This window comes from Bacillus sp. DWP3-1, assembly GCF_049896565.1.
GTDB lineage: Bacteria > Bacillota > Bacilli > Bacillales > Bacillaceae > Bacillus.
In genome coordinates this window covers 173,015-230,685 of the sequence record NZ_JAFCUN010000006.1, presented here as the reverse complement: position 1 = coordinate 230,685, position 57,671 = coordinate 173,015, and the positions used below count along the sequence as shown (strand labels likewise).

At 40.2% G+C, this 57,671-nt stretch carries 54 protein-coding genes, 4 tRNA genes, 2 pseudogenes, 1 riboswitch and 1 other annotated feature (2 of these 62 running past the window's edge); of the genes and pseudogenes, 47 read left to right on the top strand and 13 right to left on the bottom strand.

Features of this window, described 5'->3' with window-relative positions; all coding sequences use genetic code 11:
- Positions 1-781, bottom strand: partial view of a cytochrome P450 gene (locus tag ACP7A0_RS14655; RefSeq protein WP_106038858.1) — the 5' portion only. It extends 425 nt beyond the left edge of the window; the window shows 781 of its 1,206 coding nt (coding positions 1-781); it begins with the start codon at positions 779-781; the stop codon falls past the left edge of the window.
- Between the two features lie 136 nt (positions 782-917).
- Here ACP7A0_RS14655 and ACP7A0_RS14650 point away from each other — a divergent pair, with 136 nt between their 5' ends.
- The 4 genes from ACP7A0_RS14650 to ACP7A0_RS14635 all read left to right on the top strand — a co-directional run bounded on the left by ACP7A0_RS14650 (position 918) and on the right by ACP7A0_RS14635 (position 4,500).
- Positions 918-1,499 carry a TetR/AcrR family transcriptional regulator gene (locus ACP7A0_RS14650; protein ID WP_095286158.1) on the top strand — a complete coding sequence of 194 codons (582 nt, stop codon included), beginning with the start codon at positions 918-920 and terminating at the stop codon, positions 1,497-1,499.
- Positions 1,500-1,715: 216 nt separating this feature from the next.
- The gene (locus ACP7A0_RS14645) at positions 1,716-3,005 is read left to right on the top strand and encodes an adenylosuccinate synthase (RefSeq protein WP_034660617.1); all 1,290 of its coding nucleotides are present in this window, start codon (positions 1,716-1,718) and stop codon (positions 3,003-3,005) included.
- Between the two features lie 136 nt (positions 3,006-3,141).
- Positions 3,142-4,275, top strand: coding sequence for a DUF418 domain-containing protein (locus tag ACP7A0_RS14640; RefSeq protein WP_426005608.1), 1,134 nt, complete (start codon positions 3,142-3,144; stop codon positions 4,273-4,275).
- 15 nt (positions 4,276-4,290) lie between these two features.
- On the top strand, positions 4,291-4,500 hold the full coding sequence (locus ACP7A0_RS14635) for a hypothetical protein (RefSeq protein WP_375566681.1): 210 nt from the start codon (positions 4,291-4,293) through the stop codon (positions 4,498-4,500).
- A 30-nt stretch (positions 4,501-4,530) separates the two neighbouring features.
- Here the strand turns inward: ACP7A0_RS14635 and ACP7A0_RS14630 are convergent, their stop codons facing one another.
- Positions 4,531-5,055, bottom strand: a complete 525-nt coding sequence (locus ACP7A0_RS14630) for a peroxiredoxin family protein (protein WP_426005606.1) — start codon at positions 5,053-5,055, stop codon at positions 4,531-4,533.
- Between the two features lie 342 nt (positions 5,056-5,397).
- Here ACP7A0_RS14630 and ACP7A0_RS14625 point away from each other — a divergent pair.
- The 11 genes from ACP7A0_RS14625 (at position 5,398) to ACP7A0_RS14575 (ending at position 13,533) form a co-directional block, all read left to right on the top strand.
- Positions 5,398-5,473, top strand: a tRNA-Lys gene (locus ACP7A0_RS14625).
- A 6-nt stretch (positions 5,474-5,479) separates the two neighbouring features.
- Positions 5,480-5,551: transfer RNA gene (locus tag ACP7A0_RS14620), tRNA-Glu, on the top strand.
- A gap of 81 nt (positions 5,552-5,632) precedes the next feature.
- Positions 5,633-5,709: transfer RNA gene (locus ACP7A0_RS14615), tRNA-Asp, on the top strand.
- A gap of 26 nt (positions 5,710-5,735) precedes the next feature.
- Positions 5,736-5,808 (top strand) — tRNA-Phe (locus ACP7A0_RS14610).
- Between the two features lie 349 nt (positions 5,809-6,157).
- Positions 6,158-6,865 carry a response regulator YycF gene (gene yycF / locus ACP7A0_RS14605; RefSeq protein WP_034660610.1) on the top strand — a complete coding sequence of 236 codons (708 nt, stop codon included), beginning with the start codon at positions 6,158-6,160 and terminating at the stop codon, positions 6,863-6,865.
- Positions 6,866-6,872: 7 nt separating this feature from the next.
- Positions 6,873-8,711, top strand: a complete 1,839-nt coding sequence (gene walK / locus ACP7A0_RS14600; RefSeq protein WP_034660608.1) for a cell wall metabolism sensor histidine kinase WalK — start codon at positions 6,873-6,875, stop codon at positions 8,709-8,711.
- Entirely contained in the window at positions 8,701-10,080 is a 1,380-nt protein-coding gene (yycH, locus tag ACP7A0_RS14595; protein ID WP_106038861.1) for a two-component system activity regulator YycH, read from the top strand. The genes walK and yycH overlap by 11 nt, the downstream gene beginning before the upstream one ends.
- Positions 10,067-10,930 carry a two-component system regulatory protein YycI gene (locus ACP7A0_RS14590; RefSeq protein ID WP_060597679.1) on the top strand — a complete coding sequence of 288 codons (864 nt, stop codon included), beginning with the start codon at positions 10,067-10,069 and terminating at the stop codon, positions 10,928-10,930. Before yycH ends, ACP7A0_RS14590 begins: the two co-directional genes overlap by 14 nt.
- A 6-nt stretch (positions 10,931-10,936) precedes the next feature.
- Positions 10,937-11,731: an MBL fold metallo-hydrolase gene (locus ACP7A0_RS14585; protein WP_034660602.1), complete on the top strand. Its 795-nt coding sequence runs from the start codon at positions 10,937-10,939 to the stop codon at positions 11,729-11,731.
- A gap of 78 nt (positions 11,732-11,809) precedes the next feature.
- On the top strand, positions 11,810-13,000 hold the full coding sequence (locus ACP7A0_RS14580; RefSeq protein ID WP_411266108.1) for a S1C family serine protease: 1,191 nt from the start codon (positions 11,810-11,812) through the stop codon (positions 12,998-13,000).
- A 62-nt stretch (positions 13,001-13,062) separates the two neighbouring features.
- Entirely contained in the window at positions 13,063-13,533 is a 471-nt protein-coding gene (locus ACP7A0_RS14575) for a GNAT family N-acetyltransferase (protein WP_370876298.1), read from the top strand.
- A 48-nt stretch (positions 13,534-13,581) separates the two neighbouring features.
- On the opposite strand, the gene ACP7A0_RS14570 is transcribed toward ACP7A0_RS14575, so the two are convergent.
- The gene (locus ACP7A0_RS14570) at positions 13,582-14,451 is read right to left on the bottom strand and encodes an ABC transporter ATP-binding protein (protein WP_375566671.1); all 870 of its coding nucleotides are present in this window, start codon (positions 14,449-14,451) and stop codon (positions 13,582-13,584) included.
- Entirely contained in the window at positions 14,452-15,141 is a 690-nt protein-coding gene (locus ACP7A0_RS14565) for an ABC transporter permease subunit (RefSeq protein WP_060597675.1), read from the bottom strand.
- Positions 15,142-15,333: 192 nt separating this feature from the next.
- Positions 15,334-15,604: a binding site (T-box leader), on the top strand.
- 110 nt (positions 15,605-15,714) lie between these two features.
- On the opposite strand from ACP7A0_RS14565, the gene ACP7A0_RS14560 reads away from it, so the two are divergent.
- The 18 genes and pseudogenes from ACP7A0_RS14560 to ACP7A0_RS14475 all read left to right on the top strand — a co-directional run.
- Positions 15,715-16,575: an SAM hydrolase/SAM-dependent halogenase family protein gene (locus ACP7A0_RS14560; RefSeq protein WP_034660590.1), complete on the top strand. Its 861-nt coding sequence runs from the start codon at positions 15,715-15,717 to the stop codon at positions 16,573-16,575.
- A 14-nt stretch (positions 16,576-16,589) separates the two neighbouring features.
- Positions 16,590-17,147: an ECF-type riboflavin transporter substrate-binding protein gene (locus ACP7A0_RS14555; RefSeq protein WP_012011871.1), complete on the top strand. Its 558-nt coding sequence runs from the start codon at positions 16,590-16,592 to the stop codon at positions 17,145-17,147.
- Positions 17,148-17,166: 19 nt separating this feature from the next.
- Complete coding sequence (locus ACP7A0_RS14550; protein ID WP_426005600.1) at positions 17,167-18,882, top strand: ABC transporter ATP-binding protein; 1,716 nt, start codon at positions 17,167-17,169, stop codon at positions 18,880-18,882.
- Entirely contained in the window at positions 18,873-19,703 is an 831-nt protein-coding gene (locus ACP7A0_RS14545) for an energy-coupling factor transporter transmembrane component T family protein (protein WP_034660585.1), read from the top strand. The genes ACP7A0_RS14550 and ACP7A0_RS14545 overlap by 10 nt, the downstream gene beginning before the upstream one ends.
- A 161-nt stretch (positions 19,704-19,864) precedes the next feature.
- Positions 19,865-20,035, top strand: coding sequence for a CxxH/CxxC protein (locus ACP7A0_RS14540; RefSeq protein WP_080869563.1), 171 nt, complete (start codon positions 19,865-19,867; stop codon positions 20,033-20,035).
- A gap of 80 nt (positions 20,036-20,115) precedes the next feature.
- A complete protein-coding gene (gene rlmH / locus ACP7A0_RS14535) occupies positions 20,116-20,595 on the top strand; it encodes a 23S rRNA (pseudouridine(1915)-N(3))-methyltransferase RlmH (RefSeq protein WP_034660583.1) in 480 nt (159 codons plus the stop codon).
- Positions 20,596-20,938: 343 nt separating this feature from the next.
- Entirely contained in the window at positions 20,939-22,159 is a 1,221-nt protein-coding gene (locus ACP7A0_RS14530) for an MBL fold metallo-hydrolase (RefSeq protein ID WP_426005597.1), read from the top strand.
- Positions 22,160-22,170: 11 nt separating this feature from the next.
- A complete protein-coding gene (locus ACP7A0_RS14525; protein ID WP_426005595.1) occupies positions 22,171-25,323 on the top strand; it encodes an NACHT domain-containing protein in 3,153 nt (1,050 codons plus the stop codon).
- Positions 25,324-25,650: 327 nt separating this feature from the next.
- Entirely contained in the window at positions 25,651-26,505 is an 855-nt protein-coding gene (locus ACP7A0_RS14520; protein WP_340913674.1) for an HNH endonuclease, read from the top strand.
- Between the two features lie 840 nt (positions 26,506-27,345).
- Positions 27,346-27,648 carry an ArsR/SmtB family transcription factor gene (locus ACP7A0_RS14515; RefSeq protein WP_034660581.1) on the top strand — a complete coding sequence of 101 codons (303 nt, stop codon included), beginning with the start codon at positions 27,346-27,348 and terminating at the stop codon, positions 27,646-27,648.
- A gap of 137 nt (positions 27,649-27,785) precedes the next feature.
- Positions 27,786-28,964, top strand: coding sequence for an MFS transporter (locus ACP7A0_RS14510; RefSeq protein WP_034660579.1), 1,179 nt, complete (start codon positions 27,786-27,788; stop codon positions 28,962-28,964).
- Positions 28,965-29,055: 91 nt separating this feature from the next.
- Entirely contained in the window at positions 29,056-29,904 is an 849-nt protein-coding gene (locus ACP7A0_RS14505) for an MBL fold metallo-hydrolase (protein ID WP_426005592.1), read from the top strand.
- Positions 29,905-30,369: 465 nt separating this feature from the next.
- Positions 30,370-30,807, top strand: a complete 438-nt coding sequence (locus ACP7A0_RS14500) for a helix-turn-helix transcriptional regulator (protein WP_034660576.1) — start codon at positions 30,370-30,372, stop codon at positions 30,805-30,807.
- Complete coding sequence (locus ACP7A0_RS14495) at positions 30,804-31,538, top strand: ABC transporter ATP-binding protein (RefSeq protein WP_426005589.1); 735 nt, start codon at positions 30,804-30,806, stop codon at positions 31,536-31,538. Before ACP7A0_RS14500 ends, ACP7A0_RS14495 begins: the two co-directional genes overlap by 4 nt.
- Positions 31,535-32,272, top strand: a complete 738-nt coding sequence (locus ACP7A0_RS14490) for an ABC transporter permease (protein WP_426005587.1) — start codon at positions 31,535-31,537, stop codon at positions 32,270-32,272. Before ACP7A0_RS14495 ends, ACP7A0_RS14490 begins: the two co-directional genes overlap by 4 nt.
- A 104-nt stretch (positions 32,273-32,376) precedes the next feature.
- The gene (locus ACP7A0_RS14485) at positions 32,377-32,883 is read left to right on the top strand and encodes an LURP-one-related/scramblase family protein (protein ID WP_426005585.1); all 507 of its coding nucleotides are present in this window, start codon (positions 32,377-32,379) and stop codon (positions 32,881-32,883) included.
- A 49-nt stretch (positions 32,884-32,932) separates the two neighbouring features.
- Entirely contained in the window at positions 32,933-33,439 is a 507-nt protein-coding gene (locus ACP7A0_RS14480) for a hypothetical protein (protein ID WP_426005583.1), read from the top strand.
- 26 nt (positions 33,440-33,465) lie between these two features.
- Positions 33,466-33,695: pseudogene (locus tag ACP7A0_RS14475) on the top strand (LysR family transcriptional regulator); the annotation flags it as partial.
- A 49-nt stretch (positions 33,696-33,744) separates the two neighbouring features.
- On the opposite strand, the gene ACP7A0_RS14470 reads toward ACP7A0_RS14475, so the two are convergent.
- Entirely contained in the window at positions 33,745-34,455 is a 711-nt protein-coding gene (locus ACP7A0_RS14470) for a GntR family transcriptional regulator (protein ID WP_060597662.1), read from the bottom strand.
- Between the two features lie 154 nt (positions 34,456-34,609).
- On the opposite strand from ACP7A0_RS14470, the gene ACP7A0_RS14465 reads away from it, so the two are divergent.
- The 3 genes from ACP7A0_RS14465 (at position 34,610) to ACP7A0_RS14455 (ending at position 39,090) form a co-directional block, all read left to right on the top strand.
- On the top strand, positions 34,610-36,508 hold the full coding sequence (locus ACP7A0_RS14465) for a beta-glucoside-specific PTS transporter subunit IIABC (RefSeq protein WP_260335670.1): 1,899 nt from the start codon (positions 34,610-34,612) through the stop codon (positions 36,506-36,508).
- A gap of 12 nt (positions 36,509-36,520) precedes the next feature.
- Positions 36,521-37,957, top strand: a complete 1,437-nt coding sequence (gene bglA, locus ACP7A0_RS14460) for a 6-phospho-beta-glucosidase BglA (protein WP_426005580.1) — start codon at positions 36,521-36,523, stop codon at positions 37,955-37,957.
- A 152-nt stretch (positions 37,958-38,109) separates the two neighbouring features.
- The gene (locus tag ACP7A0_RS14455; protein ID WP_066031490.1) at positions 38,110-39,090 is read left to right on the top strand and encodes a restriction endonuclease; all 981 of its coding nucleotides are present in this window, start codon (positions 38,110-38,112) and stop codon (positions 39,088-39,090) included.
- 4 nt (positions 39,091-39,094) lie between these two features.
- Here ACP7A0_RS14455 and ACP7A0_RS14450 read toward each other — a convergent pair whose 3' ends face one another.
- Positions 39,095-39,256: a hypothetical protein gene (locus tag ACP7A0_RS14450; RefSeq protein ID WP_223251416.1), complete on the bottom strand. Its 162-nt coding sequence runs from the start codon at positions 39,254-39,256 to the stop codon at positions 39,095-39,097.
- 161 nt (positions 39,257-39,417) lie between these two features.
- Here ACP7A0_RS14450 and ACP7A0_RS14445 point away from each other — a divergent pair, with 161 nt between their 5' ends.
- The 6 genes and pseudogenes from ACP7A0_RS14445 (at position 39,418) to ACP7A0_RS14420 (ending at position 45,605) form a co-directional block, all read left to right on the top strand.
- The gene (locus tag ACP7A0_RS14445) at positions 39,418-40,653 is read left to right on the top strand and encodes a TerD family protein (protein WP_106036350.1); all 1,236 of its coding nucleotides are present in this window, start codon (positions 39,418-39,420) and stop codon (positions 40,651-40,653) included.
- A 202-nt stretch (positions 40,654-40,855) separates the two neighbouring features.
- Positions 40,856-42,412, top strand: a complete 1,557-nt coding sequence (locus ACP7A0_RS14440) for a ribonuclease YeeF family protein (RefSeq protein WP_426005577.1) — start codon at positions 40,856-40,858, stop codon at positions 42,410-42,412.
- On the top strand, positions 42,372-42,965 hold the full coding sequence (locus ACP7A0_RS14435; protein ID WP_426005575.1) for a DUF2247 family protein: 594 nt from the start codon (positions 42,372-42,374) through the stop codon (positions 42,963-42,965). The genes ACP7A0_RS14440 and ACP7A0_RS14435 overlap by 41 nt, the downstream gene beginning before the upstream one ends.
- A 21-nt stretch (positions 42,966-42,986) precedes the next feature.
- Positions 42,987-43,652: a hypothetical protein gene (locus tag ACP7A0_RS14430; protein ID WP_066031493.1), complete on the top strand. Its 666-nt coding sequence runs from the start codon at positions 42,987-42,989 to the stop codon at positions 43,650-43,652.
- A gap of 294 nt (positions 43,653-43,946) precedes the next feature.
- Positions 43,947-44,087: pseudogene (locus ACP7A0_RS14425) on the top strand (YxiF family protein); the annotation flags it as partial.
- A gap of 324 nt (positions 44,088-44,411) precedes the next feature.
- Positions 44,412-45,605 carry an MFS transporter gene (locus ACP7A0_RS14420; RefSeq protein ID WP_106030719.1) on the top strand — a complete coding sequence of 398 codons (1,194 nt, stop codon included), beginning with the start codon at positions 44,412-44,414 and terminating at the stop codon, positions 45,603-45,605.
- A 39-nt stretch (positions 45,606-45,644) separates the two neighbouring features.
- Here the strand turns inward: ACP7A0_RS14420 and ACP7A0_RS14415 are convergent, their stop codons facing one another.
- The 3 genes from ACP7A0_RS14415 to ACP7A0_RS14405 form a co-directional block, all read right to left on the bottom strand.
- Positions 45,645-46,547 (bottom strand): shikimate dehydrogenase, encoded by a 903-nt coding sequence (locus ACP7A0_RS14415; protein ID WP_034660559.1) that lies wholly within the window; start codon positions 46,545-46,547, stop codon positions 45,645-45,647.
- An 18-nt stretch (positions 46,548-46,565) separates the two neighbouring features.
- The gene (locus ACP7A0_RS14410; protein ID WP_060597655.1) at positions 46,566-47,747 is read right to left on the bottom strand and encodes an MFS transporter; all 1,182 of its coding nucleotides are present in this window, start codon (positions 47,745-47,747) and stop codon (positions 46,566-46,568) included.
- A gap of 432 nt (positions 47,748-48,179) precedes the next feature.
- Positions 48,180-49,202, bottom strand: a complete 1,023-nt coding sequence (locus ACP7A0_RS14405; RefSeq protein WP_066031496.1) for a LacI family DNA-binding transcriptional regulator — start codon at positions 49,200-49,202, stop codon at positions 48,180-48,182.
- 261 nt (positions 49,203-49,463) lie between these two features.
- A riboswitch (glycine riboswitch) is annotated at positions 49,464-49,543 on the top strand.
- Positions 49,544-49,705: 162 nt separating this feature from the next.
- Here ACP7A0_RS14405 and ACP7A0_RS14400 point away from each other — a divergent pair.
- On the top strand, positions 49,706-51,052 hold the full coding sequence (locus tag ACP7A0_RS14400) for an amino acid permease (protein ID WP_060597654.1): 1,347 nt from the start codon (positions 49,706-49,708) through the stop codon (positions 51,050-51,052).
- Between the two features lie 48 nt (positions 51,053-51,100).
- On the opposite strand, the gene ACP7A0_RS14395 is transcribed toward ACP7A0_RS14400, so the two are convergent.
- Together ACP7A0_RS14395 and ACP7A0_RS14390 are read right to left on the bottom strand one after the other, a co-directional pair.
- On the bottom strand, positions 51,101-51,781 hold the full coding sequence (locus ACP7A0_RS14395) for a DUF3169 family protein (protein ID WP_426005571.1): 681 nt from the start codon (positions 51,779-51,781) through the stop codon (positions 51,101-51,103).
- A complete protein-coding gene (locus tag ACP7A0_RS14390) occupies positions 51,778-51,984 on the bottom strand; it encodes a helix-turn-helix transcriptional regulator (RefSeq protein ID WP_034323321.1) in 207 nt (68 codons plus the stop codon). Before ACP7A0_RS14390 ends, ACP7A0_RS14395 begins: the two co-directional genes overlap by 4 nt.
- A gap of 170 nt (positions 51,985-52,154) precedes the next feature.
- Between ACP7A0_RS14390 and ACP7A0_RS14385 the strand changes: the two genes are divergently transcribed.
- Complete coding sequence (locus tag ACP7A0_RS14385) at positions 52,155-52,778, top strand: NUDIX hydrolase (protein ID WP_066031498.1); 624 nt, start codon at positions 52,155-52,157, stop codon at positions 52,776-52,778.
- Positions 52,779-52,789: 11 nt separating this feature from the next.
- On the opposite strand, the gene ACP7A0_RS14380 is transcribed toward ACP7A0_RS14385, so the two are convergent.
- Together ACP7A0_RS14380 and ACP7A0_RS14375 are read right to left on the bottom strand one after the other, a co-directional pair.
- Positions 52,790-53,272 carry a DUF4188 domain-containing protein gene (locus ACP7A0_RS14380; protein WP_095285585.1) on the bottom strand — a complete coding sequence of 161 codons (483 nt, stop codon included), beginning with the start codon at positions 53,270-53,272 and terminating at the stop codon, positions 52,790-52,792.
- A gap of 4 nt (positions 53,273-53,276) precedes the next feature.
- Positions 53,277-53,828, bottom strand: coding sequence for a PadR family transcriptional regulator (locus tag ACP7A0_RS14375; protein ID WP_106030715.1), 552 nt, complete (start codon positions 53,826-53,828; stop codon positions 53,277-53,279).
- A gap of 219 nt (positions 53,829-54,047) precedes the next feature.
- Here ACP7A0_RS14375 and ACP7A0_RS14370 point away from each other — a divergent pair, with 219 nt between their 5' ends.
- The 3 genes from ACP7A0_RS14370 to ACP7A0_RS14360 form a co-directional block, all read left to right on the top strand.
- Entirely contained in the window at positions 54,048-54,914 is an 867-nt protein-coding gene (locus tag ACP7A0_RS14370) for a hypothetical protein (protein WP_052004378.1), read from the top strand.
- Positions 54,915-55,224: 310 nt separating this feature from the next.
- Positions 55,225-57,084 (top strand): beta-glucoside-specific PTS transporter subunit IIABC, encoded by a 1,860-nt coding sequence (locus ACP7A0_RS14365; RefSeq protein ID WP_426005567.1) that lies wholly within the window; start codon positions 55,225-55,227, stop codon positions 57,082-57,084.
- A 4-nt stretch (positions 57,085-57,088) separates the two neighbouring features.
- Positions 57,089-57,671 carry the beginning of a glycoside hydrolase family 1 protein gene (locus ACP7A0_RS14360; RefSeq protein WP_106030713.1) on the top strand. 884 nt of this gene lie beyond the right edge of the window, so 583 of the gene's 1,467 nt are visible here — the first part of the coding sequence; the start codon lies at positions 57,089-57,091; the stop codon falls past the right edge of the window.

The window sequence follows — 57,671 nt, the reverse complement described above, 5'->3', positions numbered from 1 at the left end:
CCGGCTGTTCTAACAAGCTGAAGATCAGATTGGAGATCAAATTGGTGGTTGTTTCGTTGCCGGCTAAAAGAAGAAGATTACAGAATGGTATTAATTCATCCGCTGACAGCCTGTCTCCATTCTCCTCAGCTTGAATGAGGAGGGAAATCAAATCATCACCGAGGTTGTGACGTTTCCTTTCAATGATGTCTGCAAAAAACGCCATCATATCAGCCTCTCCTTGGTCCCGAATTTTCTGCCATTCAGCGACATCCTCCTCATCTTCACTTTTAGGCATACTGACGAGAATATCAGACCATTCTTTAAAGGATTGTTTATGCTCTGAGGGCACACCTAAAAGCTCTGCAATGACAATGACAGGAAGCGGATAAGAGATGGCTTGCACTAGGTCAATCTCGTTTTTTCCTTCTATTTGTGCCATGAGTTCCTCCATCAATTCTTGAATACGCGGCTCCCACAATTTCATGACTCGAGGTGTAAAGGCTTTGCTCACAATGGAGCGGATTCGAGTGTGTTTGGGAGGGTCCATCATCACCATTGTTTTCATCAGTGAATGCTTCCGCTGGTCTTTAGGAGGCTGACTAGAAAAGGTATTTTTATCGATTGTCACACGTTTTGCTTCCTCATAGGTGAATACACTCCATGTTCGGCTGGCTTCGTCAAAATGAACAGGTGATGTCTGACGCATGTTGGCATACCAATCAAATGGGTTATACGGATCTTGCTTGTTTTTTCCTCTTAATAACGCTTTTTGCACGGCAGTTGGTGTAGTTGTTTCCATGATCATCACTCCTTATAGGTTGTCAGATGCTTCCTTTTTTTCATTGTGTTAGATTAAAGTTAATTCATCAGCCTTGAGGATTCAACCAACAGAAAAGCGGAATCTGTTGAAGTTCATAGGAAGGGGAGAATGGCTTGTGGCGGACTGCTACAGAGGGGATAAGCGTGCAACGGAATCGAAGCAGCAATTAAGAAAAGCGTTATTTCAGTTATTAAGAGAAAAAGAGTGGGAGAAGATTTCTGTACAGGATTTGACGAAAGTGGCGGGCATCCACCGCACCACCTTTTATCAGCATTATGAGGATAAATTTGATCTTGCCCAGCAGGTGATGGATGAGATGTTTGATGTGATGAAATGTGCCATTTTTGCTCCTGTACAAGAAGGTGATGTGAAAAAAGAGCATGCGGCATATGTGTATATTTTTCGATTTTATCAGCATTTGCAGGAACATGAAGAGGAGTATCAAATTCTTTTGAAACGAGGACGAGAGCTCAATATTCATGAAACGGTTCGTGCTTTTTTTGAAGAAAGCTTTTCTATGGGGTTAGAGGAAATCGCAGGCTCAAAGCCTCATCCACATCTCGTTCCAATCGACATGCAGCAGCAATTCGTCATTTCTGCTTATGTTGGAACAGCAGAATGGTGGTTGAGGACAGGGAGACCGTACTCACCTGATTTTATGGCAAGCTCGATGATTCATTTAATTGAAAATCAATAGAAATTAGGAACCATCAAAATAGTTGTTTTTACTCAAAATCTCCCTTTTTAAGCGCTGAAGAAGTGATTAAAGCGCTTTTTCTCATAATTAAAACGAACAAAATTTGATTTCGAGATATTAATGTTCGGATTTCACGTTGACTTTTTCGTTTTGCATTGATAAAATAAATGTGTTTGAAAGAGATAACGTTTTGAAAGGTTAACGGAGGTGCACGATATGTCTTCAGTAGTCGTAGTAGGTACGCAGTGGGGTGACGAAGGGAAAGGGAAAATTACCGATTTCCTTTCAGAAAATGCAGAGGTGATTGCCCGTTATCAAGGGGGAAACAATGCAGGTCACACGATCAAATTTGATGGAGTGACTTACAAGCTACACCTCATTCCGTCCGGTATTTTTTATCAAGAGAAAACTTGTGTCATCGGTAATGGAATGGTGGTTGATCCTAAAGCGTTGGTCACTGAGCTTGCGTATCTTCACGAACGGAATGTGAGTACAGATAACCTCAGAATCAGCAATAGAGCCCATGTGATTCTGCCTTACCATTTAAAATTGGACGAGGTGGAAGAAGAGCGGAAAGGGGCTAACAAGATCGGTACGACGAAAAAAGGAATCGGACCAGCTTATATGGACAAAGCAGCTCGTATCGGTATCCGTGTCGCAGATCTATTAGATCGTGAAGTGTTTGAAGAGAAGCTTGCACGTAATCTAGAAGAGAAAAATCGTCTTTTAGAGAAAATGTACGACACAGAAGGCTTCAAGATTGAAGATATTTTAGACGAGTATTATGAATATGGCCAGCAAGTGAAAAAATATGTCGTGGACACATCTGTTGTCTTGAATGACGCACTAGATGAAGGCCGCCGTGTGCTATTTGAAGGAGCACAAGGAGTTATGCTTGATATTGATCAAGGGACATATCCATTTGTCACGTCATCTAACCCAGTAGCTGGAGGAGTGACGATTGGTTCTGGTGTAGGACCAACGAAAATTCAACATGTGGTCGGCGTGTCAAAAGCGTACACAACACGTGTTGGAGATGGCCCATTCCCGACAGAACTCCATGATGAAATTGGCGATCAAATTCGTGAGGTTGGCCGTGAATACGGTACAACAACTGGACGTCCGCGCCGTGTTGGCTGGTTTGACAGTGTCGTTGTCCGTCATGCTCGCCGTGTGAGCGGGATTACAGATCTATCTCTTAACTCAATTGATGTACTGACAGGGATTGAAACATTGAAAATCTGTGTCGCTTATAAATTGAACGGAGAAATCACAGAAGAATTTCCAGCAAGTCTAAATGAACTAGCGAAATGTGAGCCTGTCTACGAGGAAATGCCAGGATGGACAGAGGATATTACAGGCGTGAAGAATTTAAGCGAACTGCCTGAAAATGCCCGTCATTATTTAGAGCGCATTTCACAATTAACAGGTATTCCACTTTCCATTTTCTCAGTCGGACCAGATCGTTCCCAAACGAACGTTGTCCGCAGCGTGTACCGTCCATAATAATAGACTGATCAGACACCAGTAAAATTGCACATTTTACTGGTGTCTTTTTGTTTAAATATTTCTTAATTTCAGTAGAACAGGCTTCCGATCATTACCAAAATATGATAACTGTATAGGGGGAAGGAGCGTTCTAGTGAAAGAAAGAATAAGATTATTAGATATTTTACGAGGTTTTGCCATATTAGGCACATTGGGAACGAACGTCTGGTTTTTTGCGTATGCAGGGGATACCTTTGCGACAGATCAGATTGCAGATGAATATGAACATGGCAGTTTTCTAGAAAGCCTTGTTTCCATGTTCGTCTATGGGAAAATGCTCTCACTGCTCACAATCATGTTCGGTGTAGGGCTAGAGCTGAAATATCAGCAGGCCAAAAGAAAAAATATGCCTTGGCCAGGTACATATTTATGGATTCTTTTATTTTTATTTATCGAAGGCTTTGTCCATTTTGCACTTGTGATGGAATATGATGTGCTCATGAGTTACGCTGTGACCGGTTTGCTTGTGGCATTTATTGTACGAGGAGGGAGCAAGCGCATCAAAAGAGGCATGATGTTCTCTGGAGTCATTCATTTGCTTGTTCTGTCCTGTCTGATGGTGTTCTCCCTCTCTGAAATGGAGACAGAATCGTATGATCAAAGCAGTGAACCGGCGCTGGAAGAGCAGCTGCCAGAGACATGGATCTCGCAGGTTCAAGAACGATTACAACACTTTTTCATGTACCGTGAAGAAGCGATCTTTATCATTCCAATGAACACATTTCTGTTTTTATTAGGTGTGCGGATGATGAGAGCCGGTGTTTTTTATGCAAACGAACGCGGGCAATCTCTACGGAAAATACTATTCCGAGTCGGTCTGTGGGTGGGTCTGCCGCTGAATGCACTTGTCTTCGTTCCGAACGAACTAGTGGAATTCGTTGTGCGCTATGCGTTTTCGCCATTCCTTTCTCTTTTCTATATCGCTGTCATTGCGAAGCTCCTGGTTCACACGGAATCATGGTTCATGTGGAATTGGTTTGAATATGTAGGGAAAATGGCACTCAGCTGTTACATCCTGCAAAATATCATCTGCTCGGTTCTTTTTTATAGCTGGGGATTGGGTCTTGGCGGACAAATCAACGCCCCTCTTATCGTATTGGCATGGCTGCTCATTTCTCTTCTGCAAATCGCCGTATCAGCATTTTGTCTAAAGGTTTGGAGAATGGGTCCAATGGAATATATTCGTTCGCGGGCACTTCGCCGAGTGACGATGAAGAAGGCAGCATAAAAGGGAATAGCTACAATGTTTTTTAAAAAAATGACGAAAAGAGAACAAGCGAATTCACATAAAGCAGCTGTACCAGCGTTTGTCTTTTATCTTCTCGCATTAGGAGGGCATGCGCTGTACTCGTATGTCGAATGTGACAGACCACCCGTCACTTTTGTCATTCTCATGGCGGGACTTCTTGTGTTTTTCGCCGCAGACTGGCTGTTTAACAAAAGACAATCATAAAAAAAGAGCCCTCATTACGAGGGTTCTTTCTTATTTCAAGCTTTTATATTGGCCTTTTAAGTTTTTGCGGATGTACTGAATGATTTTGCGCAGTTCGTTGGCATGCGGTCTGCCAAACGGACTTGTTTGTCTTTGCTGATAGAGGACTTGGCCCTTTTCATTTAATAAGAAATAGGCAGGTTCCCCGTGCACTCCGTGATCTTCATAAGGAGCATCTTCTCCGTGATAGTGGACTTCATATGCTTTTAATGAAGTAAGGTCCTGGTCAGACATGATCGGGAAAGATAGTCCTTCTTTATCCGCAAATTCCTTCAAGTCATCAGGATGATCCGTTGAAATCGCCATTAAGTGGATATCCTTGTCTTGAAAGTATGATTGCTGCTGTTCGAGCTCTTTTAATTCTTCTACACATACTGGGCACCATGAGCCTCTAAAGAAGACGATGAGGTGCCAGCTTTGATGCTCCTCTAAATGTTTGTGAAAATCAATATGTTCGCCCTGAATGGTTGGAAGTGAAAAGTTGGGCATTTTATCTCCTAATTTAAATGAACTCATACTGCTTCCTCCTTTTTCAATCACAATGTTACTTGTTTCATGTATAACCAATTTCGGGCGGTCTAAAACGTTTCTATGTGCTTGAATAGGCAGTAGTCATGAAAAGGGGCAACAGAAATGAAGGCGGTTGCAAATAGAAGGGCTTTGGCAGGAGATTTCAAATCCGACACTTTTTTTAAAAAAATGTCGAAAAACGTATTGCCATATGTAATTACTCTATGATATTATAAATCTCGTTGTTGCAAAGGTCTCTGAAACTTGTTAGGATGCGATGTTCCAGCTTTTTTAAAGCGATTGGTTTGACGCAATACGGCTTCTTCAGATTCACTTTTCACAAACCGAGAGCCATTAGCTCAGTTGGTAGAGCATCTGACTTTTAATCAGAGGGTCGAAGGTTCGAGTCCTTCATGGCTCACCATGTATTGGCCCGTTGGTCAAGCGGTTAAGACACCGCCCTTTCACGGCGGTAACACGGGTTCGAATCCCGTACGGGTCATTGATTTACTTTAGCGTTAAGCTAATTTTTCCTCACTTGCTTGAAGGAGCACCACGATTGCTTTTTCGGGCAAGTTACTGAGGTCCGGTAGTTCAGTTGGTTAGAATGCCTGCCTGTCACGCAGGAGGTCGCGGGTTCGAGTCCCGTCCGGACCGCCATTTATACATATTCATCTTTTGATGATGGCTCGGTAGCTCAGTTGGTAGAGCAACGGACTGAAAATCCGTGTGTCGGCGGTTCGATTCCGTCCCGAGCCACTTCCAAACGCATCTGCAATCGCAGGTGCGTTTTTATTTTATGAAAAGAAGGCATAAAAAGGGAGAAGCCGGACCTAGGTAGGGCCCGGCTCCATAAGAAGAAGACGTTACATCTATATAGACGATTGGTGACTGGAAAAGTTTCGATAAAAAAGGAAAAAAGCCATCAATTTTTTTGAGAGGTGACTTCCTATCCAACGTTTACTAGAAAAGAAAGCCGTTATTATTTTTATCTTTGCCACGTAAAACGTTATAATAGACAGTGAGCCTTTTTTGCTCAAACGAAAAGGCCTGATGAGAGATGCAAAATGGAATGACATAGATGCTAAAAATGCAGGAGGAAATCACAATGGAAAAAAAGATTCTTGTCGTAGATGATGAAAAACCGATTGCTGATATATTGGAGTTTAATTTAAGAAAAGAGGGCTATGAGGTTCATTGTGCATATGACGGAAATGAAGCCCTTGAAATGGTAGAAGAAATCAAACCGGACATCATTCTGCTCGACATTATGCTGCCGAACAAAGATGGCGTTGAGGTATGCCGTGAAGTGAGAAAAAAATATGACATGCCGATTATCATGCTGACAGCAAAAGACTCTGAAATTGATAAAGTCATCGGTCTTGAGCTTGGCGCAGATGATTATGTGACGAAGCCATTTAGCACGCGCGAGCTGCTTGCCCGTGTGAAAGCGAATTTGAGAAGACAAATTGCTGCGCCGCAGACAGAGGAAGAATCTGAATCAAATGATATTGAGATTGGATCACTTGTCATTTATCCAGATGCATATGTGGTGTCTAAGCGTGAGGAAACAATTGAATTGACGCACCGTGAGTTCGAATTGCTTCATTACTTAGCGAAACATATCGGACAAGTTATGACACGTGAGCACTTGCTGCAAACCGTATGGGGCTACGATTATTTCGGGGATGTGCGTACAGTGGACGTCACAGTCCGCCGTCTTCGTGAGAAAATTGAAGACAATCCTAGCCACCCGAGCTGGATCGTGACACGACGAGGCGTTGGCTACTATTTAAGAAACCCAGAGCAGGACTAAGATTCTTATGAGTAAAGTAGGTTTTTTTCGCTCGATTCACTTCAAATTGACCTTAATTTACGTGCTGCTGATCATTGTCGCCATGCAGATCATTGGCGTGTACTTTGTGAAGCAGCTAGAGCAGTCCTTAATTAATTCCTATGATAATTCCTTGAATCAGCGAATCTACTCGTTATCGTATTACCTAGAACAAGATTCATCGAAAAGCAAGGCAGAATTAAAAGAGGATGCTCAAAAGATATTAAACGACTTTAACAACAAAGATGAGTCTAATGAAATTTCTGAAGTCAGCTATATTGACGAAAGCAGAGAGGTCATTGCCTCTGTGAATAATGGCAGTCAGGAGATTGCCGGGAAGAAAATCACTGATCAAATCATTAGCCGTATTTTCGCGGTTGGCAAAGACTATGAAAAGAAATTCTATGACCCAGAATCCAATAAACGGGTGCGTATTTCTGCGACAGCCGTGAAAAATGAGAACCAAGAAACCGTCGGTGTGATTTATGTTGTGTCTTCGATGGAAAGTGTGTTTAACCAAATGCGAACCATTAACACCATTTTGGCGACTGGCACACTGATCGCACTTGGGACGACCGCACTGCTTGGTATCTTCATCTTTAGAACAATCACTCATCCTATTTCGGATATGAGAAAGCAAGCGATCGAGCTTGCCAAAGGGAATTTTTCCAGGAAAGTCCGAAAGTATGGACATGACGAGATTGGCCAGCTTGCGACAACCTTTAACCATCTGACGAGAGAACTGGAGGAAGCGCAGCTGATGACGGAGGGTGAGCGGAAAAAGCTTTCTTCTGTCATTGCCTATATGACGGATGGCGTCATCGCCACGAATCAAAACGGTGCGATTATTCTATTAAACAGCCCCGCATTAGAGCTGTTAAATGTTTCACGTGAAACAGCTCTAGAGATGCCGATTACGTCCTTACTGGGCCTCGAGGACACGCATACATTTGAAGATTTAGTCGAAAATCAAGATTCCATGCTGATAGAAATTGAACGCGAAGATCAGCTGTCTGTTTTGCGTGTGAATTTCTCAGTCATTCAGAAAGAGCATGGGAAGATTGATGGTTTAATTGCGGTCATTTATGACGTCACAGAGCAGGAGAAAATTGATGCAGAACGCCGTGAATTCGTCGCAAACGTATCACATGAGCTACGCACACCGCTGACGACGATGCGAAGCTATCTTGAGGCACTGGCTGAAGGGGCAATTGGTGATAAAGAGCTTGCGCCAAGGTTCCTCAGTGTCACGCAAAATGAAACAGAACGCATGATCCGGCTTGTTAATGACCTGCTGCAGCTGTCTAAGTTCGACAGCAAGGATTATCAATTCAACCGTGAGTGGACGAATTTTATCAGGTTTATCTCATTGGTCATTGATCGTTTTGAAATGACGAAAGAGCAGCATGTCGAGTTTATCCGCAATCTGCCGCAGCGTGAAATATACGTGGAAATTGATCAAGATAAAATCACACAGGTGCTCGATAATATCATTTCCAATGCCATGAAATACTCCCCAGAGGGTGGACATATCACGTTTACCGTTGATCTGGATGAGGAGAATGGCCTTGTGTTATTCAGCGTCAAAGATGAAGGGATCGGTATTCCGAAGAAGGATATGGATAAAATCTTTGAACGTTTTTATCGAGTGGATAAGGCGAGAACAAGAAAGCTTGGCGGAACCGGCCTAGGACTTGCGATTGCAAAAGAAATGGTTCAGGCTCATGGCGGAGATATTTGGGCTGACAGCATTGAAGGAAAAGGAACAACGGTGACCTTTACCCTTCCGTACAATGAAGAACAAGAGGATGATTGGGATGAAGCGTGAGACCTTTAAAACCATAATATTGACAATCCTAATTGCAATCAGTCTTGTGTTTACGTGGAATATTTGGATGTTCCAGCCCGTCATGCAGGACCAGGCAGATGCCGGCACACAGGTCGTGGAAACGAAGAAGATTTCAAGCGATGAGCCTAGAAGTCTCATTGATGTCGTGAAGCCGCGCGAGATGTTCATCCATTCAAATGGGGAGCACTTTAAAGTCGATCAAAAGGAACTCTTTCAAAACTTCTGGAATGATGTGAGCCTTTGGGATGTCAAAGAGATTTCGGATGTGTCGGATCAATATTCTGAGCAGAGATTTAAGAATTTCTTCTATGGAAGCGGAGGACAGGGGAAGACATTGGATCTTGTGTTCAATGACTCGATTCCGATTGATATTTTCCAAGCGCTGTTTAAATGGCCGAATAAGTCCATTGAATACAACTCGTTTGATCGGATGATTGTGCCGTTCTCCCAGCAGGACAAGGCCAATAAGAAAGTCTATTTGGTTTCATACAGCAAGGAAACGGTGCTTGAGCTGACAATAGAATCCGCTAACTATCGGAATCTAATGGACAGTATCTCAGCCGCTCAAAACGAGATGCCGCGCTACGATCTCTATACATTCTCAGCGAATTCTAAACGAGATTTCCTCCTTCCGAGAAAGCAAAAGCAGCTTGAAGCGAAAATGTTCTTTATCGAAACGATTAAGACAAGCAAATTCAAGGACGCTCTGTTTACGGACCCGAGTCTTGTGGGCGAGGAGTCTAATTTAAATCGGACAGTGTACACAGATGGCACAAGCCGTCTTGAAGCCAATCAAAAAGACCACCGCATCCAATATCAGCACCGCAATATCAATTCCAGTACCGTTTTCCAAACGGGGGATTTGATCAAGCGAAGTGTGAAGTATTTCAATGATACGGGGAGCTTTACCGATGACTATCAATACTTTGGCATCAACAGCAACCAGCAGCTTTCCTTTAATATGTTTATGGATGGTCTGCCGATCGTCAACAGTACAAAGCATCCATTTGGGATGACCTCTCTTGAAGTACAGTGGGCGAATGATGACATCTTGAATTACAAGCGTCCAAACTATATTCTAGGCAACAAAGCGAGTCAGAGTGAACAGGTCAAGCTGATGAACGGGACAGAGCTGAAGGACTTAATCGTCAAGCAGACGAAATATGATGACCTGGAGAAAATTGAACAAATTTTCCCGGCCTATCAAGCTACTTCAACCGCATCAGATCAAGATCAAGCGATGTTTGTCTGGCTGGAGCCAGTATGGTGCATGAAATATAACGGCAAAACCGTGATACTATCGCATGATTTGTTGACAGAGGGGAGCGAGAATAATGGAGTGGAATAAGACCAAAACGATCTTTATCCTAGCCTTTCTCGTTCTCGATATCTTTCTAGGTTTTCAATACTTTGAAAAACGATCAACCGATCATTTTGCGATTATCGAAAAAACGGATACGCTGGAAGAAATGAAGGCAGATGGGATCAAATATGGCAATCTATCAGATGAAGCGAAGATTGGATACCGCATTACAGCTGAAAAGAAGCAATATACGAAAAAGGATGTCGACGGATTAGCTGATCAAAAGGCGAAAAGCACATTCCCGAAAACGGACAAAGATGATCCTGTCACACTGCTTGAGATGACCTTCAATAAACCCGTTGCATTGCCAAAAAAGGATATAAAAACAGCGGCGACAAACCTCGTAAACCAGCGTTTGCTGGATGGTAAGAATTATAAGCTGTGGAGTATTGATGAAGAGACAGGGAAGATCGTCTTTTTCCAAACGTATAAAGGGAAATACATCTTCCAAGAAGGCCTTGATGACACCGAAACCATCGGGAAAATCACCTTAGATGTAAACGATCAAAACGAGGTCGTGTCGTATCAGCAGTCGATGGTGACGTCGATTAATGAAGTGAGAAAAGAAACCCTTGTCCCAGCCCTTGAAACCGTGAAGGACTTATATACACAAAACATGCTGAGCCAAAACACGACCGTGAAAAAGGTAGAACTTGGCTACTATACGCAATACCCGGGTGCAAGCACGCAGGTCATGGTGCCTGTATGGCGAGTCGAGCTTGAAGGCGTATCAGTTAGTTCAAAGAAAAAGACAGAAGAAGAATATTTGATCAATGCCATTGATGGCTCAACACTTGATCATATAGAGAAAGATGACAAATCTTCAATGGAGTGAGAGAACATGAGCTTGCAGTTCAGTGTACTAGCGAGCGGAAGTACGGGGAACGCTTTTTATTTAGAAACAGACGAGCATGCCTTTTTAGTGGATGCTGGATTAAGCGGCAAACAGATGGTCGAGCTGCTTGGTCAAATCGACCGCAAGCCTGAAGACTTGGACGGCATTTTTGTGACACACGAGCACTCAGATCATATTAAAGGGCTCGGTGTCATGGCAAGAAAGTACAAGCTCCCTGTCTATGCAAATGCGAAAACATGGAAGGCGATGGAGTCTCATATCGGGAAGATTGACACAGAGCAAAAATTCCACTTTGATATGGAAACCGTCCAATCCTTTGGTGGTCTCGATGTTGAGTCCTTTGGCGTCTCACATGATGCGGCTGAGCCCATGTTTTACGTGTTCCATTATGGCGGGCGCAAACTTGCCCTGATGACGGATACAGGCTATGTGAGTGATCGTATGAAAGGCATCATTCAGTCAGCCAATACGTTTGTATTTGAGAGCAATCATGATGTCGGTATGCTGCAAATGGGCCGATACCCGTGGAGCATTAAGCGCAGAATTCTGAGCGATGTCGGACATGTATCAAATGAAGATGCCGCTCTTGCGATGACAGATGTGATTGGAGATGCGACCTCACGCATTTATTTGGCTCACTTGAGTCAAGACAACAACATGAAGGATTTAGCCCGTATGGCGGTCCAGCAGACGCTTGAGATGAAGGGCTTTGTTGTCGGGGATGGCTTTGATTTATATGATACGGACCCGAAAAAAGCAACCCCGCTTTGCGCCGTATGATTTTTACAATCGTATGATTAAGATAAGAGCTTCTTACCAACACTATATACATCATCTATTCACTGAAAGGAAGGAAACATAGTGGATTATCGCGATGTAGAGTGGAAGCCGAGACGAAGCAGAAAAGGATATTTCCTATCTGGTCTGATCGGTGTATTGGTAGGAGCTTTTTTAATGGGATTCTTTTTCCCCTATGTGTCAGGACAGAGCGGCAGTCCCTTTGGGTGGCAGCAGAACGGAGATGGGCAATCAGCACAGGGCCCTTTAAAGACCGTCAATGTGAACGTCAATGATGCGGTCACGAAAGTCGTATCTAATATGTCGGATACGGTTGTCGGCGTCATTAATATCCAAAAGTCGAGCTTTTGGGAAGAAGGCGGGGAGGCAGGCAGCGGGTCAGGTGTGATTTATAAGAAAAAGGGTGATACCTTTTATATCGTGACCAACCACCATGTCATCAAAGGAGCCAACCAGCTTGAAGTGAGCCTTCAGGATGGGACAAGAATTGGTGCCAATCTTGTTGGAAGCGATCAGCTGATGGATTTAGCGGTTCTCACCGTCAAAAGTGATAAGATCAAGAAGACCGCCGCCTTTGGCAATTCAGATCATGTGAAGCCAGGTGAGCCAGTCATCGCCATTGGAAATCCGTTAGGGCTTGAATTCGCGGGCTCTGTCACACAAGGTGTCATTTCGGGAACGGAACGTGCGATTCCTGTAGACTCGAATGGGGACGGACAGGCGGATTGGAATGCGGAGGTACTGCAAACAGATGCCGCCATCAATCCAGGCAACAGCGGTGGTGCCTTGATCAATATGGACGGAAAAGTGATCGGCATCAACTCAATGAAGATTGCTGAATCAGAGGTAGAAGGCATCGGGCTGTCTATCCCGGCGAATCTAGTCATCCCTGTCATAGAAGATTTAGAGCGCTACGGAGAGGTGAAGCGTCCGTATCTAGGCGTTGGCATGAAATCATTAGCAGATATTGCGAGCTATCACTGGCAGGAAACGTTGAAGCTGCCATCTAAAGTCACATCAGGGGTTGTCGTGATGAGTGTCGAGTCTTTGTCTCCAGCGGGAAAAGCGGGACTAAAAGAGCTGGATGTCGTCACCTCCTTTGATGGCAAGAGTGTACAGAATATCGTAGATCTTCGTAAGTATTTATATCAAAAGAAAGTCGGCGACAAGGTAAAGATGGAGTTTTACCGAAGCGGAAAGAAAAAATCAGTAGAGATCAAACTTTCTCAAACCGACCGGTTCGGTGGATGACCAGTTCCTTGATGGGACTGGTTTTTTTTGCATGCTCATCATATGATGGAGGAAAGGGGGCGATGCGATTGGTTACACTACAACCAATGTCACAAACGGATTACGATGTATTGATGGAGAAGGCCATTCAGCGGTACGCAGAAGAAAAGGTACTCGCAGGGACATGGGAAAAGGAAGAATCACTTGCGAACGCAGAAGAACAATTTGATCGGCTGCTTCCCGAAGGTCTGCAGACAGAGCATCATGAGCTATGGAATTTCTTGAACGGGGAAGAAGCGATTGGCTGGGTTTGGCTTTGTTATGACCCGAATCACCCTCAGCAGGAAGGATTCATTTATAACTTTATTTTATTTGAAGCTTATCGAGGAAAAGGCTTTGCAAAGCAGGCCATTGCTGCATTAGAGGAGCAGGCAAAGTCATTAGGAGTGCAGAAACTCTCGCTGCATGTCTTTGCTCACAATCAAATCGCCCGTTCACTGTATGAGAAGACGGGATTTGAAGAAACCGGAATCTATATGAGTAAACCTTTATGAAAAAGAAGAAGCACCGTGCGGATCGCATGCGGTGCTTTTTATCAGGAGTCATGCATCCTGAGCCGTGACTCTATATAAATCAACTTTGCATTTCACGAAAGCGCGGATGATCGATGGGACTTGGGCTTCTGAACGAATCAACAATGAGGTCTCGTCATCACTGATCACAAGATCTGTTCCGACAGTTTGTAAGTACTGCGTGAGAACAGGTTTCACCTCATCATCAATCCACGCATGCTTGAAGGTTGCACGTATGTTTGAGGATGTGATGGTTTTTTCTTGAGGATGAGTATGGGGGGACACTAATTTTCCTTCAGAAATGAATGCCGTTTTGGTACAAATACTATTTGTGAACCTTGGGCGGTCAGCCGTTAAAAAAACGGTTTTCCCTTCATGTTTTAACGTTTCAATGACCTGCTGGATGTGTAAGATCGAATCAGCATCAATATCGGCAAAAGGCTCGTCTAGTAAAATAAATTCGGGCCGATGGGCGATGGCCTGCGCCATTCCGAGCCGCTTCTTCATACCAGGTGTGAAGGTAGCTACCTTTTCCTGATGATAGTGATCTAAACCGACAAATTCGAGCAGTTCTTCATAATCACTCGTTTTCTGGCGTGTCCCGGTGATTTTGGATAAGTAGGCAATATGTTCAAGTGCCGTGAGCCCTTCATATAAATCCGTATATTCAGGCAGAACACCGATATGCTGCCTCACCTTTTTTAATGAAGGCATATCCATCATCGTAAACGTACCAGAGGTTGGCCGGGAAATTCCCGTAATGATATTGAAAAACGTCGTCTTACCAGAACCCTTAGGTCCAATGAGTCCGAAGATATCGCCTTGATTGACATCAAGGGTAATGTGATCTATCGCAACTTTTGTCCGATATTTTTTTGTGAGCTCTTTTGTATGCAGCATTTAGACATCCCTCCTTTGAAATAGGAGTGCTGTTCCAATGAGTAATACAACGGTTAATGCTGTATTCATGAGTACATAGGTCAGCGGTTCACTCAAGCGCGCATAATAATAAGGCGTCATATATTGGAACCAATGAATCAATCGTTCTGAAGAAAGAACAGATATCATACTGACGATCGGGAAAAGAAAGGAAAACAACATCCCAACAAACATTGATTTCTGCGGTGTTGGAAAGAGCATGGACAAAAATAAAGTACATGAGATACCGACACTGATAAAGGTTAAGATTTTTAACGCATCAGAGAACAGAAAACGATGTGAAATCACCATATTCAGTACGTATGTCGTCATAATGCAGCTAAGCCAAAACAGCATCAGCCCAAGATATTTTCCGATAATAATGTTCAAACGGGTTGTTTTACTGACGAGAAAACGGATGGTTTTTAAATGAATTTCGCGGCTCAAAATATCATGAGACAATAAAAAAATAAGGAAGAAACCAAATAACGACATCACCAGTTCATTCCCAATAGAATAAGGATCCTTTGCCTGCTCCCATTTGTCCTGATGAGCAGCAATAAACGGAAGAGTTGAAACAAAAGTAGATAAAATGAAAATAATAACAATTGTTAAAATGGATTTTGTGCTTTTGAAGAGCTGCTTAAACTCATTCATACAGATGGTCCACACACGCTGTACCTCCCTTCATCTTTATTATACAGCTAGAAAGGAAAGACACCATATCTCGCTCTTTAACATTTGTTTAAATTTTATAAAAAGAAGACTCTTCCAGCATCAGTTGACTCACTTTTGAAAATGTTCAGAAAAATATCTTGATTTATCAAAAAACATCATGTATGATAGCTTTAATTCAAGATAGTTAAACAGGCAATGACGAGAGAAAGTACAATCATCAATTTTTCCACAGAGAGCTTCGGCAGCTGAAAAGAAGCAAAAATAATGATTCGAAAAATGGTCTCTGAGCCTCGTGCTGAACATATCTATGATATTAGTAGGACACGACGAGAGTTGGTACTCGTTATCAAAACCACAGTATATGAGCCAGATTGGAGCTTTGTACTTGTAGAGGCTGTTTAGCGCGAGCAAACAGTAAATAAAGGTGGTACCACGAGACAAATACCTCGTCCTTATGATTCAAAGATAAGGATGGGGTATTTTTTATTGTCCACTTTTTTCATACAAATGTTCAAATGTTCCACGTGAAACACCACATCCATTTTTTCAAATGAAAGGGAGATTGACATGAGTGAACATGCATTGGTTTTACAATCAGATTTCGGCATTGATGATGGAGCAGTCAGCGCAATGTACGGAGTGGCAAATACGGTGAGCAGCAGGATCCGCCTTTTTGATCTAACACACAATATACCGCAGTATGACATTTGGGAGGCATCTTACCGCCTGCTCCAAACCGTCACATACTGGCCGGAAGAGACGGTATTCGTTTCCGTTGTTGACCCAGGCGTTGGGTCAGAGAGAAAGAGTCTTGTTGTCAAAACTACAAGCTCGCACTATATCATTACCCCAGATAACGGGACACTCACGCACGTCGCGCAGGATATTGGCATTGTGGAAGCCCGTTATTTAGATGAAACCATTAACCGGCTGCCGAAGTCGGGAAAATCACATACATTCCACGGGAGAGACATTTACGCATATACAGGGGCGAGAATCGCTTCAGGTGTGATTTCTTTTGAAGAGGTTGGGCCAAAGGCGAATATTGATGATATTATTCACCTTCCAGTCGTACAGGCGTATGCGAAAGAAGAAGTCATTACAGGAACGATTGATATTTTAGACGTGAGGTTCGGAAACCTATGGACAAACATTCATCACACGTTATTTGAACAGCTTTCAATTAATTACGGCGATGCAATAGAAGTTACCATTGCCAACGGGCCGAAAAATGTGTATAAAAATATCATGACCTATGGACGATCTTTTGCCGATTTAAAGGTAGGCGAACCACTCGTATATGTCAATTCACTCGATCATTTAGGCGTGGCGATCAATCAAGGGTCATTTGCAAAGGCTTATAACATCGGTACAGGCACAGGCTGGCGCCTTTCGATTCGCAAAGCTCCGCGCATTATATACGAATAAGAGGAGGAAACATCATGGCAGGTAAACAACTTTCAACGAAAACTGTCGTTGCCATCGGAATTGGCGCAGCCGTCTTTGTCATTTTAGGACGCTTCGTCTCCATTCCAACTGGGATTCCGAATACACAAATTGAGACATCGTACGCATTCCTTGCATTAATGGCTGTGCTTTTTGGTCCTGTTGCAGGCGCACTGATTGGGTTTATTGGTCATCTCATTAAAGATGCCACCACGTTCGGCCCTTGGTGGAGCTGGATTATCGTTTCAGGTGTTGTTGGGTTATTGATTGGCTTCATTTCTAACCGTTTAAAAGTAGAAGAGGGCGACTTTGGCTGGAAGAAGATCACGCTTTTCAACGCCGTACAAGCAGGTGCGCAGGCATTAGGCTGGTTTGTTATTGCTCCTGTACTCGACATTGTGATCTATGCAGAACCTGCGAACAAAGTATTTGTTCAAGGCATCGTGGCAGGGATCTCGAACATCATCACAGTCGGTGTACTAGGAACCATCATCATTGCGGCTTATGCGAAAACGAGAAGCAAAAGCGGCAGTCTATCGAAAGAAACATCATGAAGCAAGGTGGAACACATAAATGAAGAAACCGATGATTCAATTCGAACATTTCGGATTCAAGTATCGCAGTCAGGCAGAACCGACATTGAAAGATATCAACCTGACCATCTATGAAGGGGAAAAAGTCCTCATCGCAGGCCCGTCTGGATCGGGAAAAAGCACGCTAGCCCATTGTATCAATGGGCTAGTTCCTGCGTCTTATAAAGGTTCTATGGAAGGAAGTCTTCACATCGGCGGGAAGAATGCAGAGAAAGAGAACATTTTCTCCCTTTCACAGCTCGTCGGAACGGTGCTGCAGGACCCTGATGGACAATTTATCGGGCTGACCGTTGGAGAAGACATCGCGTTTGCTCTTGAAAATGATCAAGTCTCACGCGAAGAAATGAAAACACGTGTCGAAGAAGCGGCAAGATTAACAGAGGTGGACGGCAAGCTGGCATCGTCCGTGCATGAGCTGTCAGGCGGTCAAAAACAACGTGTCGCCATTGCGGGCGTACTTGTCAACGATGTCGACATTTTGCTGTTTGATGAACCACTTGCAAGCCTTGATCCGTCTACAGGCAAAGAAGTGATCGACCTTATCGATCGACTGCAAAAAGAAACGAAAAAAACCGTCGTGATGGTCGAGCACCGGTTAGAGGACGTCCTCTTCCGTCATGTCGACCGCATCATCGTCGTCAATGACGGCACGATTGCAGCGGATATGACACCAGATGAATTGCTCGCCTCAAATGTATTAGAAGCGGCATATTTGCGCGAGCCTTTATATGTAAAGGCCATGAAATATGCAGGCATTCCAGTTACACCGGGAGATCAGATAGCTAATTTACAGCATCTCACCTTAAATGACGAGGAAAAAGGGAAAATCGAGCAGTGGATGGAAGCGTCTGAGCCGTCAGTAGAGCAGATTGCAGTGCAGGATTTACTAGAGGTGCGTGAGCTGAGCTTTGACTATCCGACAAGACCAAACACGCTGAGCAACATCTCCTTTACCGTCAAAAAAGGAGAAATGATTAGCATCGCTGGTGCCAATGGCGCAGGCAAGACGACATTGTCCAAGGTGCTCTGCGCGTTTGAAAAGCCAACGAAAGGGACAATTCATCTGAATGGCGATGACATCACAGGAGACACAATCAAACAGCGTTCTGAACGAATCGGCGTTGTCATGCAAAACCCAAATCAAATGATTTCAAAACAAATGATCTTTGACGAAGTCGCACTTGGTCTCGTTTTAAGAGGGGTAAAGGAAGACGACATCAAGGAACGGGTGGAGCGGGTTTTAAAAGTGTGCGGCTTATATCCATTTCGGAACTGGCCGATTTCAGCCCTCAGCTTTGGACAGAAAAAGCGCGTCACCATCGCATCAATTCTTGTATTAGAGCCAGAAATCATCATTTTAGATGAGCCAACCGCAGGACAGGATTTTAAACATTACACAGAGATGATGACGTTTTTAGAGCAATTAAATCAGCAGGGTGTCACGATCTTCATGATCACCCATGATATGCATTTGATGCTCGAATACACGACAAGAACCATTGTCATTTCAGATGGAGAAAAAATCGCAGATGATACCCCAGCCAAAGTGCTGACAGATCAACTGCTTGTCCAAAAGGCGAGCTTAAAGGAAACATCGCTGTACGAACTGGCACTGAAAGCAGACTGGCCAAATCCAAATGAACTCGTGGATCGCTTCATTGAGGTTGACAGAAAGGAACGAATGACATGGCTGTAGACATGCTGTCCTATATCGATCGCCCGTCGCCGATTCATCGGCTGACAGGTGCAACCAAACTCATTTGCTTTATCCTCTGGTCATCCGCAGCGATGCTCACGTATGATACAGGCATTTTAGTCTTTATGCTAGCCGCCAGTATCGTATTCTTTCAGCTATCGAACGTGCGATTTCGTGATATTTCCTTCGTGGTGATTGTCCTGGCGATTTTCCTAGTCATCAACAACATCGCCATTTACATCTTTGCGCCCCAGCAAGGAGTCGCCATCTACGGAGCAAAGCATGAGCTGTTTCATATTGCAGGCTGGTACAACGTCACACTGGAACAGCTTTTCTATCAATTGAATATTACGCTGAAATATGTGACCGTCATGCCAGCAGCGCTTTTGTTTATCGTCACAACGAATCCAAGTGAATTTGCCTCATCGCTCAGCCGAATCGGGGTCAGCTACCGGATTTCCTATGCTGTCGCGATTGCCTTACGCTATATTCCAGATATTCAGCGGGATTTTCGAACGATAGCGATTTCTCAGCAAGCAAGAGGAATTGATTTATCGAAGAATGAAAAACTGGGGAAACGGATTAAAAATGCGCTGTCGATTGTGATGCCGCTGATTTTCTCCAGCTTAGAGCGGATTGAAACGATCAGCAATGCGATGGAGCTGCGCGGATTTGGAAAGCATAAAAAGCGCACATGGTTCACGGCGAAAGACTTTCAAAAAGCAGATTATGCTGCGTTATTGTTTGTTGGTGTGGTACTCATCGTGTCGCTAGTGATTACATTTGTTAGAGGAACAAGATTTTATAATCCATTTTTATAGAAAGAAGCCTTCACAGAAGTGGAGGCTTCTTTGTTTGGTTTGTGGATAAAAGGTGTGGGAAATGGCAAAAGACTATTAACATGTGAATAAATCGGTTATATTGAACAATGAGCGAAACACTTGTGAATAACCAGACAACATATTGGAGGAATAAGAAACTTATGAACAAAACATTGTATGCTTGTGCAGAACACATAGAAACCGTATTAGACATGTACATAGATGATCACGAACTGCCACCAGAATTCAGAAAAATCGAACATACACACAGTTTATCCACAACCTGTGAATTGTGCGATGAACCTGCAATATATATAGTGGGGAACGAATGATCGGACACAAAATACACAAATTTTATCCACAATTGTTGATAACTTATATGAATAACTTGTTCTTAAGGTGGGGATGACCTGTGAATATATCAATTATCACAGTAGGAAAATTAAAAGAGAAATATTTAAAACAAGGCATAGCCGAATACACAAAGCGATTACAAGCCTATGCGAAAATCGACATCATTGAGCTCGCAGACGAAAAAGCACCCGAACACCTCAGCGATCAAGACATGAAAATCATCAAAGACAAAGAAGGCGAACGCATCCTAAGCAAAATCAACCCAGACGCCCACGTCATCGCCCTCGCCATCGAAGGAAAAATGAAAAGTTCCGAAGAATTAGCCGATACAATAGATAAGCTGGCAACATACGGAAAAAGCAAGGTATGTTTCGTCATAGGCGGATCCCTCGGATTAAGCGACGCCGTCATGCAGCGTGCGAATGAGAAGCTTTCATTTTCGAAAATGACGTTCCCGCATCAGTTGATGAGATTGGTGCTGGTGGAGCAGATTTATCGGGCGTTTCGGATTGTGCGGGGGGAGCCTTATCATAAGTGAATGAGGTATTTTTGGTACAACAAGTAACAGCACCATCCAAGCAGGAAAGGTGCTGTATGTGTTTTGTTGCTTGAAAGCCTGTTTTTGTTGTTAAATTGTTCTTATTTGTCTATTTCTAACTCTAGCTTATTATCTAGGAAGCAGGGGGAAGGAGATCTAGCTTTTTTATGATATGAATGGGGAAGTAGAAGAACTGTTCCCATGTTTCCTTAAAATTTGGGATGAGGTCCCTATAGACAACAATTTTTCTTTTTCAATTTTTTTCTGAATAAGAATTGGTTTTGTATTATGATAAAATAGAAGATAATGGGAGAAAAGTTGATAATTTAATTAGGGGGTTTAAATGTCAAATATTACTGTGAAAATGTTTCCTGCAAAAAATGGAGACTGTTTTTTAGTTTCACTTGGATTCGATAATAAGAAACATATTCTAATAGATTGTGGTTATGTGGAAACATATAGAGACTTTTTAAAAGAAGAACTAATTAAAATTGCAAATAATGGTGAAGCAATAGATTTAATGGTGATAACGCATATTGACCAGGATCATATTTTAGGTGCATTAGCATTTTTAGAAGAAAATAATAAAGCTCCTTTTATAGAGGTTAAGGAAATATGGCATAACAGTTACAAACACTTACAATTTGAAAAAGAAAAAGTTGAGGAAATTACTAAGCAAGAATTAACAATCTTAAATAGAGAAGTAGTATTGGGAAGTTCCTTTTTACGACATCGAATAGGACAAAGTAGAATCCGTGATGAGGACATTAGTGCAAAGCAGGGCTCTATGTTAGCAGCTTTAATATTGGAAGGTGGATACCCTTGGAATAAATCTTTTGGTGGCAAAGCAGTGAACTACGAAAACAAGAATCCTATTGTAAAGGATCAATACAACCTTACCTTATTATCACCTAATACAGATAAGCTAAAACGATTATCCAACACATGGTTAAGAGAGCTAAAGAAACAAAAAATGAACTTTTTATTAAGCAATGAGCGAATATTCGATGATGCCTATGAATTCTATTTGATTAGACAAGAGGAACAAAAGGTTGTAGAAAGTAATATCTCATCAGGGGCAATTAACTATGAAGAAAAAAGTATAGAAAAGCTTTTTTTGCAAAATCCAAAAGAAGAAATTGATAAATCCGTAGTAAATGGGTCCTCAATTTCGTTTATCATTGAATATCAGGGTAAAAGATTGCTATTTTTAGCAGACGCTCACCCTGACATTATTTACGATAATATTTCTAAATTAGAAGAGAAATACTTCGACTTGGTTAAATTGCCTCACCATGGTAGTAAAAGAAATATAACAATAGACCTTATAGAGAATCTAAACTCTGAGTTATTCTTGATTTCAACTAATGGCGATAAACACGGACATCCTGATTTTGATTCGCTGGCAAGGCTCCTTTATTATCAAAGACATAGACCGAAGACACTTGTATTTAATTATGAAACAAGCACTTCAAAGATATTAAATAATGCAAATTGGAAAGAACACTATAACTACGGAGTTCACATTTCTAATGGTACTGCTGCAACAATAATTGAAATGTGAGGGGGATATGTATGAAGGATGAAATAAAGCAAGCCATTCCGAAATTAGTTTGTGGTGAGGAAACGGCTACTGCTTTTTTGATTTCAGATGATATTGCAATAACTGCCACGCACGCTCTTATTGACTTTTTCGAGGAGAAAAAGCCGGTGAGGTTATTCTTTAATGTAAATAATCAGTTGAAGGAAATTGATGTAGAACCAATTATTCCTGAGGAAGAGTGTATAAACCAACAAATTATTGCATTGAGGTTAAAGAAAGTAGTAGAAGGTGTTAAACCGATAAAATGTATTGAATTTAAGTTCAACACCTCTTTGAAATGTGAAACATATGGATACCCGCCTGTTAGAAGGGATGGGGGGACTTTTATTGATTTACAGGTCAAAAATGAAGAATATGCAGAGAATTATCGTATATTGAATTCAGATTGGAATATTGATTTAAGTAAGGATGATGATATTAAAGATTACAGAGGAGTATCTGGTGCTCCTTTAATAATAAATAGTACCGCTGTTGCTGTCTTATTAAAACAAGTTGAGGAGGATGGAGAAACAAGTAGACTATCAGCAGTAAGTTTGTATTTATATAAAGAATACTTCAGTAGTATTGGTATAGAAATTATTGAAAAAAGAAATGAACCATATTATGAACCTTATCTAGCTATGTTACAACGTCAATTAGATCAACATCTAGAAAATACTATTTTAAGAAAATTGAATAGGCAGTCTAATAATGCGATTGGTTTGGGATTTACTTTTAAGTTTACTAATGATAACAAACAAGGTGAAAAGCTAGAATCATATATTGAATTACTCAAATTAGATGAATCCGCTGTTATACTATCCGAGCCAGGTGGGGGTAAAACATATCTACTGTCAATGTTGGCGAAAGATATGATTGAGAATCCATTAATTGAAAAGAATAGAGTACCTATTATATTAAAGGCAAGAAAATGGACAAGATCCTTTTCTAATATAGTCGAGGGAATACTAAAAGAGTTAAGATACGCAATACCGAATATTGATGAAAAACAAGTGGAACAAGATTTAATTACCGGTAGGTTTTTAATACTTGTTGATGGTCTTGATGAAGTAACATCATCAGCAGATTTGCTAGTTGATGAGCTGATAAAGGTATCTAAAATTAAGAATGTAAATATTTTAGTAACTTGTAGAAAGGAAAACTATTATAAGCAATTCTATTCGCATTTCTCTGAATATACAATTGACGAATTAGATGATGAAATGATACGGGAATATATTGAAAAGGAACTTAAATTACCAGGGTGGCAAATATTGCACAGTGTTGATGGTAATTTAAGAAGTCTTATACAAAATCCATTATTTCTTTTTATGACGGTTTCAGTTTTAAAAATAACTGGTGGAACAACTTTTCCAAAAAATAAGGCACAACTATATGCTAGTTATATAAGATACCTTATAGAGGAAAGAAATTACCAAAAGGGTTTAGTTAATCCTTTTCAAATAGATGTATCGACCAAGGAATTAATATTATCTGAGTATGCTAAGCGAACTTTTAGAGATTTCCCTACTAGATTAGAGTTTTCAGAATCTGTTTGTACTTTTTTGCAAAGAGATAAAGTTGAAATAGTTAAAAGAGAACTACTGGATACCGGATTAATAATCGAAGATAATGGTGATTTGACTTTCTTTCACCCATCATTTCATGAATATTTTTTTGCACTAAACAATTCTCAAGTATCAGACGATGAATTGATAAGGTTTACGAAGAAATATAGCAGTAATGACAGATACTATGAAGTGTTCATATATTTAGCAGGATTGTTAAAGAGAGACAACAGACCAAAGATATTTTTCGATTATCTGGAGAAGAACAATTTGTTTCTATATAGAAGATGCTTAGAGGCAAGGTTTGATTTTAATAATCAGCTAAAAGGAACTTGGTCTAATGAATATATACTTAACTATCTTGAACAAGTTCGAAATAGTTATTTAGAAATAATTGAGAGTCACTTTAAATCAATTAAAAGATATTTCTATCCTTGGTATTCGATAAAAAGGAAGGAAGTTCAAGTTCCTTTGAAAGTAATAATCGAAGGGAGTATGGATTTCAAAACACCAGCAATTGACTTTAAGTTTTTACTTACTCCAAAGTCAAATAAAGAAGTACCCGAAGTAATATTAAAAGAATATGCAGGCGGGCCAAGAATGTACACTAAAGATCGACAAGGAAATGATGTCAGTATACCGATAAAGACCTTTAATGAAGGCAATCATTGGTTTCTAAATCTGCAAGCTACCGATATGGGAATTGATTCTGCAAGAGAGGTTGCACTTTATTCCATAAAAAAACAGTTGGCTGATATCATGGATAAAAAAACACTTTTTGATATTGAGCCACCAGAAATGGCCGTTATGCAAATAGAAACAAATATAAGGAAATTACCTCTTGAACGTTTTTCTTTATTGAGTGACGATAATACTAGGAGACCTTCTCTTTACAAACATTCAATAGATGATTTAATAAGTTTATTTATGAAAAAGGATATTATTGGGTATTCAAACACTTTAAATAACTATGGTTATTTTAATGCTGAGGACGTTGCAAGAATGGTGCTAGCAGTCTTTAGAGTAAAAAAGTTAAAAATAAATCCCAAAGAATATCTGTTACCAAAATCTGATATTGGATGGGAACAATTAAAAAAGAATACTGCAAAAACATGGGAACTATGGAGCGACAAGCAACTAAGTAAACGGATTACTTGTTTCTATGAGCATTATCAGAACTCATATAGATATTTAGTAGAAAATTACATTCCGTCTTTAAAAGAATTCCTTCCCTTTTACGCAATGGGTCCAATAAGATTTAATATTAGCTTTTATAGGGAGGAGAATTTTGGAGGTGGTGTTGAGATAACCTGGGAGCCAGTTAGCGATATTAGTAAGAGTAAACCGTCGATTCTTCAAATACCACATAGGAATGACCAATATGATCCAAAAAAAGGTAAAGAAGATTATAAAAAAATTAATGATGCCTTATCAAAATTGGGAAGAAGGAGCCTTCCTTTTTTTAGCAGTAGTAATTCGGCCCTTAGTAGGTATATTCGAGATGATGACGAACTACGGAAAATGGTATATGAACAATTAAAGAAAGACATAAGTTATGTCATAGGTGATTTGAAATGATGGGGAATTTATCTTATTAACTTAAGTCTTACTATGAGGAGATGGCTTAAGAAGTATTCATTAAAATTTAAAACTAACAACCATATGGTATATCTAGTTAAAAATAATTGAAAAAATCAGAAATGACTTATAATACCTAAACCAAAAAAGTCTAGCATCTACAGCTAGACTTTTTAGTTCTTCTTTAGAAAAACCCCTCATTTAGATACATCACGGAGAGCCGTATCACAAGTGATGGTAAACAGGAAAATAAAGCTTTATGTCGAGATATATAGATTACGGGAGTTAACTAGAAAGAAAAAGAATTTATTAGAGGAGTAGTTGAAAATGGCATTAACTTTGGAAGTGCGTTCGGAAGTGCTGGCTAAGTGTGCAAGAATTTGTTGTATTTGTAGGGTATTTAAACCATTACATGTTCAGGTGCATCATATCCGTGAAAAGGCTGATGGAGGAACAGATGATTTTGATAACTTAATACCTGTTTGTATTGAGTGCCATTCTAGTATTCATACAAAATCAAAAATGACTCAGAATTTTTCTGAAAAAGAGCTAAAAAAAATTAGAGATAATGTTTATGAATTGGTAAGTACAGGGGATCTTCCGAAAATTAGGTCGACAGAGAGAAAAGAAATTGAATTAATAGCATCTATCTTTGCCGAAACGTTAAAAAACAATAAAAAAGATGAAGAGGATGCACTGAGTAGTGAAGCATTAGAATTACTGTCTACCATTCTATGCGAAGGAGTACCAGCAAGTTTTAATAAAGTAAGTGAGGATTTACTAATCATTGAAATTGGCGGACAACATATTACTACAAAATTCAATGGAAAAGCACAATACCCTAGTTTTGTTATTGAGCTACTTTCTAAAGGTCTAATTTATACGAGTGGAAATTTAATTGAAATCACTGATGAAGGTGAACAGCTTATTAGTACATTAGTTCAAACTACAGCAACCTACACTCAAAAGAAAGTAAAGTGTTTAGAATGTGGATTACACTTTATTATTTGTAGCTGGAATAAAGAAACGCATAATAGTTCTACAATTACTTGCCCTGAATGCGGTCAGAAAAAAGGGAATTATCTTGTATGGGCTCAACAGAAATTCGGCTTTATATTTCAAGATGTTCCAGGAAATGCTATGCTCTATGATATCAGGGGGTTGGTTCATAAAAGACAATAATAGTACTTCAAGTTTATTTTAAATTTTATTTATATTCTAATTAGGTAGCCGGAGATTAATACAAATGGTAGTAAGCAAGAGTTAATTTGTTCTTTTGAGTTAAAAGAATAAAAAAAGATTATAGAATTAATGTGCACTAGTAAATACTAGTTCATTTTTTAAATTTGATTATCAATAAATAAGTTCATTTGGATTAAACAATAACAGTTTGTTGTTCTTTTAGTTTAAATTAATCGAGATTGTTTTTAAGAGTTTTGTATTGCTTAATTATTTAAAGGCGAGAGAAACGAAAATAAAAAGGAATGAAGGGTAAGATAAAATAAGCAATCCCCTTTCCGAACAATCAATTTTGTTTAGTGCTTTTTTTTACATTTTTTGAGGTTTCTCCTTTGGGGAAGATTATATAACTTGCTCTTAGGGTTTTATTTTATCTGAGAAGGCCAGAGCCCATGATGTCCTGAGAATAGATAGCCGACTAAACGAGCAGCAAAAAAGTACTCTAATCCTTTCCTATCAAACATCTCCATTGCCGATAGGAAAGAAGATATAGTTTTTTTTTCGCTCCACTCCCGCAAAAAAAAACGCGATTAAGCCTAAAGCGGCGAGAATGATATAGGTAAGTCAATGAACGTGTGTAAGGCATTACCTAATGTTAACCGATAAAAAACAAAGTGATGGCTTCCCCACGGACAAAGCCGCTGCCCAGGGTTACTGCAGTAAATACCAGCTTGGCCAGGAAAGCAAAAGGCGGCACCGAGAGAAAGAAGGAAAATAGAAAGTTTTAAGGGATCTCAAACAATACATGTTGACATATCGTTATTTATCGATATAATGGTTTGTATGGAGCCAATAGAAGTTTTCAAAGCCTTATCCAATGAATCAAGACTGCAAATTTTACAATGGCTAAAGGAACCTGATCGTCATTTTACACCCCACGAAGGGATTGATATGAATACTACAGGGGTATGTGTTAGTCAAATAACAGATAAATTGAAAATGACGCAATCAACAGCATCTCAATACCTTTCAATTCTACTGCGAGCTGGATTAATTACGACAGAGCGTATAGGTAAATACACGTATTATAAAAGAGATGAAAATGCCATAAAAAAAATTGCTCAGATTCTAGAAAAAAATATTTAATAAATGAACTGAATTCATACATCAGAATTCAGTTTCATTTATTAAATACAAATCGACTTATCGTAATATATTTTTTTGTTCATACATATTAACAATTCTAGATATGTAAATACATTATATATAAGGAGTGATCTACATTGTCAAACACTGTAAAGGTATACATTTTAGCTATTGTAAGTTTTTTAGTTGGTACATCAGAGTATATCATCTCTGGTATTTTGGATAATATTTCTGAATCATTAGGAATTACGATAGCTGCAGCCGGCCAGTTAATTACCATTTTTTCTCTTGTGTATGCCATCTTCACCCCAGTATTAATGGCTTTAACATCGGGAATGAATAAACGCAAGTTAATGTTATTTTCACTTAGCATTTTTATTCTAGGTAATATTCTTGCATTCGTCCTTCCTGGGTATAAATTATTTATTGTTTCAAGAATTATTATGGCTCTTGGGGCGGGGATGGTCGTCGTTACTGCATTAACAATTGCTGAAAAAATCGCACCAAAAGGTAAGCAAGGTAACGCTATTGCTACAGTAGTAATGGGATTTACAGCATCATTGATAATTGGAGTCCCACTGGGCAGAATGACTAGTGATTTCTTCGGTTGGAAAGCTGTATTTGGAGGAATAGCTTTACTCGGATTATTAGCAATGGTTATAATTTCTCTTACGATTCCAAAAATCCAAGGGGATAAACCTGTACCTTTAATTCAACAACTCGCTCTTTTTAAAAAACCAAAAGTAGTGTTGGGATTAGCCATCACCTTTTTCTGGCTTGGTGGTTATTCAATTGCCTATACCTACCTATCCCCTTACCTTTTAAATATATCAGGTGTAAGCAACAAATTGCTGAGTGGAGTTCTCCTCGTATTCGGGATTGCTAGTCTAGTTGGGTCAAAGTTTGGTGGATTTAGTACCGATCGATGGGGTGTGAATTTTACTCTGATTAGCGGAATGACATTACATGTCATCATGCTAATATTGCTCTCACTAGTTACGCATTCTTATATTGGAGTATTGCTCATTTTAATATTATGGTCATTTGCTGCATGGTCTTCTGGCCCGACTCAACAATATCACCTAGCTACAATGGAGCCAGAGTCATCAGGTATACTATTAGGTCTCAATCAGTCAATGATGCAATTGGCGATGGCTGCAGGTGCAGCTATTGGAGGTATCTTTGTAGAGAGAGTTTCTCTATCTTCCATTACTTGGGTAGGGGCTTTGGGTGTTGCAATCGCGATCATTGTAACAATATTGGCTTCACGTGCTACTTCGAGTAATGGAATTCGAATTAGTAAACCGCACTTATAATATTGAAGGACAACCGCATCATAAACAGCGGAACGATGGTAAAAAACGTGATTCGATTTAAAATATAATTATAGAAAGGAGGAAGCAACCTATGCACTCAATTAAAAAAATAGGTCAGAATTTTTGGTACATCACACCTATATCGCTTACCGACCGCCCCATTCTAGGTATGGTTGTGGGCAGTAACAAGACATTAATGATTGATGCTGGTAACTCGAAAGAACATGCCAAGTACTTTATCAAAGAAACGTTAAAACATGAGAACTTGACTCCTGATATGGTTGTGCTCACGCATTGGCATTGGGATCATATCTTTGGTCTGCCAGCGCTGCCTGATTCGCTTTCGATTGCTTCTGCAAAGACAAGAAAGGAAATGGAGAAGCTTCTTCCGTTTTCGTGGTCAGATGAAGCAATTGATGAGCGGGTGAGGGAAGGAACGGAGATTGAGTTCTGCGCGAAGGCCATCAAGGAGGAATATCAGGATCACCGAGATATTCAGGTGGTTTTACCGGATGTGACATTTGACCGTCGGATGGAGATCGATCTTGGCGGGGTCACTTGTGTTGTGCAACACGTTGGAGGCGATCATGCCGCAGATTCAGTCATCGTGTATGTGAAAGAAGAGAAAATCCTTTTTCTGGGTGATTGTATTTATCCGAAGATGTATGCCGAAAAAGTACATTATACGTTGAAAGAAATATTGCGTCTTTTAGATGAGTTAGAAGCTTTTGATGCCGAAACGTATATTCCTTCACACCAAAGACCGTGGACAAAAGAGGAGTTTCGTCAGGAAACAGATAAGCTTAGGATGATTGCGAAATACACTGATCTTTATGGTGGAGATCAGCAGAAAATCACGAAAGAATATCAAAATTACGTGAACAGAGAACTGAAAGATGATGAATTGGAAACTATTTCTTTTTTTGTAAATGGTTATTAAATGATTGCTGTAACTAAACAAAAAAGTCTCATTTGAGTGATTTCCCTCAAACGAGACTTTTTTATTTTCTATGGTAAACCTACAACATATTCTGCATCACAAACTGTGACAGACATTTTTCATAGTTCCTCTTTTTATTCACTGATAACATTACTATACTTATCTAGTGATGCTTTGCGTGAGGGAATACCTATTTTCCAAGCCATTCTTACTTCCCTTATTAGCTTTAGCAAAAGGTGTTGTAGCAGAAGAAAAAATTAGTATATGTGATTAAACATATGAATCTCAGTTCCTTTATTCGATTACACACCAAAAAAGTCCCCTCCACTTAATTTCGAGGTGGCTTTTTTGGGTTAAACTTAGGCATTTAACCAAATGTAAATTGAAGATAACTTCTGATGTCATGTTCAGTTGGTAGATGATTGGAATAAGTCTTATATAATGATATTGAAGGGTGTGAAAAACATGATCAATATGAATTTGAAAAAAATGCGAAAAATACACAGGTTTACACAAGAAGAAGTGGCTGAGAAAATTGGTGTTTCAAGGCAAGCTGTTGCGAAATGGGAATCGGGAGAAACTGTGCCAGATATCAACAATTGTAAGGCTTTGGCTGAAATATATGGCGTTGCTTTGGATGATCTCGTGAATAATGTGGATGGTACAGAAGAGGTAGGGGTGAAACCAAAAGGAAAACACATATTTGGACTTGTAAAGGTTGGTGAACGCGGGCAAATTGTCATTCCTAAAAAAGCGAGGGAGATATTCAGCATCAGTCCTGGAGACAGCCTGTTGATTTTGGGCGATGAAGCTCAAGGAATCGCCATTGTAAAAAATGAGGCCTTCCTGCAGTTTGCTGACGATATATATAAGGCACAGGAAGATCAGGAGGATGAGGAATGATTGCTATTCAAACAAAGAATCTAACTAAGAAATTCGAAGAAAAGATTGCAGTCGATTCTCTTAATCTTTCAATTGAACAAGGCGAGCTTTTTACTTTACTTGGAGTGAATGGTGCAGGTAAAACGACAACGATCAAGATGTTGACCTGTCTTAGCATCCCTACTACCGGTGATGCAACGATCCTTGGTAACAGTATTGTTTCTAATCCCTACGCAGTAAAAGAACAGATTAATGTTTCACCACAGGAAACGGCAGTAGCTCCTAATTTATCCGTTAAAGAAAATCTTGAATTAATCGCTCAAATATACGGATTCCACAAGAAAACGGTTGATATAAAAGTCGAGGAAATGCTTGGTACGTTTAGTCTGACGGAGGTATCTAAAATGAAGGCTAAAACCTTATCCGGAGGAATGCAAAGAAGACTTAGTATTGCAATGGCACTCATTACAGACCCCGAAATCCTTTTCCTTGATGAACCTACTCTCGGTCTCGATGTCATCGCAAGGCGTGAGCTATGGAGTGCTATTGAGAAATTAAAGGGGAGCATGACCATTATTCTCACGACACATTATATGGAGGAAGCAGAAGCCCTTTCGGATCGAATAGGGACGATGGCGAAAGGAAAATTAAAGGCAGTTGGAACAGCAGCTGAATTGATGGAAAGTACCAACACCAAATCACTTGAGGATGCCTTTATTTCGTTAGCTACCAATGAGGAGGTCACCAGATGAAGTCACTAGCCTTTGCTGCACGTAATCGTAAAGAGATTTTGAGAGATCCTTTAAACTTAGCATTTGGTATAGGCTTCCCGTTAGTTATCTTATGTTTGCTTCATGCTATTCAAGCGAATGTTCCAACTGATTTATTTGTCATTGATAAACTAATTCCTGGCATAGCCGTTTTCGGGCTTTCTTTTATCTCACTATTCTCTGGAATGTTAATAGCTAAAGATCGAAGTACATCATTTTTGATGCGATTGTTTACTACACCTCTTTCTGCCTCAGACTACATTGTAGGGTATATTGTGCCACTCATACCTATAGCGATTGTTCAAGTTATCATTAGTTTTATCACAGCACTTTTCTTAGGTTTACATTTCAATGCCAATGTTTTGTTATCCATTCTTGTCCTTTTGCCAACATCTTTACTATTTATCGGCATAGGGCTCTTAGTAGGGAGTATATTTAACGATAAGCAGGTTGGTGGTATTTGTGGAGCGCTACTAACGAATATGAGCGCATGGTTAAGTGGTACATGGTTTGACTTGAATTTAGTTGGAGGCTGGTTCAAAGATATTGCATACGCACTTCCATTTGCTCATGCAGTAGACGCTAGCAGAGCTGCCATTTCTGGAGACTATGCATCAATTTCACTGCATCTCTGGTGGGTGATTGGATATATGATTGTGATAGTAGCTATCGCCATTTTTGCTTTTAAAAAGAAAATGAATGGGGAAAACGCTTAGTTTGATACAGTTTTTGGTGAAGAAATTTACAGCAGGGTTATCTGGGCTTTTTTCTGTATGATAAACTTTAATGAAGTTTGTCATTTGAGTAAAGGGAGGTACACATGAAACAGCTATATATGAAGCAAAAGGTATTCAGTCTAAGCGGTAGGTTTACGGTAAAGGATCAGCAGGAGAACGATGTGTATGTGGTCGAGGGCAGCTTTATGAAGATGCCTAAGACGTTCACCATTCTGAATACAGAACGAGAAGAAATCGCTGTGATTACGAAGAAAATGTTTAGTTTTTTACCGAAGTTTTTAGTAGAAGTTGGTGGTAAAGAGGTGTTGACCATCAAAAAAGAGTTTACGTTCTTTAAAGCAAAATATTCAATTGATGCTGCTGGTGTAGAAGTACAAGGCAACTGGTGGGATATGAATTTCCAAGTGCTGCAGAACGGCGAAGTGATCGGTCAGGTGAAGAAGGAATGGTTTACTTGGGGTGATAGCTATAAGGTTGATATTTTGAAAGAAGAGATGGAGCCTGTAATGATTGCGTTGGTTGTTGCGATTGATTGTGTGAAGGCTGATGAGGCAGCGTCTAGGTCTTCGTCGTCGGCAACGACGAATTAAGATCATCATTTTTTAGAAATAGATGAATAACAATGGAGGGTTTAAAAAGTTGGACAACCTAACCCGCATATTAAGATTAAGAGACGCAGAAATATGGGAGTATGAATTTCTCGATAAAAAAGAAATCACCATTTATTTCTCCATTACAGATTTAAATCGAAAAGCAACGACTCACGATAATCCCCTAGCTACTCAAGAAGAATTGGATGAAAGAGATAATTACATTTCAATTGATGTCCATAGTAATCTCGATCTCAAAAAAACGTTTGAAGAAGAAACATTCGATGATTTTATCACCAAGATCTCTTCTTTAGTAGAGCATATGCACGATTTTCACAATGCTCATGTTTTTATTAAAGCTCATGTTCATGACAAAATGGACTTAACTGATTTTCAGTTAGAGGAAGATGAAGATTTGCATGGTGATGAAAAAGAACAACTAGACACGCATAAACGGTCATTGATTCAGGAAAAATGTTTTCAGTTGGTAGAAAGCTATTTAAATCGAAAGATCAAAGATACATCGAGCAGTAGATTTTGCCAAGATTTAATGTGAGATTAACATATGAGATAAGCACACTGATCACATTTCAATACAAAGTATTTCTAACAGTCGTCGAATCCGGCAGTTTTACAAAAGCCGAGGAGAAACTTGGGCTGACACAGTCTGGCGTGAGTCATAACATTGTGAAGCTCGTATCCGAATTAGGGATTGTATTGCTGCGGCGGAATCGAAACGGTCTTTCATTAACTGATGAGGTGAGCGGGTGATGCCTCATATTCGGCAAAACATTCATCATGCGACATTTCTTCATACGACAAAAAAGCTTCCTGATTGTCTCAGGAAGCTTTTTCCATCCATCACCCATAATAATTATTCGCTTGAATAAAAAATTGGGACTGCATGTAGTTATAAGTGATTTTCGAGAAGTCGAAAGGCTGGCCGTTTGTGAGATGAAAGACGGTCTCGACGCGGAGAGCGGGATCATCTTGTTTAAGGCCGAGGTGCTTTGCTTCGGTTTCATTCAGTTTTCCTACTTGTAAGTACATATCGGAAAAGCCGACCTTGAGTCCAAGGCCTTCACTGATAAATTTAAAAACAGAATCGGCAGCAATTTCTGTGTTGAGATAGGGAATGATGGTTTTTCGATAATAGGATTCTTCTAGACATAAGGTTTGTCCATTGATGTAACGGATGCGTTTGAGGTAAAAAACATCCTCATCTTCTTCAATATTCAAATTAAGCGCTGCTTCTTCGGGCGGTTTGATGGTGTCTAGCATTAAAACCTCTGAAGTCAGTTGAAATTCCTCTAAATCTTTTTTAAACCCTTGGTTGGATAAAAGGCTGATATAGCCCTTGCGCCTGTGTCTTCGAACAAAGATGCCGCTGCCCCTCACTTGATAGATAATTCCTTTTCTTTCGAGTAAGTCTAATGATTTGATAATGGTGCTTTTGCTCACAGCAAATTGGCTCATGAGGGTTTCGAGTACAGGAAGCTTGTCCCCTTGCTGCAGCTCATGGGTGACAATATATTTTTCAATATCGCTCGCAATTTGTTGATACTTTAACATAGCCATTCCTCTTTGTTTTCACGATTTATTGTCTTTGTATTATAGCACATACCGATTTTCCTTTGATATGCTAATCAAAATTATATATGTATTGATATATTGTACCGGTATAATTATAATATACATATACTAGTAGTGATAAAGGGGGGGTTATATGTCAAAAGTGAGGGATTATCAAAAGCTTGCAGAAGACATCTTAGAGGCAGTTGGCGGAGAAGAAAATGTGGTGAGTGCCGCAAGATGCGCCACGCGTCTGCGTTTGGTACTGAAACGTTCGAATCCAAAGGCCAAGGAAGCAGTCAACGCCATGCCTGGTGTTATTACCGTGGTGGAAAACGGCGGTCAATTTCAGGTCGTCATCGGCCAGCATGTTGGTGAAGTATACGAGCATTTTTCCAACCTTGTTCAGCTCCAATCGTCGGATGATGACCAGCCTAATGAAAACAAGGGAACGGTACTGAACCGTGTCATTGCGACCATGTCCGCTGTGTTTGCGCCTTTTGTGTATATTTTGGCTGCAGCTGGTATTTTACAAGGTGCACTTATCCTCATTAATTTGTTATTTCCAAGCTTTTCGAAAACGGGAACATATGAAGTCTTTAGTTTCATTTCATGGGCACCGTTTACGTTTTTGCCAATCTTTATTGCCATCACAGCAGCTAAGCATTTTAAAACGAATATGTATATCGCAGTAGCGTGTACAGCAGCGCTTGTCAGTCCAGCTTGGACAGAAATTGCTGGGCGTGTGGCTTCAGGTGAAGGCGTTACCTTTTTAGGCATTGCGTTATCTGAAACTGTTTATACGTCATCTGTTTTGCCTCCGCTGTTCCTGGTATGGATTCTTTCATATGTAGAGAGATTTTTAAATAAACGGATTCACGAGGTAGTAAAACCGTTATTTGTACCATTTATCTGTATGGTCGTTATGGTTCCGTTAACCATTCTATTAATTGGTCCTCTTTCAACAGCAGGTGCAAATGGGATTGCAAACGGATACAATATCTTAGCAGAAAATGTACCGGCTTTAGCAGGCGCCATTATCGGTGGATTCTGGCAAGTACTTGTCATATTCGGCGTTCACTGGGGCATTACGCCAATGGTGCTCGCCAACTTTGAACAATATGGACGTGACTCCTTCCAGGCATATCAAACCATCGCTGTTATCGCTCAGGTCGGCGCAGTGTTAGGAGTTATTTTAAAAGCAAGAAACCGCGAAACTCGGAAAGTCGGAGTCTCAGCCGGAATCACGGGACTCTTCGGAATTACGGAGCCTGCGATTTACGGTGTTACCTTACGTTTTAAAAAGCCGTTTATTTTCGGATGTATTTCTGGAGCAGCCGGTGCCATCGTTGCCAGCTTCTTCACGCCTTATTACTTTGCGTATGCAGGTTTGCCTGGTCCGCTGACAATTGTGAACGGAATTAGTGCAGATTATCCAACATCGATCATCGGTATCTTAATTGGTGTCGCAATTGCGCTGATCTTACCAGTTGTGCTCATTCAAATGTTTGGTTATGGGGAAGATACAGTGGAGCAGACAGCCGGAACAACAACTGTCAAAGATCAAGATAAAGAAAAAAAGAATGCTTCGATGAACAATGAAGAAACAATCACTGCACCACTTGCAGGAAAAGTGCTCACATTATCTGAAGTACCGGATGCCGTATTTAGCTCCGGGGCGATGGGCAAAGGCTTTGCCATTGAACCGACAGACAATAAGCTGTATGCACCGTTTGACGGCAGTGTCGTCATGCTTGCACCAACAAAGCATGCCGTTGGACTTCGTTCAGAATTTGGTGTGGAGTTACTTGTTCACGTAGGAATTGATACGGTTTCTCTAGATGGCTCAGCATTTACACTCAAAATTCAAGAAGGCGACAAGGTGAAAAAGGGTGACTTGTTGATGACATTTGATCAAGAAGCCATTGAAAGCAAAGGATTAAAAACAGTCACACCAGTCATCATCACCAATACACAAGCGTATGAAGATGTGATGGTAGAAGCACAATCGACATGTCAGCCAACGGACGTCATGATTACAATTGTAAAATAGGAGGAATAAATAATGACATTACCAAAAGGTTTTCTATGGGGCGGAGCATTAGCTGCACATCAATTCGAAGGTGGATGGAATGAAGGAGGAAAAGGCCCAAGTGTTGTGGATGTAATGACAGCTGGTGCTCACGGAGTACCGAGACAAATTACTGAGACGATAGAAGACAACAAATTTTATCCGAACCATGAAGCGATCGATTTCTACCATCGTTACAAGGAAGATATCGCGATGTTTGCCGAAATGGGTTTGAAATGCCTGCGTACATCCATCGGCTGGAGCCGAATTTTCCCAAAGGGAGATGAAGCTGAACCGAATGAAGCTGGTTTACAATACTATGATGATGTATTTGATGAACTGCTCAAGCATGGCATCGAGCCTGTGATTACACTGTCTCACTTTGAGATGCCGCTTCATTTGGCAAGAGAATACGGCGGGTTCCGAAGCCGAAAAGTCGCTGAGTATTTCGCAAAATTCGCAGAAGTGTGCTTCAATCGATACAAGGACAAAGTCACATACTGGATGACATTTAATGAAATCAATAACAAAATGGATGTCAACAACCCACTGTTCCTTTGGACAAATTCAGGGGTATCAGTCAAAGAAGGCGAAAATGCCAAAGAAATCATGTATCAAGCAGGACATCATGAATTACTTGCAAGTGCGTGGGCAGTAGCAAAAGGCAAAGAAATCAATCCTGCTTTTCAAATTGGAGCAATGGTTTCTCACGTACCAATCTATCCATATTCCTCAAATCCAGAGGATGTCATGCTTGCTGAAGAATATATGAGACAACGCTATTTCTTCCCAGATGTACAAGTTCGGGGCTACTATCCGAGCTATGCACTTAAAGAATTCGAACGCGAAGGCTATCATATTCCGTTTGAAGAAGGCGATGAAGAAAGCTTAAGAAAAGGGAAAGTAGATTATCTTGGCTTTAGCTACTACATGTCGACAACGGTTAAAAGTGATGCAGTGTCTGATAACAACGGAGATATTGTCAACGGAGCCCTGCCGCATGGTGTAGACAATCCTTATATCAAATCAAGCGACTGGGGCTGGTCCATTGACCCGACAGGCCTAAGATATACTTTGAATCGTTTTTATGATCGCTATCAAATCCCGCTATTCATTGTAGAAAATGGATTTGGTGCCATAGATCAAGTGGAAGATGACGGTTCTATTCACGATCCAGAACGTATTCAATATCTCGCTTCTCATATCGAAGCACTGAAAAAAGCCATTGAATACGACGGTGTTGACCTTATTGGCTACACACCTTGGGGCATCATTGATATCGTGTCATTCACAACAGGTGAAATGAAAAAACGCTACGGCATGATCTACGTTGACCGCGACAATGAAGGCAACGGCTCGATGAAGAGACTCAAAAAAGATTCTTTTACTTGGTACCAAAACGTCATTGCCACGAACGGTGAAGAAGTGTAACAAAGGAAAAGAGAAGCCCGGATGAGCGAAGTATGTGCTTGTTCGGGTTTTTACGTTCTTTAGGGAAAATTGGTTTGTATATCCTTTTGTTCACTAGATATAAGTCTTATAATTTAGTAAGAAAGAAGAAGATGGAATGGGAGAGATCGTAAATGACGAAATGGTGGATGGTGCGTGCAGGCGACCAGAATGATTTAATTCCGATTTGGGAAGAGAAAGGATTAGCATCAATCGGGTGGCCTAAATTAGGTAATCCAAAACAATATCAAACAAAGCAAGAGATGAATGCTCGAGCTGATGTCATATACGCCGAGAACAAACCTTTTACGAGAAGAAGCTGGGTTAGTCAGGTATGGAGGTTTAGTAGAGAAATTCAAAAGGGAGATCGAATTATTACATACATAAAAGAAAGCCGTGAATATCGAGTTGGTACGGTGACTGCTCCACATTTTTTTGATGAAGCAGCAGGGGATAAAATGTATCCAAATCATATTCAAGTCAATTGGGAACCAATCGCAGTGAAACGAGATTCTCTCAGCCAATCAGCTAAGAACAGCCTCGGTTCTATATCAACTGTTTTTCGTGTAGATGATTGGGGGAAAGAAATTGAACACCTACTTAAAAACCCTACTTCTATACCAGCATTCGAAGATGAAACAGAAGAAGATGAAATTATTGAAGATTTAGTCAGCAAAGCAACTGTGATGATTGCAGATAAGGTGGATAAACTGGATCCGTGGCAGATGCAAGACTTAGTCGGGGGCTTACTGCAAGCTATGTCATACAATGTTCGTGTGAGTCCAAAAGGTCCTGACGGCGGTGTAGATATATTAGCTTATAAAGATGCATTTGGATTTGAAAAGCCTATTATTAAAGTACAAGTCAAGCATCGGAAAAATTCAGCCAGTGCGCCAGAAGTGCAGCAATTATTAGGAGCAAACCCCATGAATGCAAATAGTTTATTTGTTTCTACTGGTGGATTTACCTCTCATGCAAAAGCTGTTGCGAAGCATAATGAAGTTCATCTATTGGACTTAGAAGAACTCGTCAATCTTATTGTACATTGGTATGAGGATATGCCAACTGAGACAAGATCTTTATTACCTTTGAAAAAAGTGTATGTGCCTGAGTGAATTTTTATTGTCTAAATTTTATTAATGCCTGAATACAAAGAAAAAAGAGAGTAATGGCGACAAAATAGTTCATTGGATTGTGAAAGATCTTGATGTTCAAGGATATTTGAAGAAGAATCCAAAGGCCGAATATCACCATAATTGCAGGAATGATTCTTTTATACACATTGATTTTCCTTTCGGGAGTGGTTTGTTTTTAGTTAGCATTGTCTCATATCATTGCAGAGGTTGAAAAGAGATAAAGATATTAATAGGTTCTATTACATGATTTGGTATAATTGATCTATAAAAACGATAAATGGTAGATAAAGTATAGGAGTTGTTGAAATGAATCAAACACTGCAAATGGGAGCCAATACCGTACTAAGTTCTCCAAAGGGGCATGTATCCATCAGCTATGAAGTGTCATCTGCAATTGATATTTCTTTAACAGCGTTTCTTTTAACAGATTCGGATCAGGTTGAAGGAGATCATGGCATTATTTTTTACAATCAACCAGAGAGTGCTTCGGGTGCAGCGGCACTTCTACCAGCAGAGGTATCAGGTCAATTGAAAAGGCATCAATTGAATTTTGATATGAGCAAAGTGCCTGCTGGAATCACAAAGATGGCTATTACATTAACAGAAGATCAAGGAACGGGCTTTTCTCAAGTGAAGAATTTGCAAGCAGAAATTCGAACAGGTGACGAGGTGTTTTATCTAACACCAGTAAACTTTACAAATGAAAAGGGCATTGTCGTAGTAGAGCTATATATAAGAAATGGTGACACGAAAGCACGCTCAATTTGGCGTGGTTTCGATTCTGGACTGGAAGGTCTATGCAAGCTTTATGGTGTGGAGGTTGAACCTGATGAACAGGATATTTCTACACATCAAATGGCTCCTGAAAAACAACCAATTAAAGACCCTGCTCAAACGAAGACAACTGCTAAAGAGAAAGTCGCTGCACCTATCAGTTTAGAGAAAGTTCAGGGTAAAATTAGTCTAGACAAAGGTCATAAACCGATCATAATCGAGAAAACGCCTGAGATCACAGCTACAGTATCCTGGGAGTCCGGCACCGATTATGATATTTATGCATTGGTCTACACAAAGTCAGGAAAGCAAGTAGATGTGGCTATGTTTGGTGCGAAAGGAATTCCTGCTCTCAAAAGTTACGGCAACGGAGCTGTTGAGCATATGGGAGATGTCGGTAGAGACCATGAATCAATGAAAACAGAAGTTATTAAACTACGGTTAAATGACGATATCCTTGCTGTCGTTCCGGTTGTTTATTCTGCCCAATCAAACGGAACAGGTTCCTTTTATAGATATAGAGTATCTATGAGTATAGATAATCACCAAGGAACGTCTGTGACGATTCATGCCAAACATGCCAATGACAATGATCGTATTTATTCTTGTGTGCCAGGTATACTTCAAAATACAAATGATGGTGTGATCATCCGCCCACTTGAGCTTTACAGCAAACCAAACTCTGAGCGCAGACCTAAATTAAAAATGAAGTCTTCTAATGAAATTGAGGTTTTGATGGATAAAGGACCTATCAATGATTTTAAATAACACATGGGTATGGCTAGACAGAGCAAAGTACAGTGTCTAGCTTATTTTTTAGCCCGTTAAATAGTGAGTCTAATCCATTTTTTGTGTCAATTAGCCTATTTTTCCGTTTTGGTGGACACGGTAAAATAGACTTTATGATCAATAATGGAGGGAGTGACTTCTTCTGGGCAACATACTTGATGCAAAAGCACTAACAAATGCTATGGATGCAAGGGCAAAACACTACCAAGAACTCCGCGAACAAATGGTAGATTTAAAAAAGACACTTCAAGGCGTGGCAAACCTCGGTGATGAATTCACGGGAAAAGGCGCCGATAACATTAAAAACTTCTACAAAGAACTGGCTGGAAATGTAGACATGTTTATCAGCTTCATTGATAAGCAGAAAGCCTTTCATGAAGGCGTTTCTGGGACACTTGATGATACGAATTTTGGCGACGATACCTTTGTAGAAGAACACTTTTTAGACAATGCAGTACATATGGGAATCAAAAACGCCAAAAGTATTGTAAAGGATCAAAAAAAGGCACTCAAAACGATTTTTCAAGACATCGACGACCTCATTTCTCTAGAAGTATTTGATAGCCAAACCTTTGATGAAAAAATTGCAAATGCAGAAGATGAACGAAAAAAGACAGTAAAAGACCTAAGAGAGCTTGATCAAAATTTAAAAGATGAATATGCTTTATCAGAAACGGAGCAGCAAGCTACAATGGCATTGTACGCAGAAATGATGAATGCGACAAATGATGGAAAAGCCATTTCGCCGATGAATTTTGACAAGAAAGCGTATCAAAATAGCGAAATCTACAAGGCAAAAAGCGATATTGAGAAGCAAACTGCTGAATATCTCAAAATTAAAAAAGAACAAGAAGAAGCTAGAGAAATCGCAAAGGAACAAGAAGCACTCGCCAACCGCCCTTGGTATGAAAAAGCACTTGATTATGGTGGAAATATCGTGAATGAACTGACTGGCGTGAACGATGCAAAACGCGCCGCAACGGGCGTTGACCCGATCACAGGCGAAGAACTTACCGCAGGACAGCGCGTCGCCGCAGGCGGCATGGCAGCAGCAGGTTATATCCCAATCGTCGGCTGGGCAGGCCGTATTTTCAAAGGCGGAAAGGCTGTCTATAAAACGACTCAAGCCACATCAGCAGCAGTACGAGCAGTCGACATCTACAAGACATCGCAAAAGTCCTTTGACGCCTTAAAAACATCTCAAAAAGGCTTATATGGTCTCACCGCAACAAACGGCTTCAGTGAAGCGATTACTGGGCGAGACATGTTTGGAAATAAGGTCTCGAAAGAACAGCAGGAAGCGAGTATGAACGCGGCGCTGGGAATGCTTTTGCCGTTTGGGGCGAAAGGGTTCAATGGGAAGATGGGGATTAAAGGAGATAAAATTGAACATCCGGTAATAGATAATAAAAGGGTCGGAAGTGCGTTGAAAAAGCCAGATGGTCAACATGGTTTCAATGATATAATTGACAATTACACACCACTGGCTAAAGAGTTTGATTTGGTTGGTGGTGATAAAACAAAGGTTAAGTTATATCAAATAGAAGGTGGAATGAAATACTATAGTTACAAGGATGTTTATAATAAAGATTTACGTATAATTGAAAGAGTGTTTTCGGTAAAAGATCAAAATGGTATTTTTGAGTGGATTGTCGATCCCAATAAGGGGGTTACTCATAGAAGGTTTATTCCAGAAGGTGAAATTACAGGATTACCTAATCAAAATCCTAAAAGATAGGAATGAAGAAAAAATGAAAAGTTCTATAGAGGTCTTAAAAACTTATAATATTCATTATGATTGGAAAACTATATATGTAGGAATTAGGCTAGATTTGATTTCATATAAAGAAATAAGCAAGTATGCTGTGGAATATTTATCTAATCATATTGAATGTGAAAATTCTTTAATCCTAGAATTAGCTTGGGGAGCTGGCGACCCAGAAGAAGATTATAGAAAACTTCAAATGGTATTGGTAGAATTATATAATGATTTGATAGAAGAAGAATCCAGCCAATGGGACATTGAAAAAAGGAAATGGAGATATGGTATAACTTCTCATTTAAAAGAAATAAATAAGAATTCAACTGAAGAGTTGTTGGATGAACTTTCTGAAGTATACGCAGATTTTGGTTATCCTGAGGATATGGAACCGTTTATTCATTATATGCCTCCTTCAGATGGTTATAATCCGTTGCTGTATTCAAAAGAAGAGAATATAAATAGATTAGCATCTCTTTTTGAGGAGTTTTTACAAAAAGAAAAAGCATTTGTTCAATTTGAGCAAATGTAACTACTGATTAAAAGATGCCTAATGAAAATAGAACTTGAATTCGAAAAAGAAGTTACAAACTACTATAAGTGGTTAGATCAAAAAATAAATGAACTTAAACAGCTAAGTGTATATAGTATTAATGGATATTACTTTTTAGATGATGGCGGAATTAAGACTTTTCAACGTTATTGTCAAAATGAACTTATCGAAATTTTTAGCGACCAGTTGAATAATTACCATTTTTATATATTCCTGAGTAAGAAAGTAAGTGATGTACATTCTCGAATAGAGAAATTTCGAAAAGTATGGAAGTCTATTGACTCAGAAATAAATACTTCAGGTTTTGAAAAGGGGCCAGAACTACTTTTAGATGAACTTAGAAATCATTTTTATGTTAGTATGGCGAAAGTTCCTCAGCCTGAATTAGATAAAGCATTGCGGATAATGGATAAGTATCAATCGAGTTTCATGATTGCCACTAGAAGGGATTCTATTCTTTCAGAGGAATCTATAAAAGATTTGTTTTACTCAGGTTTGAACAAGGATAGTCACGAAGTAGATTATCAAGCACTTTTTTTGAAATATGGTTTGAATAGTGAAATTATTTTCAGATGGGGCTCTGTTGTAAATGAGGCCGAATTGGCAATGATATTAAATCAAGATCTTACCCAGAAAATACGGCAGCGAATACAAAGCTATTCATAGTATCTTCAAAAGACAATGATCTCTAACATATTAAACAATCCCCACATTCGGGACTGACTCTCATTTTTGAGACAGGGATCATGACACTTTATGAAACAGCCAGTTGTCGAAACTCTTTCGATGGCTGGTTGTTGCATTTCAATTGATGAAAGCAATGCTGTTCTCCATAAAGATACCATTTCTTCATGTTTCCACTTGTGTACTATTCTTAATCCTTATTTTTTGAATGAATCTCTGCTAACTTCAATCGAACGGTCTCTCCTTTTACACTGATTGAATAACTCACTCCTTTTTCATACAAACCAGCTTCTTGAGCAAACGAAATTTTCAAGTGGATACGGGGATTTTATTTTAGTCGCAGAGGATTTTTGTTTTGGGTTATGCATAGAGCGAACGGAATATTTTTATGAGCTAAGTATTTGGGGGCTAGAATAATTAACGATGAATAGAGTTGACACATCTTTTAGGGAGTGGAATTAGCCACTCTTTTTTTCTATCGATGGAGTCATACGCTTGATCGATGATTTTCTCTCAAATTTAAGCAATTCACTATCATTACCTTTCACATTCATATAAAATAAGAGAGTGAAAAATTGAAGAAATGCTTGATACATGAAGGGCATGTAAGCTGTGAGCTGCATGACATGATGAGATGTATGAACGTGAAGGCTGCAAAGCTGTTCTTCCTCACATATGAGATCTTGTAAGCGTAACCATTATTTGTCACTTCATTGCGATGGTGTTGAGGGGTGTGTCAGGATGAGAAATCCGTATGTGAGAACGGCTTCTAGTCTTTATATCAATTATTTTTTATTAGGTATGGTCAATATTATTTTGGCTTCAAATATGCCATTTTTAATCAAACAGTTAGATACCAATAGTGCGGGAATTAGTTATATGATTTCGGCGCTCGGCATTGGCAGGGTGCTCACGTATGGTCTATCGGGCGTGCTGTCAGATCGTTTTGGGCGAAAGCCGGTCATTTTGGTTTCGGGTGTGCTGATGGCGGCGTTTCTCATCGGAATCCCATTGTCTCCGAATTATCAAATTGCGTTTGCGTTTGCGATTTTGGCAGGGGTGGCGAATTCGGCGATGGATGCAGGAACGTATCCAGCGTTAATGGAGGCTTTTCCTCAAAACTCGGGATCTGCGAATGTGATGGTGAAGGCCTTTATCTCGATTGGGGCAACCATCCTACCACTGGCGATTTTCTTTTTAGCAGAGCATAATTTGTTTTATGGGATGGCATTTTTTGTTCCTGCTCTGATCTATCTTGTGAATGTCTTGATGCTGTGGAGCTTGCCATTTCCGAATCATCGCAAGGTGGAGCAAGTCCAGGTAACGGAGCATGACGGACTTCCGCGCTTCTCGATAGAGCCTACGTTTTGGAGAGAAGGGATTGCACTCATTGTGATCAGCTTTACATCAAATGGGCTGTATGCGTTGCCGCAAATTTGGCTGCCTACTTACGGTGAGACCATATTGGGGATGGCTTCAGGGAGTGCTGTGAAGCTGCTTAGTTACTATAGCATGGGCGGGCTGCTGTCTGTCTTATTGCTCGCATTTCTTTTGCGACGTTTTGTCCGTCCAGTCACTGTGCTGCTGATCTATCCAATCATTACACTTGTCTCCATCTGTGTCCTATTGGTCGTGAAATCCCCAGTCATCGGAACTGTCAATGCCTTTGTATTGGGATTCTCAACAGCCGGTGTTTTTCAGCTGACGTTAACGGTGATGGCTGAATTCTTCTGGAAGAACAAAGGAACGATGACAGGGATTATCTCCACAGCCGGCGGGGTGTCGGCTATTGTCATTCCGGTCGTAACAGGTTTAATTGAAAGTCACTCGACCATTTTACAAATCTTTCTGTTCGATGCGGTGGTGGCAGTTGTCGCTATTATCGGTGCACTGTATATTCTGTATCGATACCGCCAAATCATGGTCCATGAATAAAAAAGACGACCTCCGCTCAGGAAGTCGTCTTTCTTTTGTTTAGAAACGGTCATTTTCAAAAAGAATTTGTTTCACTTGATCAACTGGCATATCTTCACCAGTAAAGAGTTTGTAAGCAAGTGCACCTTGCCATAGCATCATGCCAAGACCGTTAATGGTTTTGGCACCAGCTTCCTGTGCTTGCGCAAGGAGCTTTGTTTTTTGCGGGTTATATACGACGTCTGTCACGATTAAATCTTCACGCAGGACATCAAGTGTATCATCGATGATGCTGAGCTGATCTAGTGGTTTCATGCCAAGGCTTGTCCCATTTGCTAAGATTGCACTTTCAGCTACTTCACGGCGGAAAGCGTCTTTGTCTTCAAGTGGGAAAATGTTCGCTTTGACACCAAATGATGTCATTTCGTTGTTGATGTAATTTACATTTTCTTCTGCTTGAACAAAGTATTGATCATTACGAGCAAAAATACTAATTTCACGAATACCTGATTGTGCAAGCTGAATGGCAATCGGTGTTGCAGCTCCGCCAGATCCGACTAGTGTGACCTTTTGACCAGCTAATTCAACGCCATGTTCAATCAAGTTTCTCACGTAACCAAGACCATCTGTGTTGTAGCCAATCAGTTTGCCATCTTTGTTTACGACGGTGTTACTTGCACGTGTGTATTTTGCAGAATCATCTAGTTCATCTAAGTAGTCTAGCACTTTCATTTTGTTCGGCATAGAAACATTAAACCCAGCTGCACCCATTGCTTTCATACCGTTGACAGCTGCTTCTAGTTCCTCATTCCCTACTTCAAATGCGAGGTAAGCGTAGTTGATCCCTGTTAGTGTATAGCCAAGGTTATGCATACGTGGTGACAGGCTGTGTCCGATTGGTGTAGCAAGAAGGCCTACTAATTTGGTTTTTCCATCAATATTACGTTCATGTATGTTTGTCATGATTGACATCTCCTTTAATTATCTAAACAATTTTTTCATGCGTCCAAGAACAAAGACCGCTAACAATACGCTAATAACCGCAATGATCATATCGAAAAATAACGTCATTTTAATATCGTACGTGCTGACCAACCCGCTTGTAATGAGCGGCACAAGAATAAACGCTGAGCTTGCTGCAATGTTGACGTATGATGAAGCCGTTGCTTTGTTTGTAGGGAATAATTTCATCATAATACTCATCGCCAGCTGGAAGATCCCTGCTGTAAATAATCCTAAGAAAAAGGTGCTGACAATGACAATGCTATACGTTTCAATTTGAAATAGTGAAAGCATGGCAAGAAATGCTCCAACTGGATAAATGATTGCGACCATAATCGGGGAAATGAATTTATCTAATACAATTGAGAGCAGTAGAACTGACACAAGGGCACCAATACTAAAATAAGAAAGAAGCTGTGTCGCTTGTCCTGCACCAAGCCCAATCAATTTCAATCCGAGCTGTGGAAGCCACGTTTGCCATACGACAAACAATGCAGTAGACGTGAATCCCATGAGCACGACGGCTAAGCCTTCACCCAACATTTTAGGTTCTTCCTTCATTTGTTCCTGCACTGGAAGGTCATCTTGTGAAGAGACTTGCTTATGGTTCGGGAACGGCATAAAGATCAAGTAAATCCCTACAAGTAAATAAAGAAGTCCTAGTCCAAAGAACGCCCAGCCCCAGAAGATGTCATGTGCAATAAGGAACGCCAAGATAAATGGAAGAACAGTCGCTCCAATTGAAACGGACGCCTTCACTAAAACAGAAGCTGAACTTGCCTTTTTAGGAAACGATTCTGTCAAAGCAGGATATGTTCCCGAATCAAGTAATGAGTTTGCAATCCCGGCTGAAATCGCAAAGATAAATGCCAATGTATAATTCGTTGTCGTTGGAATACCGATTAAGAATAATAAGTAAAGAAAGTTCCCTGTAATAATGACAGGCTTACGTCCCCAGCGGTCTGCTAACCGGCCAGAGAAAAAGAGAGCAATCAGTTTACCAATTCCGATCGCCGATACAAGCAAGCTGATTTTCGTAATATCCACATGGTAGCGTTCAGATAAGCTATTCATATTGGACGCTACAATGATATTGATCATGCCGAGCATGAAGTAATTTAAATACATGCCGAGTGATGATTTAATATAAGGATTTTTCATGTTCCCACTCCTATATTTGCAACCCTTTTAGGGTTAAATTCTTTGTATGTCGGTTGTTCTTTCTATGAATGTACATAAAGCCCATCACAACACCCCTTATGTGATTGATGTAAAATAATGAATATTCATCTGTTCTTCAATTAAGTACATCGTTCTACTAAAATATAAAAATAAAAACAGCTTTGATAAGAAAGTGAATCTTCATAATTTGATCAGAATCAGAAAATTCCACTTTTAACTGATGTTGAATAAAAACAACGATACACAGAAATAGGTATAACGATATACTAAAAGAAGCAACGAGATAAATATACTCCTGTGTTTAAAATGTGTCAAGTTTATGACTTTGTGATTTAAAAAAAGAAAAATGAAACAAAGAAATGATTGACTTGCTCAATAAAAAAAGAGAATTGCTGTACACAATTCTCCTTTTCACGATGAGGTAGAGGTTTCTCTGATATGAAGTTGAGGCTTTAAGATCAATCGCTGCAGCTCTTCATCCTGCTCGTTCATTTTATGATATAAAAGGTTCGCTGCTTTTACCCCGATGGACCGTGGGAATGAAGAGACAGTGGTGAGCGGCGGGTGATACATTTCCGCTTCAGGGATGTTATCGAATCCAACTACATCGATATCTTCACCAGGCTTGATGTCACGTGATGACAGTCCTTGAATGACCCCAAACGCAACTAAGTCACTAAAACAAAAAATAGCAGTAGGAGGATCGGGCTGATCGATGACTTGGGCGAGTGCTTCTTTCCCGCCTTCACGAGTCGGTTCCATATCAATAATAAGAGATTCATCAATTGTTAGGTTTGCCTCGTCGTGGGCTCTTTTGAACCCTTTCATTCGGTCGATCCAAGTCGAGGAGGTCTTGATGCCGCCTAAAAAGGCAATGCGCCGATGTCCCTTTTGAAGAAGATGATGGACCGCCATCCAAGCGCCTTGTTCATAATCAGCACCGACATAGTCACAATGCACATCCGCTAATTCACGATTTGCCAGTACTTTTGGGGTGCGAATTTGATTTAATTGTTTGACCGTCCGAGCAGAGCTTTTCGAAGCTGGGTTTAAAATGATCCCGCCAACTCGGTGCTCTACCATGGTGGAAATGAGCCGTTCCTGCTTATCGACACTGTCAAAGGTTGTCCCAAGTAAAACGGTATAGCCCAGTGATTCAAGTGTGGTTTGCACGCCGATTAAAAACTCAGAAATAAACGTGTTTGAAATATCCGTGACAATCACACCTACAATATTTGAACTTTTTGACCGCATGTTAGCAGCGACGCGGTCATACACGTATCCTAATTCCTCCATAGATTGCAGGACTTTTTTTCGAGTGGCTTCAGAGATTCTTGGGTTGTTTCGAACAACGAGTGAGGCCGTTGAAGTCGATACACCGGCATGACGGGCGACTTCCTGTAATGTGACACGCTGTTTGTTCATTTTTTTCATTTATCTTCACCAACTTCAATGGATTGCCTAACTTGGTTCATGGTCAGGATGGATTTCTACATCAAACGAGCCGAACATCTTTTGATTTATTATACCTTAATGAGGGGTATTGATGAAGTGAAGTCAGCTAGAGTGACAGAAATCATAAAAGATTTCCATTGACAGCTTTCTTCTAGAGGCGTAAAATATGAAATTATTCAGAAATAGCAACATTTTAAGTAAATAACGAAGGCTATGATTGCTGTGGGTCACACTATGGCAGGAGCAGCTTCTGGAGAGACCGCATGTATGTGCGGCGCCGAAGGGTTCACAATCTCAGGCAAAAGGACAGAAGAGTACGAAATATTGTATTTGTAATGCATGGATGACGCCGTGTATTGCTTTTCTCTATTTTGCTATTCTTTTATGACCGTGAGATTGGAGCGCATCCAATCTCTTTTTTTATGGACTTTTTGAGGGTTCATTATTTCAGTATAAGATCGTGTCGTAGGAGGGCGTTAGCATTGGCACAACAAGAATTAAAACGAGATTTATCAAACCGCCATGTTCAGTTGATTGCAATTGGCGGAACCATTGGAACTGGGCTGTTTTTAGGCTCTGGAAAGGCCATTCAATTGGCAGGTCCATCGATCATTTTTGCTTATTTAATTGTCGGAATGGCGATCTTTTTTGTCATGAGGGCACTTGGTGAATTACTCTTATCGAAGGCGGGCTATCAGTCATTAACCGATATTGCAGAGGACTATCTCGGTCCTTGGGCTTCCTTTGTGACAGGGTGGACATATTGGTTTTGCTGGATTATGACAGCGATGGCGGATGTCATTGCTGTCGGAGTGTATGTGCAGTACTGGTTTGACATCCCGCAATGGATTCCTGCCATCATTTGTTTGTTGATTTTACTAGGGTTTAATTTATTAACGGTGAAGCTTTTCGGAGAAATGGAATTTTGGTTTGCGTTGATTAAGGTCATTACGATTCTATTACTGATCGGCGTTGGAATTGTCCTTTTAATCATGGGTTTTCAAACAGATGCAGGTCCGGTGACGGTAACGAATCTTTGGTCACACGGCGGATTATTCCCGCATGGTGTCACAGGCTTCTTACTGTCATTCCAGATGGTAATCTTTGCGTATGTGGGAGTGGAACTAGTCGGTGTGTCCGCAGCAGAAACAGCCAATCCGCAAAAAAACATCCCGTCTGCGATTAATAAAATTCCTTTAAGAATTCTATTTTTCTATGTGGGTGCCATCTTTGTTTTACTATGTATCAACCCATGGACTGAGCTCAGTGCATCAGAAAGTCCTTTTGTAAAAACATTTGGGCTGATTGGGATACCAGTAGCAGCGGGACTTATTAATTTTGTTGTCTTAACGTCTGCGGCTTCAGCTTGTAATAGCGGTATGTTCTCAACAAGCCGTATTTTATATAATCTCAGTCATCAAAAACAGGGACCAGCTTCCTTTGGACGTCTGAACAAGCACGCTGTTCCAAGTAATGCACTATTCGTTTCAACGATTGTGGTATCGGTCGGTGCTCTTTTAAGCAAGCTGATTCCCGAACAAGCCTTTGGTATTGTCACAACCATCAGCGCCATTTGTTTCATTTGGGTATGGAGTATTATTTTAATTTGCCATTTGAAATATAAAAAAACACGGCCTGAACTGCATGCGGCATCTACTTTTAAAGCACCGTTCACACCTTTTGTGAACATTTGTGTTCTTGTGCTCTTTGCTGCCATTCTTGTGATCATGCTGTTTGCGGATGCAACACGTCCGGCGCTCTTATTAACACCGGTTTGGTTTGGTTTCTTATTATTGATTTATGCACGAAAGAAACGCCGTGCGTCATAATGGACGGAAAAAAGCACAGCCTTTGCATTAGGCTGTGCTTTTGTTCATTTAACGATTTCTAATCCTGAACATATAATTTGCATTCAAAATGATTAAAACAAGTCCAATCACCATGATTGAGAAGAGCTGAGAGTGATTGGCCCCAAGGGAATACACCATCAAAATAAACATGGCACCGATCAACAGGATATTCATCAATTGATATGTGTGAAACAGTCCGCCAAGCATCACATGCTTTTCACCTTCGTCAGAAATAGCGAGCAGCTTTTTACTATAATCTTTGTCAGATGGGCTTGGTAGGTTGCGATTAGGGTAGACAAGCTTTAGAACGGATATCGCTACATAAGAACTGATAATGGTGACGATAAATAAAGTAACATTGACCAGAATCAGCCAAATAGGCTGCTCGGTTACGATGGCCATACCGATGGCAATAATGGACAAAATGGTACTCACCGTATTGGCTAACGTCAAATCAGTAAAGGTTCGATACTGTTTTGCTTCCAGTTCATCCTCCTCATCACCAGATACCGAAAGTGATACTCTTTTTTTCATACGTGAAATCCCTGAAAAACAATAAATAATCAATAGAATCGTCAATCCGCTGATGACAAGAGTCGCTTCGAATGCAACATCAAGAAGTGTCATCTCAAATTCGGCTGCCAGCAGACAGTAAGCGCCGAGAAAGCCAAGGAGAGCACCTAAGAGCATTTTGTATACAATTTTCATGTGAGTTCATCCTCCTCGAATAGAAAAATACGTTCAATGGGTTCCTGAAAAATTCGTGAAAGCTTAACAGCGAGCAAGAGAGACGGCATTAATTCATCTCGTTCCATTAAGCTGATGGTCTGACGAGAAACCTTTGCACGCTTTGCAAGCTCAGTTTGGTTCAACCCATCACGCGCACGAAGCTCTTTTAGCCGATTTTTCATTCTGTCACCTCAACTTTGATCGAAATCTTTCTTTGATTGTAAAGCATTGTATTCAATTTGACAAGTATAGTTGTCAAATTGATAAAAATAATTGTCAGAAAGATCATCTTTAATCAAAAGGTGAACCATGATACGCTAAAGGAAAAAGAAACAGAAAACAGGTGATGTCCGTGTTCATTGACCAATTAAAAAATGACTTACATCAATCACAACCGTTATTTATTGGAGAAGAGACAGCGTTCAAAGCTGCGGTCCTTGTCCCTTTGGTGCAAGTAAACGGGGAATGGCATATATTATTTGAGGTGCGATCGCTGATCATGAGAAAACAGCCGGGAGATATTAGCTTCCCTGGTGGCAAACTCGACGGCAGCGAAACAGCACAGGAAGCTGCACTGCGAGAAACACATGAAGAGCTGGGTATTCCACCAGAATCGGTGGAGATTCTTGGACAGCTCAGTCCTTACATTGCTTCTCCATCCTTCGTGGTCTACCCATATGTCGGGATCATTGATGAACAAAAAGTGAAACACTCCTTCAATCAAGAAGAAGTAGAAGAGACCTTTACCGTGCCTCTATCATGGCTCAGCCAATATGAGCCGTACTTACATCATGTACCCGTTCAGCCAACACCAGCTGAGGATTTCCCTTATGAAAAAATCATGAATGGTGAGAAGTACCGCTGGGGGAGCCGATCGATAGAGGAATGGTTTTATGATTATGAAAACTACACCATTTGGGGATTAACAGCCCGCATATTAAAGCATTTTGTGACCGTTGCAAAAAGAAATTCCTAGAGATTCGCTCTCTAGGAATTTGTTGTTTTCAGCCGTTCTTTCGCTGTTTGTTTTCCTTTACCAATTGGAATAGGAGCTCTCGCTTGGCTCAGTCCGTAGGAAGGCATGTTCATATAGACGGATTCATACGAGCCGGCTTGAATTTGATAGGTTTCATGATAAATGCCCACTGCGTCATTGTTCTGAGCCTTCTGATGGAAGTTCTTCCAAGCCGCCAAATGTTTTTCCATCTTCGCATAGGCAAGGAGGTCATCTGTTGATTTCCAATATTGGATCATCGCTGTCGTGCGTAAGCCAAAGTAATTCTCTGTCCCGAGGAAACCAAGCTCATCTTGATGGGTATACAGCTCTTTGATCATGCCAGGCATCGCCATGAACACAGGCAGCCATTGATGAACCGCCCAGCGTTTGTTGATCCGCATGCCGATGATGAACACAACAATCGAGTCAGAATTTTCTGTTGTAAACCTGCCAGCACGTATGTCTTTTTTCATTCATTTACCCTTCCTTTTTCATCAAATGGGATGTTTCCACGCACCAATCAATTCCTGCTTGAGCCACTCTTTTTCCGTAATCTAAAGTAAACAGCCAATACTTCGCATCCGCTTCATCTGGATAAAGCTCTTGAATGTTTTCTTCAATCGAAACATAGGTCTCATAACGGATACGAAGCTGCCTTTCATAATCCTGTAGAAGCACCAGCTTTTTCTCAAACGAAAGATATTGTCCAAAGAATAACTTTAATAACACTTCATTTCGTTCTGCTGGTAACTGATCGAGGGGCTTTGCCAGCCATTGCCTTAACGTCTTCAGCCCTTTTTCAGTCAAATGATATTCCCGCTTGTCTGAGCGGCCAGACGTAGAAGCAGGTGAAACCTCAGCAAGACCTTCCTCGACTATAAACTTTAAAGCTGGATAAATTTGTCCATAACTAATTTTCCAAAAATGATGCAAGCTCTTATCAATTAATTGCTTCACTTCGTACCCTGACTTACAATCTGTCGTTAAAATACCTAAAATTGCATACGTCGTATCATTGTATTTTTTCATATCAGCACACCTATCCAAAAGATATATCAATTAGATATATAATAAATTTGAAATGAATAAAAAGCAAGAAAATAATAATTGATAGATTTATATTTTTGAAATACAGGAGATAAATCATAAATATGGTAATATATACTTGATGTGTAAAGTGCTTGCGCATCTATTCATAAAAGAATGGAGGGTGTACAAATGAAGTTGAGGAACATAGGAATATTGTTCATGATTGTTGCACTATTGATTGGTGTTGGAAGTTTTGGAGGAAACAAAGCATCTGCTAAAAAAGAATCACTGAATCAATCTTATGCATATGCTTATAAAACAAAGGACAATGTCAGTTGGCTGAAGGTGACTGAAAAGAAAGGCAAGGTCACGGGTTACCTAAACGGTAAGGGTGTTAAGATTGATCCAATTGAACCTTTTATGGTGAAAACAAAATACAAACTAACCGGGAAAACCACCAAAAAAGGATACAAACTTAAAGTCCAACAAAAGAAGAAAACAATCGTATATGACATCTATTTTTCTGGAAAAGATCTCATGGTCAAAAAGCAAGGAGCAAAGAAAAGTAAACGCTATCAAGCTGTTGATGAGAAGAAATTAAAAGAATACAAAAAAGCCATAGATAAGCGCTATGATGAGTACGTCGATACAGCAGAAGACCGTTACTATGAGATCATAGGGAAATACACAGATAATTTAAATAAAGCCTACGGCTATCTGTATACAGCAAAAAACAATTCATATCAAATTTTCCTTGATATCGAAGAAGCCGTTTTTGAAGGGGATTTTTCAGGAGCTATTACAATCTCCAAAGCCACAGGGAAGAAAAGTAAGCCATTGAAAAAAGAAAAATATCAAGCAGTTGGAACCACAGGTTTTAAAAACTTTTGGGTATATCCCACACCAAAAATAAAGTGTGGCTTGTCTAAGATGATAGGGTCATCTGATGTAGAGGCTTCCTATATTGAGTTACCGATTTGGAAAAAGAATGAAAAAATGAAACTGAAAGCTGTGAATAAGAAACAATATCAAAAGCAAGAAGAAGCATTTAAAAATGCCGCAAAGAAAAAAGCAAAGAAAAAATAATGATAATAATTAAGTCAGATAGGACATTTGATACTATCTGACTTTTTCGATTTAAATTTCCTCTAAAGTAAAATGAGGTCGTTTTGATGACATTAGACTTGTAAAAAAATATTTTTTAAATTCAAAAATATATGTTGACGCTTACATTAACTCAATATATACTAAAATCAAATCCAATATTGATAAATTAGACATGTGACTGGTCATGCAGGCAGGATCTAAAAACGATGAATTTCTTTAATTTGTCGTTTTAGGTCCTTTTTTTATTGCTGAAATATAGGTCTCATGTATGAGAAAAGGGGGAGAAAAAATGGATTACACACAGGTTGCCAAAGACGTTTTACAGCATGTAGGTGGCAAAGAAAACATTGCGCACCTTGAGCACTGTTCAACAAGACTTCGCTTCACACTGATTGATCAGAAGAAGGCAGATGTACCGGCTCTAGAAAAAACGCCAGGTGTCATAGCTGTCAGAATGTCAGGTCAATGCCAAGTGGTCATTGGGAATGACGTCATCGAAGTGTATCAAAAATTAACAAGTTTAATAGGTAGCAGCTCATCAGGGAAAGACGCGCCTTCCAATCAGCCAAAAGTAAAAAGAAAAGCAGGCACAGTTCTGTTAGATTTCATTGTAGGTGTCTTCCAGCCGCTTGTTCCAGCTATCGCAGGCGGAGGGATTTTAAAATCATTTCTTCTCCTTTTCTCTTTATTAGGCTGGATGGATGCAAAGGGCCAAACCTATCAAATATTGAACATGGTAGGGGACGCACCTCTTTACTTCCTCCCTTTACTAGTCGCTGTAACGACTGCCAATAAACTAAAAGTAAACCCACTGGTCGCATTATCAGCAGTCGGTGCGCTCCTTCTTCCGAACATGACGGCTATGCTTACTGAAGGTGCGCAATTGATGACATTCGACGTAAAAAATATAGCTTATGCGTATCAAGTGTTCCCAGCAATCCTTTCTGTATTGCTTTACGCTCAAATGGAAAAATTCTTTACACGATTTTCACCAAAACCAATTCGGATTTTCTTTGTCCCAATGATGTCATTGGTCATTACTGTACCAGTTACGTTACTTCTATTAGGACCGATTGGTTTTACAGCAGGACAAGGTTTTTCATCCATCATTCTTGCAATGTTTAATACAGTAGGCTGGGTAGCTGTCGCAATTTTAGCAGCAGTCCTCCCATTCATGGTCGCATCAGGTATGCACAAAGCAATGGTCCCTTATGCAGTCACAACAATGGGGACCCTTGGGAAAGAAGCGCTTTATTTACCTGCATCACTTGCACATAATATTGCTGAAAGTGGAGCGTGTTTCGCTGTGGCACTACGCACAAAAGACAAGGTACTCAGATCAACAGCCATTTCGGCAGGGATTTCAGCATTTTTTGGCATCACAGAGCCTGCTTTGTATGGTGTGACACTTCAAAATAAGCGGGTCCTTGGAAGTGTCATGATTGGTTCGTTTGTTGGCGGAATCTTCATTGGATTAGTTGGTATACAAGCCTTTGTACTTGTTGGCCCTGGATTAGCAAGTATGTCGATGTTTATCTCAGATGAGCTCCCGCGAAATCTGATGTTTGCTGTCATTGGAGCAGTCATTTCGTTTATTGTCGCCTTTATCGCTGCTTTTGTATTAGGTAAGGATAAAACAGTAGAAGAAAAGACAAATGATCAAGCTGCATTTGCTGAACAAATTGGAGCAGGTGAAACATTCAAAAGCCCTGTGATTGGTCAAATGATCTCTCTATCTGAAGTAAAAGATGATATTTTCTCTTCAAAGGTCATGGGTGAAGGAATTGCCATAGTACCTTCAAAAGGAGCGCTTTATGCACCAGTAGATGGCGAGGTGACCTTGCTGTTCGAAACAAATCACGCACTTGGTATGAAAACGGACCAAGGGGTTGAAGTATTATTCCACATTGGCATCGATACCGTTCAGCTGGAAGGACAGTATTTTCATCCAAAAGTGCAGGCAGGAGAACGTGTTCAAGCAGGAGATTTACTGATTGAATTTGATGTAGAAAAAATCATAGCAGCAGGATATGATCCAGTTACACTTGCTGTAATCACAAATACAGATCAATATGATATAAAGGTACAGCCATTACAAGAGGTCAATCGTCAAGATACATTGATGGTTGTCACACAATTAGGAGGCTAATCATATGACAACAATTAAAGGTTTTCCAAAAGGATTTTTATGGGGCGGCGCCATTGCCGCCAACCAGGCAGAAGGCGCCTGGAATATAGATGGAAAGGGACCATCAGTTGCAGATATTGCAATGTATCGTTCCAATTTAAGTGTAGAAGATTATGAAGGACATCTTGCTGTTACTTCTGAAAATATAGATCGTGCAATAAAGGATCCAGACGATAAAAAGTACCCAAAACGCAGAGGTGTTGATTTCTATCATCACTATAAAGAGGATTTGGCTCTATTTGCTGAAATGGGCTTTAAAACACTTCGCATTTCTATTGCATGGAGCCGGATCTTTCCTACTGGAGAAGAAGCTGAACCGAATGAAAAAGGGCTGCAATTTTATGATCGTGTATTTGCCGAAATGAAAAAACTCAACATAGAACCGATTGTGACACTCTCTCATTATGAAATGCCTTTAGCCCTTAGTGTGAAATATAACGGCTGGGTTGAAAGAAAAGTGGTCGATCTCTTTGTGAAGTTCGCCAATGTTTGTTTCGAACGTTATCAACATGATGTGAAATATTGGCTCACTTTTAATGAAATTGATA

What these genes read in the sequence shown, in the direction of transcription:
- ACP7A0_RS14645 (WP_034660617.1), top strand. Translation starts at nt 1,716, where the DNA reads ATGTCTTCAGTAGTCGTAGTAGGTACGCAGTGGGGTGACGAAGGGAAA.
- ACP7A0_RS14635 (WP_375566681.1), top strand. Translation starts at nt 4,291, where the DNA reads ATGTTTTTTAAAAAAATGACGAAAAGAGAACAAGCGAATTCACATAAA.
- ACP7A0_RS14630 (WP_426005606.1), bottom strand. Translation starts at nt 5,055, where the DNA reads ATGAGTTCATTTAAATTAGGAGATAAAATGCCCAACTTTTCACTTCCA.
- yycF (WP_034660610.1), top strand. Translation starts at nt 6,158, where the DNA reads ATGGAAAAAAAGATTCTTGTCGTAGATGATGAAAAACCGATTGCTGAT.
- walK (WP_034660608.1), top strand. Translation starts at nt 6,873, where the DNA reads ATGAGTAAAGTAGGTTTTTTTCGCTCGATTCACTTCAAATTGACCTTA.
- yycH (WP_106038861.1), top strand. Translation starts at nt 8,701, where the DNA reads ATGAAGCGTGAGACCTTTAAAACCATAATATTGACAATCCTAATTGCA.
- ACP7A0_RS14590 (WP_060597679.1), top strand. Translation starts at nt 10,067, where the DNA reads ATGGAGTGGAATAAGACCAAAACGATCTTTATCCTAGCCTTTCTCGTT.
- ACP7A0_RS14585 (WP_034660602.1), top strand. Translation starts at nt 10,937, where the DNA reads ATGAGCTTGCAGTTCAGTGTACTAGCGAGCGGAAGTACGGGGAACGCT.
- ACP7A0_RS14575 (WP_370876298.1), top strand. Translation starts at nt 13,063, where the DNA reads ATGCGATTGGTTACACTACAACCAATGTCACAAACGGATTACGATGTA.
- ACP7A0_RS14570 (WP_375566671.1), bottom strand. Translation starts at nt 14,451, where the DNA reads ATGCTGCATACAAAAGAGCTCACAAAAAAATATCGGACAAAAGTTGCG.
- ACP7A0_RS14560 (WP_034660590.1), top strand. Translation starts at nt 15,715, where the DNA reads ATGAGTGAACATGCATTGGTTTTACAATCAGATTTCGGCATTGATGAT.
- ACP7A0_RS14555 (WP_012011871.1), top strand. Translation starts at nt 16,590, where the DNA reads ATGGCAGGTAAACAACTTTCAACGAAAACTGTCGTTGCCATCGGAATT.
- ACP7A0_RS14550 (WP_426005600.1), top strand. Translation starts at nt 17,167, where the DNA reads ATGAAGAAACCGATGATTCAATTCGAACATTTCGGATTCAAGTATCGC.
- ACP7A0_RS14545 (WP_034660585.1), top strand. Translation starts at nt 18,873, where the DNA reads ATGGCTGTAGACATGCTGTCCTATATCGATCGCCCGTCGCCGATTCAT.
- ACP7A0_RS14540 (WP_080869563.1), top strand. Translation starts at nt 19,865, where the DNA reads ATGAACAAAACATTGTATGCTTGTGCAGAACACATAGAAACCGTATTA.
- ACP7A0_RS14530 (WP_426005597.1), top strand. Translation starts at nt 20,939, where the DNA reads ATGTCAAATATTACTGTGAAAATGTTTCCTGCAAAAAATGGAGACTGT.
- ACP7A0_RS14525 (WP_426005595.1), top strand. Translation starts at nt 22,171, where the DNA reads ATGAAGGATGAAATAAAGCAAGCCATTCCGAAATTAGTTTGTGGTGAG.
- ACP7A0_RS14520 (WP_340913674.1), top strand. Translation starts at nt 25,651, where the DNA reads ATGGCATTAACTTTGGAAGTGCGTTCGGAAGTGCTGGCTAAGTGTGCA.
- ACP7A0_RS14515 (WP_034660581.1), top strand. Translation starts at nt 27,346, where the DNA reads ATGGAGCCAATAGAAGTTTTCAAAGCCTTATCCAATGAATCAAGACTG.
- ACP7A0_RS14505 (WP_426005592.1), top strand. Translation starts at nt 29,056, where the DNA reads ATGCACTCAATTAAAAAAATAGGTCAGAATTTTTGGTACATCACACCT.
- ACP7A0_RS14500 (WP_034660576.1), top strand. Translation starts at nt 30,370, where the DNA reads ATGATCAATATGAATTTGAAAAAAATGCGAAAAATACACAGGTTTACA.
- ACP7A0_RS14495 (WP_426005589.1), top strand. Translation starts at nt 30,804, where the DNA reads ATGATTGCTATTCAAACAAAGAATCTAACTAAGAAATTCGAAGAAAAG.
- ACP7A0_RS14490 (WP_426005587.1), top strand. Translation starts at nt 31,535, where the DNA reads ATGAAGTCACTAGCCTTTGCTGCACGTAATCGTAAAGAGATTTTGAGA.
- ACP7A0_RS14485 (WP_426005585.1), top strand. Translation starts at nt 32,377, where the DNA reads ATGAAACAGCTATATATGAAGCAAAAGGTATTCAGTCTAAGCGGTAGG.
- ACP7A0_RS14470 (WP_060597662.1), bottom strand. Translation starts at nt 34,455, where the DNA reads ATGTTAAAGTATCAACAAATTGCGAGCGATATTGAAAAATATATTGTC.
- ACP7A0_RS14465 (WP_260335670.1), top strand. Translation starts at nt 34,610, where the DNA reads ATGTCAAAAGTGAGGGATTATCAAAAGCTTGCAGAAGACATCTTAGAG.
- bglA (WP_426005580.1), top strand. Translation starts at nt 36,521, where the DNA reads ATGACATTACCAAAAGGTTTTCTATGGGGCGGAGCATTAGCTGCACAT.
- ACP7A0_RS14455 (WP_066031490.1), top strand. Translation starts at nt 38,110, where the DNA reads ATGACGAAATGGTGGATGGTGCGTGCAGGCGACCAGAATGATTTAATT.
- ACP7A0_RS14445 (WP_106036350.1), top strand. Translation starts at nt 39,418, where the DNA reads ATGAATCAAACACTGCAAATGGGAGCCAATACCGTACTAAGTTCTCCA.
- ACP7A0_RS14440 (WP_426005577.1), top strand. Translation starts at nt 40,856, where the DNA reads ATGGATGCAAGGGCAAAACACTACCAAGAACTCCGCGAACAAATGGTA.
- ACP7A0_RS14430 (WP_066031493.1), top strand. Translation starts at nt 42,987, where the DNA reads ATGAAAATAGAACTTGAATTCGAAAAAGAAGTTACAAACTACTATAAG.
- ACP7A0_RS14420 (WP_106030719.1), top strand. Translation starts at nt 44,412, where the DNA reads ATGAGAAATCCGTATGTGAGAACGGCTTCTAGTCTTTATATCAATTAT.
- ACP7A0_RS14415 (WP_034660559.1), bottom strand. Translation starts at nt 46,547, where the DNA reads ATGACAAACATACATGAACGTAATATTGATGGAAAAACCAAATTAGTA.
- ACP7A0_RS14410 (WP_060597655.1), bottom strand. Translation starts at nt 47,747, where the DNA reads ATGAAAAATCCTTATATTAAATCATCACTCGGCATGTATTTAAATTAC.
- ACP7A0_RS14405 (WP_066031496.1), bottom strand. Translation starts at nt 49,202, where the DNA reads ATGAAAAAAATGAACAAACAGCGTGTCACATTACAGGAAGTCGCCCGT.
- ACP7A0_RS14395 (WP_426005571.1), bottom strand. Translation starts at nt 51,781, where the DNA reads ATGAAAATTGTATACAAAATGCTCTTAGGTGCTCTCCTTGGCTTTCTC.
- ACP7A0_RS14390 (WP_034323321.1), bottom strand. Translation starts at nt 51,984, where the DNA reads ATGAAAAATCGGCTAAAAGAGCTTCGTGCGCGTGATGGGTTGAACCAA.
- ACP7A0_RS14380 (WP_095285585.1), bottom strand. Translation starts at nt 53,272, where the DNA reads ATGAAAAAAGACATACGTGCTGGCAGGTTTACAACAGAAAATTCTGAC.
- ACP7A0_RS14375 (WP_106030715.1), bottom strand. Translation starts at nt 53,828, where the DNA reads ATGAAAAAATACAATGATACGACGTATGCAATTTTAGGTATTTTAACG.
- ACP7A0_RS14370 (WP_052004378.1), top strand. Translation starts at nt 54,048, where the DNA reads ATGATTGTTGCACTATTGATTGGTGTTGGAAGTTTTGGAGGAAACAAA.
- ACP7A0_RS14365 (WP_426005567.1), top strand. Translation starts at nt 55,225, where the DNA reads ATGGATTACACACAGGTTGCCAAAGACGTTTTACAGCATGTAGGTGGC.